We start from the raw sequence: 57542 nt of genomic DNA on the forward strand, positions 1-57542 counted from the left end.
GGCAGCGACGCGGTCAACCAGCGCCTGTCCGAGCAGCGTGCCGCCTCGGTGGCCGCGTACCTGACCGCGCAGGGCGTGCAGCGCGAACGCATCGAGACGCTGGGCGCGGGCAAGAAGTACCCGATCGCCGACAACAGCACCGAAGCCGGTCGCGCGCAGAACCGCCGGGTCGAGATCCGCGTGGTGCCGCTGCGCTCCTGAGCGAGTCTGCCCACATCGGAAATGCGAACGGGCCGCTGATGCGGCCCGTTTCGTGTTGTGCGCCAGTTGCGCGCCGGCGTATCCCGAGGTCGTCACGAACTTGCCGCGCAAAGGGCCGCGGCCAGCTGCCGCGGTCGCTGCGCGCCCGCCTGCTCAGACCAGCGCTTCTTCCTCCTGCTCCGGCGCCGGTTCCGCCTCCGCCTCCTCCAGCAGCGGCAGTTCGGCCAACTGCGGCAACGCCACGGTCTGGGTGTTCATCGCCACGCCGCTGCACAGGGTGAACTCGGCGCCGCTGTCGGCGTGTTGCGCGGCCAGCTTGACCGGGCACTGTGCCAGCATGTAGTTGACGTCGAAGTTGAGCTTGTCGACCAGGAAATCGACGAAGGCGCGGACCTTCGGCGACAGCATGCGCCCGCCCGGGAACACCGCGTTGAAATCCAGGTCCGGACCGACCCAGCCGCCGAGCACGCGGCGTGCCTTGCCGGCCTCGATCAGCGGCTTGATCGTCGCATCGCTGGCCAGCACCAGGCCTTCGCCGCACACCAGCCCGCCGATCAGCGCGGCCGAGTCGTTGGCGACCAGGATCGGCTGGATCGCGAAGTCGCCGCTCTGCTTGCCGTTGCGCAGCGGCCAGCTGAGCCGGTTGTTGCCGTTGCGGCCATTGCTCAGCGCCAGCGTGCGGTGGTGTTGCAGGTCGTCCGGATGCAGCGGCTCGCCGTGGCGCTCGATGTAGTTGGGGCTGGCGAATACCTGGGTGCGGAAGGTGGCCAGCTTGCGCGCGACCATGGTCGAATCCAGCAGCGCGCCCATGTGCAGGGCCACGTCCACGCCCTCGGCGATCGGATCGACCTTGTCGCTGGTCATGACCATTTCCAGGCGCACTTCCGGATGCTGCTTGTGGAATTCGCCCAGGATCGGCGCCACCCAGGAAATGCCGGCGGAGTAGGGCACGCTGAAACGCAGCCAGCCGCGCGGGCCGGCCTGCAGCTGCCCGACCGCGCTCTCGGCTTCCTCCAGTTCGCGGGCGATGCGCTGGCAATGCTCGTGATAGACCGCGCCGGCTTCGGTCAGGCCGAGGCGGCGCGTGGTCCGGTGCAGCAGGCGCGCGCCCAGGCGCGCCTCCAGATCCTGCACCTTTCTGCTGACGGTGGTCTTGGGCAGGCCGAGCGCGTTGGCCGCGGCGATGAAGCTGCCTTGTTCGACCACCTTGACGAAGATCAGGGTGTCGTTCAGATCGTGGGTCATGGCGGGTTCCTGAGGGGTGAGAGCGATTGGACCGGTGACGGGACGATTATTCCCCTTAATTCGGACTAATCAAGTGCGGCTTTGACGCCTAATTTGTACGCATTCGCCGCTACCCAGGCCATTTGCTCATGCTGTTGCGCACTCTGTTCCAGTTTCTCGTCGGCGTCCGTCGCCCGAATCGGCTCGATGGTACGCCCATCGACGCGCTGGAAACCGGTTACCTCAAGGCATTTCGTGAATTTACCCCGCCGCCGCGCAGCCAGGCCGGCAGTTCGATGCAGCTCGGCCAGCGCGGCAACGGCCGACTCGGCCGGATCGCGATTGTCCCGTTTGCGGGAGTAAAAGTCCCGTGAGCGGGACGCTGGACCCGGAAGTGCTGGTGCTCGGCGGCACCGGCAACATCGGACTGGGCGTGGTCCGCGCCTTGCTCGAAGCCGGCAGTCCGGTCGTGGCCGTGGCGCGCGACCGCGGCCGGCTGCGCGCCTTGCGCGACCGCTACAGCGACGAACCGGCATTGGACGTGCTGCAGGGCTCGGCCGCCAACGACGCCACCGCCGCTGCCCTGGCGGCGGCGGTGGCGCAGCGGCCGCGGCCGCTGGCCGGGGTGGTCGCCAGCCTGGGCAGCCCGCTGCGCTGCGGGCGCCTGCTGGACCAGCCGGTGACCGCGCTGCGCCGGCGCATGGAAGCGGACCTGCTGCCGCATCTGGCCGCGGCCCGGCACCTGCTGCCGCTGCTGGCGCAGGCCGAGCGCGGCGGCCGCTACATCCTGCTCGGCAGCCCGTGCGCGTTGCGCGCCTGGGCCGGGCATGGCGAGAGCTCGGTGGCCGCGGCCTCGATCCGCATGCTCGCCCAGGTCCTGCACGAAGAAGCCAAGCCGCTGGGCGTGCGCGTGCAACTGCTGTCGCTGACCCATCCGGTCTGCAGCAGCGAAGCCGGCGCCGACGCCTGCCCGGAATGGTTCACCACGCTCAGCGTCGGCCGTGCCGCGGTGGCGCTGCTGGCCGACGCCGGCGTGCCGGGCCAAGCCATCGTCGACATCGACAAACACCACTACGCGCATCCACGCACCTCGTTGATGACCGCACCGCATTTTTCTCCTTCCACTCACGAGGTTTCTCCATGAACCCGATTCCGATGTCATTCCATTCCCCGTCGCGCGCCTTGCGCCCGCTGGCGATCGCGCTGCTGGCCGCGGCCCTGGCCGCTTGCGGCGGCAAGGCCGAGCAGCAGGGCGCGCCGCCGCCGCCGGCGGTCGGCGTGGCGCCTGCGCTACAGAAGGAAATCAGCCAGTGGGACGAGTTCAGCGGCCGCGTCGAGGCGATCGAACACGTCGACCTGCGCCCGCGCGTGTCCGGCTACATCGACAAGGTCAACTACGTCGAAGGGCAGGAGGTGAAGAAGGGCGATGTGCTGTTCACCATCGACGCGCGCAGCTACCGCGCCGAACTGGCGCGCGCCAACGCCGAACTGGCGCGGGCGCGGACCCAGTCCAAGCTCAGCGGCAGCGAGGCGGCACGCGCCAAGAAACTGTCCGACCAGCAGGCGATCTCCACCGAGACCTGGGAGCAACGCCACGCCGCCGCCGACCAGGCCGAGGCCGACGTGCTCGCCGCGCAGGCCGCGGTGGACACCGCGCGCCTGAATCTGGAGTGGACCCAGGTCCGCGCGCCGATCGACGGCCACGCCGGCCGCGCCCTGGTCACCGCCGGCAATCTGGTCAGCGCCGGCGACAGCGCCAGCGTGCTGACCACGCTGGTGTCGCTGGACAAGGTGCATGTGTACTTCGATGCCGACGAAGGCACCTTCCTGCGCTATGCGCAGATGGCGCGCAAGGGCGAGCGGCCCAGCGAACGCGACGGGCAGTTGCCGGTGCAGGTCGGCCTGGTCGGCGAGGACGGGTTCCCGCACGCCGGCAAGGTCGATTTCCTGGATAACCAGATCACCAGCAGCACCGGCACCATCCGCGTGCGCGCCGTGCTCGACAACGCCGATCGCAGCTTCACCCCGGGCCTGTTCGCCCGCGTGCGCCTGCTCGGCAGCGGCCGCTTCAACGCGCTGCTGATCGACGACCGATCGGTGCTGACCGACCAGGACCGCAAGTACGTCTACGTCGTCGACAAGGACGGCAAGGCGCAGCGTCGCGACGTGCAGCTGGGACGCAGCGCCGAAGGCCTGCGCATCGTGCTCGGCGGGCTCAACGCCGGCGACCGGGTCATCGTCGACGGGGTGCAGAAAGTGTTCATGCCGGGCATGCCGGTGCAGGCCAAGCCCGTGGCCCTGGCTACGACTTCGCCGGCCGCCGCACGCAAGGCCGTCGCCCTCGACTGAGTCGCCTCCGACTGACGCCGGAGGCGCGCACAGCGTCGTAGACCGGCCGCGCTGGCGGCCGGTGTTTGCAGGTCGGGCCACCGTCGTGGCCCGGCGTCGCCGCCGCTTTGCCCGCATTCCTGTTCGGCCATCCGTTTCACCTTAGTTTCCAGGACCACCACCCATGGACTTTTCTAGATTCTTCATCGACCGGCCGATCTTCGCGGCCGTGCTGTCGATCGTCATCTTCGCCGCGGGATTGATCGCGATCCCGATGCTGCCCATCGGCGAATACCCCGAAGTGGTACCGCCGTCGGTGATCGTGCGCACGGTGTATCCGGGCGCCAACCCCAAGGTCATCGCCGAGACCGTCGCCACGCCATTGGAAGAGGCGATCAATGGCGTGGAAGGCATGATGTACATCAAGTCGGTGGCCGGCTCCGACGGCGTGCTGCAGATGACCATCACCTTCCGCCCGGGCACCGACGCCGACGACGCTGCGGTCAAGGTGCAGAACCGCGTCTCGCAGGCGCAGGCGCGCCTGCCCGAGGACGTGCGCCGGCAGGGCGTGACCACGCAGAAGAAATCGCCGACCTTCTTGATGGTCGTGCATGTGACTTCGCCCAAGGGCAAGTACGACACGCTGTATCTGCGCAACTACGCGCGCCTGCACGTCAAGGACGCGCTGGCACGGATCCAGGGCGTGGGCGATGCGCAGGTGTTCGGCGGCGGCGACTACGCGATGCGCGCCTGGCTGGATCCGGAACGCATCGCCGCGCGCGGACTCACCGCCGGCGACGTGGTCGCCGCCATGCGCGAACAGAACGTGCAGGTCTCGGCCGGCCAGCTCGGCGCCGAGCCGATGCCCGACAGCAAGTTCCTGACCCTGATCAACGCGCAGGGCCGCCTGCGCAGCGAGAAGGAGTTCGGCGACATCGTGCTCAAGGTCGGCGCCGACGGCGAAACCGTGCGCCTGGGTGACGTCGCGCGCCTGGAACTGGGAGCCGGCGACTACACGCTGCGCTCGCAGCTGGACGGCAAGAACGCGGTCGGCATCGGCATTTTCCAGGCGCCGGGCGCCAATGCGCTGGAGATCCGCGATCAGGTGATCGCGACGATGGACGAACTGACCAAGCAGTTCCCGGACGACGTGAAGTACGAGGCGGTGTACGACACCACGATCTTCGTGCGCGACTCGATCACCGCGGTGGTGCACACCTTGCTGGAAGCGGTGCTGCTGGTGGTGCTGGTGGTGATCCTGTTCCTGCAGACCTGGCGCGCCTCGATCATTCCGTTGATCGCGGTCCCGGTGTCGGTGGTGGGTACCTTCGCCGCGCTGTACGTGCTGGGCTTCTCGATCAACACGCTGACCCTGTTCGGGTTGGTGCTGGCGATCGGCATCGTCGTCGACGATGCGATCGTGGTGGTGGAGAACGTGGAGCGCAACATCGAGGAGGGATTGACCCCGCTGGCCGCGGCGCACCAGGCGATGCGCGAGGTGTCCGGCCCGATCGTGGCGATCGCGCTGGTGCTGTGCGCGGTGTTCGTGCCGATGGCGTTCCTGTCCGGCGTGACCGGCCAGTTCTACAAGCAGTTCGCGGTGACCATCGCCATCTCCACGGTGATTTCGGCGATCAACTCGCTGACCCTGTCGCCGGCGCTGGCCGCGCTGCTGCTGCGCTCCCACGACGCGCCCAAGGACGCGGTGTCGCGGCTGATGGACCGCCTGTTCGGCGGCTGGCTGTTCCGTCCGTTCAATCGCTTCTTCAACCGCAGCTCCGAACGCTACCAGGGCAGCGTGTCGCGGATCCTCGGCAGGCGCGGCGTGGTGTTCGTGGTCTATCTCGGCCTGCTGGTGGTCACCGGCGTGATGTTCAAGGCGGTGCCGGCTGGTTTCATCCCGACCCAGGACAAGATGTACCTGATCTCCGGCGTGAAGCTGCCCGAGGGCGCCTCGCTGGAACGCACCGACGCGTTGCTGCGCAAGGTCACCAACATCGCCATGCAGACCGACGGCGTCGAGCATGCGATCTCGTTCCCCGGTTTGAACGCGCTGCAGTTCACCAACACGCCCAATACCGGCGTGGTGTTCCTGACCCTGAAGCCGTTCGCCAAGCGCCACCGCAGCGCGCTGGAGATCAACGCCGAAATCAACCAGCGCATCTCGCAGCTGGGCGAAGGCATGGCGTTCGCGTTCATGCCGCCGCCGATCCTCGGCCTGGGCAACGGCAACGGCTACCAGCTCTTCGTCGAGGACCGCGCCAACCTGGGCTACGGCGCGCTGCAGAACGCGGTCAACGCGATGCAGGGCGCGGTGGCGCAGACCCCGGGCATGAGCTATCCGATCGGCACCTACCAGGCCAACGTGCCGCAGCTGGATGCCGAAGTCGACCGGGTCAAGGCCAAGGCGCAGGGCGTGGCCCTGACCGATCTGTTCGATACGCTGCAGACCTACCTGGGCTCGACCTACGTCAACGACTTCAACCAGTTCGGCCGCACCTGGCAGGTGATCGCCCAGGCCGACGCGCCGTTCCGCGAGAGCGTGGAGGACATCGCGCGGCTGCGCACCCGCAACGCCGCCGGCGAAATGGTGCCGATCGGCTCGATGGTGACGGTCAAGCAGACCTTCGGTCCGGATCCGGTGTTGCGCTACAACGGCTATCCGGCGGCCGACCTGGCCGGCGAGGCGGATGCGCGCGTGATGTCCTCGGCCGAAGCGATGGCCAAGCTCACCCAGATCGCTAAGCAGGTGCTGCCCAACGGCATGGAGATCGAATGGACCGACCTGAGCTACCAGCAGGCGAGCCAGGGCAAGGCGGCGATGGTGGTGTTCCCGCTGGCGGTGATGCTGGCGTTCCTGGTGCTCGCCGCGCTGTACGAAAGCTGGACGCTGCCGCTGGCGGTGATCCTGATCGTGCCGATGACGCTGCTGTCGGCGCTGTTCGGGGTGTGGCTGACCGGCGGCGACAACAACGTGTTCGTGCAGGTCGGCCTGGTGGTGCTGATGGGCCTGGCGTGCAAGAACGCGATCCTGATCGTCGAGTTCGCCCGCGAGCTGGAACTGCAGGGCAAGGGCATCGTGGAATCGGCGCTGCAGGCCTGCCGCCTGCGCCTGCGCCCGATCGTGATGACCTCGATCGCGTTCATCGCCGGCACCGTGCCGCTGGTGTTCTCGCACGGCGCCGGCGCGGAAGTGCGCTCGGCCACTGGCATCACGGTGTTCGCCGGCATGCTCGGCGTGACCCTGTTCGGCCTGTTCCTGACCCCGGTGTTCTATGTCGCCCTGCGCAAGCTGTCCGGGCGTCCCCTGGTGTCGCATGCGCCGGCACACGCCGATGCGCCGACCCACGCTTGATCCTTTCGTTCCCCCTTTTCAGGAAATCCGCATGAACACGACCCACAAGATCGCCCTCGTCACCGGCGCCACCCGCGGCATCGGCCTGCATACCGTGCGCCAGCTGGCCGAGGCCGGCGTGCACACGCTGCTGGCCGGCCGCGACTCCACCCGCGCCACGGCTGCCGCGCTGGAACTGCAGGGCGAAGGTTTGCCGGTGGAAGCGCTGACCCTGGACGTCACCGATGCCGCCAGCATCGCCGCCGCGGTGGCGGCGGTGCAGGCGCGCCACGGCCGACTCGACATCCTGGTCAACAATGCCGGCATCATGATCGACGACATGAAACTCGCGGTCTCGCAGCAGAGCCAGGACACCTGGCGCAAGACCTTCGACACCAACGTGTTCGGCCTGATTGCGGTCACCCAGGCGTTCCTGCCGCTGCTGCGCGCCGCGCCGGCCGCGCGCATCGTCAACGTGTCCAGCCTGCTCGGCTCGCTCGCCCTGCACAGCCAGCCCGGCTCGCCGATCTACGACTTCAAGATACCGGCCTACAACGTGTCCAAGAGCGCGGTGAACGCGTGGACCGTGCAGTTGGCCTACGAACTGCGCGACACCCCGATCAAGGTCAACACCATCCACCCCGGCTACGTGAAGACCGACATGAATTCCGGCGAAGGCGAACTGGAAGTGGCCGACGGCGCGCGCAGCAGCGTGATGATGGCGCTGCTCGACGCCGATGGCCCAACCGGTAGCTACACCCATGTGGGACAGGTGCTGCCATGGTGATCCGTCCCGCGATCGGCGCGCTGGCGTTGGCGCTGCTCAGCGCCTGCGCCAGCGTCGGCCCCAATTACCACGCGCCGGAACAGGCGCCGGTGACGCTGCAGGGTGCGGCGGCACCGGTGTTCGCGACCACCTCGCCGGTGGCGTCGTGGTGGGCGCAGTTCGACGACCCAGTGCTGGAACAGCTGGTGCACCAGAGCCTGGCCGCCAACCTCGACCTGCGCATCGCCCTGGCGCGGGTGCACGAGGCGCGCGCGGTCTTCGCCGAACGGCGCCTGGACCAGGCGCCGCACGTCACCGCCAACGGCGACTACAGCCGCGGCAAGGCGCCCGATGCGGACGCCGGCGGCGCGCGGGTGCTGACCGAGAGCTACAGCCTGGGCTTCGATGCCGGCTGGGAACTCGATCTGTTCGGACGCCAGCGCCGCGCCAGCGAGGCGGCGCGCGCCGACCTGGAAGCCGAGCAGGCCGGCATGGCCGATGCGCAGGTCACCGTGGCCGCTGAAGTGGCGCGAAACTACTTCGAGTTGCGCGGCGCGCAGAAGCGCATCGCGGTGGCGCGCACCACGCTGGACAACCTGCGCGATACCCAGCGCCTGACCGAGACCCGCTGGCAGCTGGGCGCCGGCAGCGAACTGGACGTGCAGAGCAGCCGCGCGCGGCTCAAGGCGATCGAGGCCGACATCCCGTTGCTGGAAGTCAGCGAAGCGCAGGCCCGGCATCGGCTGGCGGTGCTGCTGGGCCGCCCGCCCGGCGCGCTGGACGAGCTGCTGGCGCCGCGCGCGACGCCGGCCTACGCCCGCGCGCTGCCGCTGGGCGATACCACCCAGTTGCTGCGCCGGCGACCGGACGTGCGCATCGCCGAGCGCCGGCTGGCGTCGGCGACGGCGCGGGTCGGCGTGGCCACTGCCGACCTGTTCCCGCGGATCAGCCTCAGCGGCTTCGTCGGCTTCCTGTCCGGCGATGCCGGCTCGCTGCTGCAGGGCAGCAGCAAGGCCTGGTCGCTGACCCCGTCGATCAGCTGGGCAGCGTTCGACTTCGGTACCGTGCGTGCGCGGTTGCGCGCCAGCGAAGCGCAGGCCGACGGTGCTGCCGCCGACTACGAGAAGGCGGTGCTCGGCGCGCTGGAGGACACCGAGAACGCGTTGACCTCCTACGCCAAACAGCAGGCGCGGCTGGCGATCGTCGCCGAGCAGGCGCAAGCGGCCGGCCGTGCCGAAGCGCTGGCGCAATTGCGTTACCGCGAAGGGTCGGAAGATTTCCTGACCCTGCTCGATACGCAGCGCACCAAGCTGTCCGCCGACGATGCCCTGGCCGATGCCGAGGCGTCGGTTAACGTCGGCGTGGTGCGGGTGTACAAGGCGCTCGGCGGATGGGGCCAGGATGCGGTGCTGCCGCCAGAGGTGGCGCTGGCAACGCCGCCGCCGGCGCCGGTCGCGCACTGACGGCGCGGGCGTCTGCTCCCGGTTGGTCACAGGCCGCGGGATCGATCCGCGCGAAGCCGCTGCAGTCGCGATGGGCCGCAGCAACAACGCCCATCGCGACCGACGGCTTGCGCCAGGCGAGGGCGCTGCGGCTGGAATGCCGCGGCGCCTGCGCGGCAGCGCAGAGCGAGAACGCGCATGGCGGTGGCATCGGCATCCGGCTCGATGCCGATCCTGTTGCCGCCACCCGGGCAGCGCGACCGATCACTCCTGGGTCAGGTCCTCGGCGATCATGTAGGTGTCGCGGCCGCCGTTCTTGGCCTGGTACAGCGCCGCGTCCGCGCGCGAGAACCAATCCTGCCAGTGTTGCTCGCCGCACAGCATGGCCGCGCCGAGGGAGACGCTGATGCGGCCGCCGGGGCCGCGCAAGGCCTCGCGCGTGACCTGGTGCAGGCGCTTGGCGAAGGCGGCCAGCTCGCTGCGCGACTGCAGTCGCGTCACCACCACGAATTCCTCGCCGCCGAAGCGGAACACCTCGTCCGGCGCGCGCACCTGGAAGCGCAGCAGTGCTGCCAATTCGGCCAGCGTACGATCGCCGGCGGCGTGCCCGTAGAGGTCGTTGACCTCTTTGAAGTGATCGATGTCGATCACGATCAGCCCATGCCGGCGCGTCTTGCGGCGCGTATCGGCCACGCGCTGCGACAGGCTGCGTTCCAGCATGCGCCGGTTCGGCAGCCCGGTCAGCGCGTCGTGCGACGCCAGTTGTTCCAACTGCACGCGGTCGCCCTCCAGCCGCAGCGACAGCACATAGCCCAGGCCGGTGATCAGCAGCGACACGGCGATCAGCGAGAACGTGTGCTCGGCGCCGAGCAGGGTGCCCGGGGTGACCAGCATGATCACGATCAAGGTGGCGTTGCAGGCCAGCCCGACGCCGCGCGCGACCACGAAGAAGTTGCTCATCATCACCAGGTACAGCCACGGCACCGCGGCCTGCTGCAGGGCATGGCTGGCCAATGCGCTGCCCAGCAACCAGCTCAGGGTCAGCAGCGGGTCCATGCGGCCGTCGCCGCGGCGCAAGGCCAGCGAGGTCGCCAGCGCCGCCAGGCCGGCCAGCGTGGCGCCGGCGGCGGCGCTCCAGGCATGGCCCTGGAGCCACTGATAGGCCCCGAACAGCAACAGCACCGCGGCCGTGGTCGGCCCGAGGATCCTGATGATGCCGAGCCGGAAGTGCCGGCGCATCGAGGCGCTCACGGCCTTGCGGCGCTCTGCATGGCGCGCGCTATCGGCCTGGCGACGACAGGCTGGAGAAAGGCGAGAAAGGCGTACATGCGGGCATCGCGCTGCGTTAGGGTCGCAGTGGAGAAGCAAATTGTGTGCCGTCCGCCGCATCGGCCGCGTGAGTGCGGCAGCGCGGGCCGATCGCCGGGCAGCTGGCCTTGCCCTCGGGCGGTGCCGCGTGCCGATCCGCCATGCTCCTTAATTGGCAAAAGGCGTGAGCCGGCGCAGGGTGGGCGTTGCCCTTGGGCTTCACTCCCGCTGAGGCACGGGTACCGCAGCCGCTGCGGGAACGGTGCCGGCGACGCGGGCCATTTGCAGCCTGGCCGCCTGGCTCTGGTCGGCCGCCAGCCGCTGGCAGTCGTGGTGGAACGTGGCCTGCGGCAGGCGTTCGGCCAGGAAATCGACGAAGCTACGGATCGCCGGCAGCAGGCCGCGGCGGCTCGGGTAGACGAAATGCAGCAGGCCCTGGGCGGTGCTGTAGTCCGGCAACACCCATTCCAGCATGCCGTTGTCGAGCAGCGGGGCGCAGTATTGCTCGGGTAGCAGCGCCACTCCGCAGTGTTGCACGGCGGCGGCGATCAGCACCGAGAAATCCCCGCTGACCAGCCGTGGCACGACCTCGATCGCGGTCTTGTTGCCGTCGCCGTCGAGCAGTTCCCACAGCTGCGCGCCCTCGTGCTCGAATATCGACAACGCCGGCAACTGGGCCAGCTCCTGCAGGGTCTGCGGACGGCCATGCGTGTCCAGGAACGCGCGGCTGGCCACCAGCATGCTGCGCGCATGGCCGATGCTGCGCACCACCAGGGTGGCATCGGTATCGAGTTTGTCGCGCACGCGGATCGCCACGTCGTAGCCTTCGCCGATCACGTCCACGCGGCGGTTGGTCGCGGTGAGCCGCACCTGCACCTTGGGGTGTTCGAGCAGGAACGCCGGCAGGATCGGGCCCAGCACGTTCTGCGCCAGCGACACCGGGCAGCTGACCCGCACCACGCCGCGCGGCTCGGTGCGCAGTTCGTCGACCGCCTCCTGCGCGGCGCGCGCTTCTTCCAGCACCGCGCGGCAGTGCTGGTAGAAGCGCGTGCCGACCTCGGTGACCACGAAACGCCGTGTGGTCCGCTGCAGCAGGCGCACGCCGAGGCGCTCCTCGAGTTGGGCGATGCGCTTGCTCAGCCGCGACTTGGGCAGGCCCAGCGCGCGCCCGGCGGCGGAAAATCCGCCGTGTTCGACCACCGAGGCGAAGAAATACAGATCGTTGAGGTCGTGCAGGACGCCGTCCATCGTCGGGCTCATCGTTTCTTGTTGCGAACGATCAGTGTACTTTAGACGGGCTAATCGTTGGATTGTTTCGCGCGTATCGTCTTTGCCATGCCGCTACGCGGTCAACGCAAAGGAACCTCCATGAAACTCCTGCACATCGACAGCAGCGCGCTTGGCGCGCATTCCGTCTCGCGCGGCCTGACCGCGGCCATCGTTGCCGAGTTCGTCGCCGCGCATCCGGGGGTGGACGTCGCCTACCGCGACGTGCATGCCGCGCCGCTGAGCCACTGGGCGCCGCCGGCCGGCGATGCCGAGCCGGCGGCCATCGAAAACAGCCAGGTACTGGAAGAGTTCCTGGCCGCCGACGTCGTCGTGATCGGCGCGCCGATGTACAACTTCGGCATCGCCAGCTCGCTGAAGGCCTGGATCGACCGCCTCGCCGTGGCCGGCAAGACCTTCCGCTACGGTGCAGCCGGTCCGGAAGGCCTGGCAGGCGGCAAGCGCGTGATCGTCGCGTCTTCGCGCGGTGGCATCTACAGCCCGGGCAGCCCGGCGGCGGCAAACGATTTCCAGGAAACCTACCTGCGTGCCGCGTTCGGCTTCTTCGGCATCACCGACATCCAGTTCGTCCGCGCCGAAGGCGTGGCGATGAGCGACGATCACCGCACCCAGGCGATCGGCGGCGCGATCGCCGGCATTGGCGGCTTGTTGCGCGAAGCGGCGTGATCTGCCGCGTCGCGCGTTGCCGGAAAGTCTTCCGGTAGAGCGGGGCGTCGGTGATCCTGAAGCGGCCGGGCGCGTTTGCGCCCGGCCGCTTTCGCATGCGCGCCAGGGGCGGCAGTGAGCGCCTCGCACAGGACATCGCCAAGCGCATGCACGGCCGCGATGGCGATGCTGCTGCGTAGTCCATGCCGAAGAGAGCTGGATATGCGCATCCAGCCGATGGCGCCCATGCCACCGCGTGCGGCCGTTTCCAGCGCCGGGATACGGCTCTGTGACGCTTTACTGGGCTTCGTCGTCGATCAGGCGTATGCCTTGCGGGCTGAGCGCGATGTCGCCGTCTTCGCCTTGCGCGGCGTAGTTTTCGCGCACGGCCCAATTCGCCTCTTCTTCGGTGACGGGCTTCGTGGCATGAATGTCTTGCAGAATGCGCAGTTGTTCGTTGGTCAGTTGCATGGCGAACCAGAGTCGGCAATCGATGCCGTCACCGTACAGACCGCGCGTGATGGGTATGTCGCCGGCACTGGCCTGGGCAGGCTGCGTTTCTTAGAGCGGTGCAGCGACGCGCGCCGCGAATTGTGGGATACGCAACGCAAGGCTGGACATCGTTCCTTGCATGTCGTCGTTCCGACACGCGGCGAGGACATCTTCCTAACAGTGCCTGCCGCATCCTTCCCTCACCAGCTGTGCGGCCGTAGGTAAAATCTCAGGGCTGCTTCAAGGGTGCAGGCATCCGCGGCTGGACCATCTTCTTTCGACGTGTTGCAGATGCATCCATCGCGATGCAGCCTCGCAACCTTCAGCTGCGCCGTGCGCTACCGGCGCTCCTCATAAACGACTGGTAACACCTCGATCCGTTCACTTGCAGCGTCGAATCGGTGTGCTGGGCGATGGTGTTCGCTGCGAATGCTGCCGTCGCGATTGCTCCGCGGTAGACCGCGCTGATTCCGGCAACGCCCACAGGCGCATCGCGCATGCCGGCCAAGGCACGTCTTGTCGATGGCGGGTACAAACAAAAAGGGCCGGATTGCCCTGGAATCCAGGAAAATCCGACCCTTGTCGTACGTCCGCGAATTGCTGCGAACGTTCAGATGGTGGAGGTGGGCGGAATCGAACCGCCGTCCGAAGGCACTCCATCCCCGGCACTACATGCTTAGCTCATCGTTAGATCTCATCCCGGAACAGCACGATGTGCGAAGCGCATCCCGGGACCAGCCTGCTTTATTTAGCCAATGGTTGACAGGCAGCCACCACCGGCGATTCCGTGATAATGACCCTACGTCGCGAGCACGGACACAAGCGATTTCGGGGCTAGGCCTTAAGCGGCCAGTGCGTAGTTGTCGTCGTTGGCAACTATAAGTTTGCTGCTGGATTTACGAGGAAAGCGGCCCCCTCGGCATGCGCCAAGCGATTTTGCAACCCCCGTCGAAACCAGTGCACCCCCGGGGAAAACGTAAAACGCTGACCGACACAGTGTAGGGATCGGGGAGGGCAGTCACAAGTCTTGCGACAGGGGCGGCTTAAGCTGGCTTCACTCGGCGCGCAGCTGGCGGTAGGCGCCGACGGATCTCCCCCAGGCATGGAGCACCGCGATGGCAACCAGGCAACAGCGTGCGCGCGACGGCGGGCGCGATGGGAAACCAGCGGCCACGGCAGCGGCCGCCGCAGCGAAACCAGCGAAAGCGTCCGCCCAGGCCAGCCGGGCGGCGCCTGCCCGGGATGGCGTTGCGGCGAAGAGGGCCACGCCCAAGAAGGCCGCCGCGCAGCGGGCCGAGGCGAAGAATGCGGAAAAGACGGTCGTGCGGTCGAGCGGGCCGGCGCGGCGTACAGCGGCGAAGACAGTGGCTGGCGACAAAGCCAGGACAGGCGCGCCCAAGGCGGCCAAGTCCAGGGCAGTCAAGCCCAAGACGGCCAAACCCGGGACAATTAAGCCGCAGGCAGCCGCCAAGCGTGCGCCGTCGTCTCATCTCGGCGCAGGTGTCACCACCGCCGCCAGCACTCCGGCGCCGGCGCGCACCACCAGGCCCAAGGCCACCGGCCAAAGCTCGCTGGCACAGGGCCAGGCGCGCACGGTCGTCTACATCCATGGCATCGGCAACAAGCCGCCGGCCGAGGTGCTGCGCTGCCAGTGGGATCGCGCCCTGTTCGGTCGCGAGATGGGCGAGCGCACGCGCATGGCGTACTGGATCAGCCGCGAGCGCTATCCGTCGCCGGAGCCGGGCAGTTGCCAGGACCAGGACCGCGGCCCGGCGTTGAACCAGGCCGAGCAGCGGGTGCTCGGCGCGCTGGGCGTGGTGCCGCAGCTGGCCGATCTGCGCCAACTGGCCGATACGCTGGCCGGCAGCGACGCCGAACGCGCGTGCCTGCGGCAGTTGCTGGACGAGGTGCAGGCCGCCGCACCGGAGGCCGCCGGCCTGCATGCGCAGGGTCCGATCGACGTGCTGAACCGGATGCTGCTCAAGCTGATCTCCGCCGCGCTGCTGCAGGACGTGCACGATTTCTTTTTCGTGCCGGCGCGGCGCGCGCAGATGCGCGAAAGCCTGCTGCAGCGCATGCGTGCCGGTGGCGGTCCGTTCGTGGTGATCGCGCACAGCCAGGGCTCGCTGATCGCCTACGACGTGCTGCGCGAGTTCGAGGCCGAGGACTGCGAGGTGTCGCTGTTGCTGACCCTGGGTTCGCCGCTGGGCCTGCCGGTGGTGCGCAGCATGTTCAAGCAGTGGACCGGCACGCCGAAGTTGCCGTTTCCGGCCTGCGTGAAGCGCTGGGTCAACGTCGCCGAGCGGCGCGATCCGGTAGCGCTGGACGACGATCTGAGCGACGACATCGCCGATGCGCAGGGGCGCTTCCACAACATCGCCGGGTCGCGCATCAACCCGGATTGGCAGCGCAATCCGCATTCCGGCTCGGGCTATCTGTCCATTCCCGAGGTCCGTGCCGAGGTGCGGCGCGCGGTGGGCGTCGGCTTCGACCAGCCGATCGCGCATCCGGTGCTGATCAAGGACCTCTCCGACCAGTTGGAGGCGCACGCGCCGGACTATCGCCACGAGGTGCTGATCGAACTGGACCGGCTGCCGGACGCGCGCGAGCCGGCGCAGTTGAAGCGCGAGCTGGTCGCGGCGCTGCGCGAGCTGACCCAGGCGTCCACCGGGTTGAAGGGCGAGGCGCTGGACGCGGCGATCGAGCTGGAGGACACGCTGCAGCGCTACGTGTCGGCGCGCCTGACCCGCTTCGAGATCGAAAGCCTGCGCGAGCGCTATCGCACGTTGAGCCTGAAACGGCTGTGGCGCGACGCCGGCAAGCGCGCCCTGATCTACCAGTCGCGCAGCACCGTGCAGGCCGACGCGGCGCAGGTGGCGTACCGCGCGCTCGGCAGCGGCATCGGCTGGGCGGTGCTGGACAGCGGCATCGCTGCGGCGCATCCGCATTTCCAGCAGCCCGGTCTGCCGGAAACGGTGCTGGCGCAATGGGACTGCACGCAGCGCGGCCGCGCCCGCGAACTTCGCCGCGACGACGGCACCGGCTTCGCTGCGCTGGACGGCAACGGCCATGGCACCCACGTGGCCGGGATCATCGCCGGGCAGTGCGAGGCGCCGCTGCCTGGGGTGGCGCCGGCCACGCCGCTGCGCTTCGCCGGCATGGCGCCGCAGGCGCGGCTGTACGGGCTGAAGGTGCTGGACGACGACGGCAACGGCCGCGACTCCTGGATCATCAAGGGTGTGCAGCAGGTCGCCGAGATCAACGAGCGCGCCGGCGAGCTGGTCATCCACGGGGTCAACCTGAGCCTGGGCGGCTACTTCGATGCGGAAAGCTATGGCTGCGGCTTCACCCCGCTGTGCAACGAACTGCGCCGGCTATGGCGGCAGGGCGTGGTGGTGGTGATCGCGGCCGGCAACGACGGCCTGGCCTGGCTGATGCAGGACGATGGGCAGGCCTACCCGATGAACCTGGACCTGAGCATCGGCGACCCGGCCAACCTGGAGGAGGCGCTGGCGGTGGGCTCGGTGCACAAGAGCAGCCCGCACAGCTACGGCGTGTCGTACTTTTCCTCGCGCGGCCCGACCGCCGACGGCCGGCACAAGCCGGACCTGGTGGCGCCGGGCGAGAAGATCGTCTCGGCCCATCACCGCTACGATGCCGACGAGCCCGGCACCTGGATGGTGGAGATGAGTGGCACCAGCATGGCCGCCGCGCACGTGTCCGGACTGATCGCCGCGTTCCTGTCGGTGCGCCGTGAATTCATCGGCTTCCCCGATCGGGTCAAGCAACTGCTGCTCGACCAGTGCCTGGACCTGCAGCGCGATCCCTACATGCAGGGCCGTGGGTTGCCGAGCCTGATGCGGATGCTTGGCGGGACGTGATGGAGCAGGGATTGGTGATTAGGGATTGGGGATTCGCAACGGCGGCATCTCGCTTGCCGCTTTTGCCAATCCCCAATCCCGAATCCCGAATCACGCGTTCTTGTTGTGCCGCCGCATGATCCGCTGCTTGTCGCGGGCCCAGTCGCGGTCCTTGGCGGCGTCGCGCTTGTCGTGGTCCTGCTTGCCCTTGGCCAGCGCGATCTCGAGCTTGATCTTGTTCTTGCTCCAGTACATCGCGGTGGGCACCAGGGTGTAGCCGTCGCGCTCGACGCGGCCGATCAGCTTGTCGATCTCGCTCCGGTGCAGCAGCAGCTTGCGGGTGCGGCGGTCGTCAGCCACCACGTGGGTGGAGGCCTGGATCAACGGGGTGAACTGCGCGCCGAACAGGAATAGCTCGCCCTGGCGCACGAACGCGTAGCTCTCGCCGATGTTGGCGCGGCCGGCGCGGATCGACTTGACCTCCCAGCCCTGCAGGGCCAGGCCGGCTTCGTAGCGGTCCTCCAGGTGGTATTCGTGGCGCGCACGCTTGTTCAACGCGATGGTCTTGTTGGCCGTCGCGCCGTTTGCTTTATCCTTGGCGGGTTTCTTGCTCATCTTGCTATTGTCTCCGATTCGGGGCCTCCCGAACGTCTTGGTCCACTTTCCCCGCACCGAATGCCTATCATCCGCCGCAGCGCCCTGGTCGAACACCCCGCAACGCGCATGTTCGACCTGGTCAATGATGTCGCCGCCTATCCGCGCCGCTTCGCCTGGTGCGATGCGGCGCATGTGCTCGAGCATAGCGACCAGTACCTGGTGGCGCGGCTGGACCTGGGCGTGGGCTCGTTCCGCACCTGGTTCACCACCGAAAACCGGCTGCAGCGCCCCGACCGCATCGATATGCTGCTGCGCGACGGCCCGTTCAAGCGCCTGCAGGGGCAGTGGGAGTTCCAGGGCTTCAACGACCACGCCAGCAAGGTCAGCCTGACGCTGGACTTCGAGCCGGCCTCGCGCCTGCTGGGGCCGGCGCTGGCGCTGGGCTTCCAGAGCCTGGCCGACCGCATGGTCAACGACTTCGTGCGCGTGGCCGACCGCGAAGACGCATGAGCGGGCTGCGGGTCGAAGTGGTGCTGGCCTGGCCGGAGCGCTTCGTCGCGCGCACGCTGCAATTGCCCGAAGGGTCCACCGTTGCCGATGCATTGAGCGCAGCGGCCTTGGTCGAGGCGACGCCGGGCATGCCCTGCGCGATTCATGGCAGCGTCGCCGCGCCGACCCAGCTCCTGCACGACGGCGACCGGGTCGAACTGCTCAGGCCATTGCTGGCCGATCCGAAGGACGCCCGGCGGCGGCGCGCGAAACCGCGCTAGCGCCGCCAGGCGCGTTGCCGGCGATGCTTACTCGCTGCGGCGCTGCTTCTTCTTGTCCTTGGCCAGGTTGCGGCCGAACTGGCGCACGCTGTTCTTGGCCAGCTCCGAATCGTTGTCCGGGAAATAGTCGCCTTCCCAGCGGGTCACCGTGTCGTTGTCGAAGTAGACGACGAAATTCTTGATCTCGGTCCGGCCGAGGCGATCGAGGCGCTCGGTCGCGGTGTAGTCCCAGCGTTGGGCATGGAACGGATCCGGGATCGACGGGGTGCCGAGCAGCGCGTTGACCTGCTGCTTGCTTTGGCCGACCTTGAGCTGATCGACGGCCGCCTGCTTGATCAGGTTGCCTTGGTAGATAGGCTGCTTGTAGATGATCCCGCAGCCAGCGGTGGACAGGGCAACAGCGGCGACCAGCAAGAGATTGCGCATCGGGGACAGTACTGAGGGAAATCGGGTCGATGATACACTCCCGATGACCGCCGCGACCCATCCCGAGGCAGCTGGCGCTAAACCAGCTATGAATGGAGACGCCATGGAATCCCACGATCTGCGCAAAGTCGGCCTGAAGGTCACGCATCCCCGGATGCGCATCCTGGAGCTGCTAGAGCAGAAGTCGGCGCGCCACCACATGACGGCGGAAGAGATCTACCGCCAGCTGCTCGATCACGGCGACGAGATCGGCCTGGCCACGGTGTACCGGGTCCTGACCCAGTTCGAGGCGGCCGGGCTGGTACTCAAGCACAATTTCGAAGGTGGCCAGGCGGTGTACGAACTGGACCGCGGCGGCCATCACGACCACATGGTGGACGTGGACACCGGCAACGTCATCGAATTCGAAAGCGCCGAGATCGAGGAACTGCAGCGCAAGATCGCCGCCGATCACGGCTACGAGCTGGAAGAGCATTCGCTGGTGCTGTACGTGCGCAGCAAGCGCCCGGCCGGCAAGAAGGGCTAAGTTCGGGCCCGTTCGGGCGCGGTAGCGTTCGACGCAGGGCCAGCGCCGCAGACCGCGTGGAGAGGAAGGGCCTGAGTGGCTTCGGTTTCCACGGATTGCCGGCTGTCACTGATCTCCCAGCTCCGCTCGTCGCGACTGAAGTCGCTCCCACAGGAGGCTTGCGGCGAGCCGGCTGGGTGCGCTGTGGCAGGGGCTTCAGCCCCGACTGCTTCCGAGGCCGGAACAGCTGGTGGCTCCGTTCGTCGCGGCTGAAGCCGCTCCTACAAGGGCTTGCGGCGAGCCGGCTGGGTGCACTGTGGAGGGCTTCAGTCCTGACTGCTTCCGAGGCCGGAACGGCTGGTGGTTCCGTTCGTCGCGGCTGAAGCCGCTCCTACAAGGGGCTTGCAGCCAGCCGGATGGGTGCACTGTGGGAGGGACTTCAGTCCCGACGCCTTCCGCCCCTGGGGCGTCGGACGGCTCCGCTCGTTGCGGTTGAAACCGCTCCTACAGGGGACTCGCGACGAACTGGCTGGGTGCGCTGTAGGAGGGGCTTCAGCCCCGACCCGACACCATCCGAAGCCTGCAAGTTTCATATCGCCTGACGGCTCGAGTCACAGGGTTCGAGTCGCCTGATGGCTTGATGCGACCCAGCGCCATGCGCGCAGTAGCGCTCCGGTTGTCGAACCGAAGCCCAGGCCCAGCCCGCCAACCCGGCGCAGCCTGGCAGAGCGCCTCAACCAGCGCTCTGCAACAGCCGCTTGGCCGCCGCGCGGGCTTCCTTGCTGACCTCGACCCCGCCCAGCATCCGCGCCAGTTCTTCCTCGCGCTGGCGCGGTGCCAACAGTTCGACCGAGCTCTGGGTCATGCCCTCGACCGGCGCCTTGCTGACCCGGTAATGGGCGTGGCCCTGTGCCGCGACCTGCGGCAGGTGGGTCACGCACAGCACCTGGCGCTGCTCGCCGAGCGCGCGCAGCTTCTTGCCGACGATGTCGGCGACCGCGCCACCGATGCCCGAGTCCACTTCGTCGAACACCATCGTCGGCACCGCGTCCAGGCCCAGCGCGGCGACCTCGATCGCCAACGAGATGCGCGACAGCTCGCCACCGGAAGCGACCTTGCGCAGCGCGCGCGGCGGCTGCCCGGCGTTGGCCGCGACCAGGAACTCGACGCGCTCGGCGCCGGCCGGGTCGGGGCGCTCGGCCTCGTGCGGCTCGAGCTGGATCTCGAAGCGCCCGCCGCCCATGCCCAGTTCGCCGATCAGCGCGGTGGTGTCGCGCGACAGCGCCTGCGCGCCACGCTGGCGGGTGCCGCTGAGCGCGGCGGCGGCGTCGCGCCAGGCCTGGGTGGCGCGGGCGATCTCCGCATCCAGCACGTCCAGCCGTTCGCCGGCGCCGCGCAGGCCCTCGACTTCGGCCAGCAGCGCGTCGCGGTGCTCGCCCAGCGTATCCGGGGTGACCCGATGCTTGCGCGCCAGGTCGTGCAGCCGGCCCAGCTTGCGTTCCATGTCCTCGAACTGCGCCGGATCGGCGTCGAGGTCGTCGCGCACCCGGTCGACCAGCGCCAGCGCCTCTTCGAGCTGGATCGTGGCGCTGTCGATCAGCGCTTCGACCTCGGCCAGGCGCGGCTCGTATTCGCCGACCTTGCCGAGTTCGTGGCGGGTCTGCTGCAGCAGTTCCAGCACCGCCGGCGCCTCGTCGCCGTTGAGCCGCTGCGCGGCGCCTTCGCAGGCGCCGATCAGCGCCGCGGCATGGGCCTGGCGGCGATGGTTGGCGTCCAGCGCGGCGATCGCCGCCGGCGCCAGGTCCTCGCGCTGCAGCTCGGCCAACTGGTGCTCGAGGAAGCCGATGCGGTCGGACACGTCGCCCTGCGACAGCAGCGTCTCGCGCTCGGCCAGCAGCGCCTGCCAGCGCACGGCGGCGGCGCGCACCGCGGCGCGTTCGGCCTCGTTGCGGGCGTAGGCGTCGAGCAGGCCGAGCTGGCTGCCGCGCGACAGCAGCGCCTGGTGTTCGTGCTGGCCGTGGATCTCGACCAGGTGCCCGGCCAGCTCAGCCAACTGCGACAGGGTCACCGGGCGGCCGTTGATCCAGGCGCGCGAGCCGCCGTCGGCGCGGATCACCCGGCGTAGCTGGCATTGTTCGTCGTCGTCGAGTTCGTTTTCGCGCAGCCAGGCGCGCGCCGGAGCGGCCTCGAGCACGGCGAACTCGGCCGACAGCTCGGCGCGGTCGGCGCCGTGGCGGACCACGCCGCTGTCGGCGCGCAGCCCGGACAGGAAGCCGAGCGCGTCCACCATCAGCGACTTGCCGGCGCCGGTTTCGCCGGACACCACGGTCATGCCGGGGCCGAATTCCAGTTCGGTCCCGCGGACGACGGCGAAATCCTTGATCGAGAGATGTCTGAGCATGGGGGTCGGAATCCAGGGGCGCGCAACGCTAGCACGCGGGGGTAGGTGGGCCAATCACTTGCCAAGCCGGCATGCAGCCATTATCTAGTGTCCAGTCTCACGGATTGATTGCATGCGCGCCTCCCCGGTCCACTCCTCGCTCGACCCACGCGCCCGGCAGCTGTTGCGCACGCTGATCTCGCGCTATATCCGCGACGGCGAACCGGTCGGCTCGCAGACCCTGGCCCGCCACGCCGGGCTGGACGTGAGCCCGGCGACGATCCGCAACATCCTCGCCGACCTGGAGGACGCCGGCCTGCTCAGCTCGCCGCACACCTCGGCCGGGCGCATTCCCACCGCCACCGGCTACCGGGTGTTCGTCGACAGCCTGGTGCAGATGCGCCCGCCGGGCGAGAGCGAGGTGGCGCGGCTGCGCGCGGAGATGAGCAACGCCGCCGGCACCCAGGCGCTGCTCGGCAGCGCCTCGGAGCTGCTGTCGGCGATGACCCATTTCGTCGGCGTGGTCAGCGCGCCCAAGCGCGAGCAGTTCGCGTTCCGGCACATCGACTTCGTGCCGCTGGACGCGCGCCGGGTGCTGGCGATCCTGGTGTTCGCCGACAACGAGGTGCAGAACCGGGTCATCGAACCGCGCAAGGCCTACGAGCCGGCCGAGCTGGAACGGGTGGCCAATTACCTGAACGCGTATTTCGCCGGGCGCGCGCTGGCCGACATCCGCGCCAGCCTGGTGCGCGACCTGCGCCACGCCCGCGACGAGATGGAACTGCTGCTGGCGCACAGCGTGGAGCTGGCCGAGCAGGCGCTGGCCCCGGCCGGCGACGACATGGTGCTGGCCGGGCAGACCAAGCTGATGGGGGTGCAGGACCTGTCGGACCTGGAACGGCTGCGCGAACTGTTCGAGATCTTCGCCAGCAAGCGCGAGATCCTGCAGCTGCTGGAGCGCACCATCCGCGCGCCCGGGGTGCGCATCTTCATCGGCGAGGAAACCGGGGTGGTGCCGCTGGAGAGCGTGTCGCTGGTCACCGCGCCATACATGGCCGGCGGCCAGGTGCTGGGCGTGCTTGGGGTGATCGGCCCCAAGCGCATGGACTACGACCGGGTGATCCCGCTGGTGCAGACCGCCGCCGAAGTCCTCGGCGCGGCCCTGGACCCGACCCCGCCGACAGAGCGCTAGCCGGGGAGGGAGGGGCGGGCATGCGGCAGCCGGCGCGTGCCGTGGCGCCGCTCCTACCAATCCCGAATCCCCAATCTCCAATCCCGAAGATGCAACACAGCATCTTGAATCCGCCCCGCACGCCCACATAGGTGGTCCGGTAGGGCGGGTGCATCTCCCGCCAGGGAACCGGAAATGAACCAAGACCACCCCGAATTCGATTCTGAACACCTGTCCGAGGCCCAGCAGCCGGCGACCGATCCGCTGCAGGCGCAGATCGAGACGCTGCGCAGCGAACTGGCGCTGCTCAAGGCCGACGTGCTGCGCGAGCGCGCCGACCTGGAAAACCAGCGCAAGCGCATCGCCCGCGACGTCGAGCAGGCGCGCAAGTTCGCCAACGAGCGCCTGCTCGGCGACCTGCTGCCGGTGTTCGACAGCCTGGACGCCGGCCTGAGCGCCGCCGGCAGCGAACCCAGCCCGCTGCGCGACGGCCTGGAGCTGACCTACAAGCAGCTGCTCAAGGTCGCCGCCGACAACGGCCTGACCCTGCTCGACCCGACCGGGCAGCCGTTCAACCCGGAGCACCACCAGGCGATCAGCCAGGCCGAGGCCGATGGCGTCGCCCCCGGCCACGTGATCCAGGTGTTCCAGAAGGGCTACCTGCTCAACGAGCGCCTGCTGCGGCCGGCGCTGGTGGTGGTCGCCAAGCACGATTGACGCGTGCCGCCGGCGGTCCGCGCCTGAATCCGGCGCGGCCGCGGCAGAACGCTAATTTGCGGTGATGGCTTGAATGACCTGCGGCCATCCCTATATCCGAACCAGACCCCGGCAGCGGCCGGACACCAGAAATTTTCAGGAGTCATCCAATGGGCAAGATCATCGGCATCGACCTGGGCACGACCAACTCGTGCGTGGCGATCATGGACGGCGGCAAAGCCCGCGTCATCGAAAATTCCGAAGGCGACCGCACCACGCCCTCGATCGTCGCCTACACCAAGGACGGCGAAGTGCTGGTGGGCGCCTCGGCCAAGCGCCAGGCGGTCACCAATCCAAAGAACACCTTCTACGCGGTGAAGCGCCTGATCGGCCGCAAGTTCACCGACGCCGAAGTGCAGAAGGACATCGGCCTGGTCCCGTACGGCATCGTCCAGCACGATAACGGCGACGCCTGGGTGGCCACCGCCGACGGCCGCAAGCTAGCCTCGCAGGAAATCTCCGCGCAGGTGCTGGAGAAGATGAAGAAGACCGCCGAGGCGTTCCTGGGCGAGACTGTCACCGAGGCGGTCATCACCGTGCCGGCGTACTTCAACGACAGCCAGCGCCAGGCGACCAAGGACGCCGGCCGCATCGCCGGCCTTGACGTCAAGCGCATCATCAACGAGCCGACTGCCGCGGCGCTGGCCTACGGCCTGGACAAGGGCCAGGGCGGCGACCGCAAGATCGCGGTGTACGACCTGGGCGGCGGCACCTTCGACGTGTCAATCATCGAGATCGCCAACGTCGACGGCGAGAAGCAGTTCGAAGTGCTGGCCACCAACGGCGACACCTTCCTGGGCGGCGAAGACTTCGACAAGCGCGTCATCGACTACCTGGTCGAGGAATTCAACAAGGATCAGGGCATCGACCTGCGCAAGGATCCGCTGGCGCTGCAGCGCCTGAAGGATGCGGCCGAGCGCGCCAAGATCGAGCTGTCGACCTCGCAGCAGACCGAAGTCAACCTGCCGTACGTCACCGCCGACGCGTCGGGCCCGAAGCACCTCAACATCAAGCTGACCCGGGCCAAGCTCGAGGCGCTGGTCGAGGACCTGGTCAAGCGCACCATCGAGCCGTGCCGCACCGCGCTCAACGACGCCGGCCTGCGCGCCAGCGATGTGACCGAGGTGATCCTGGTCGGCGGCCAGACCCGCATGCCGAAGGTGCAGCAGGCGGTGTCCGAGTTCTTCGGCAAGGAGCCGCGCAAGGACGTCAACCCCGACGAGGCCGTGGCGCTGGGCGCGGCGATCCAGGGCGGCGTGTTGGCCGGCGACGTCAAGGACGTGCTGCTGCTCGACGTGACCCCGCTGAGCCTGGGCATCGAGACCCTGGGCGGCGTGTTCACCAAGATCATCGAGAAGAACACCACGATCCCGACCAAGGCCTCGCAGACCTTCTCCACCGCCGAGGACAACCAGTCCGCGGTCACCGTGCACGTGCTGCAGGGCGAGCGCGAGCAGGCCCGCTACAACAAGTCGCTGGCCAAGTTCGACCTGTCCGGGATCGAGCCGGCGCCGCGCGGCCTGCCGCAGGTGGAGGTGTCCTTCGACATCGACGCCAACGGCATCCTGCACGTGTCGGCCAAGGACAAGAAGACCAACAAGGAACAGAAGGTCGAGATCAAGGCCGGCTCCGGCCTGTCGGACGACGAGATCCAGCGGATGGTCGCCGACGCGGAAGCCAACCGCGAGGAAGACAAGAAGTTCCATGAGCTGGTGCAGGCGCGCAACCAGGCCGACGGCCTGATCCACGCCACCCGCAGCGCGATCACCGAGCACGGCAGCAAGGTCGGTGGCGACGTGATCGGCAAGGTCGAGTCGGCCCTGGCCGACCTGGAAACGGCGATGAAGGGCGACGACAAGGGCCAGATCGAGGCCAAGACCAAGGCGCTGGAAGAGGCGGGGCAGTCGCTGTACGCGGCCGCCGCCGCTGGCGAACAGCAGCCGGGCGCGGCTCCGGGCGGTGCGCAGGCCGCCGGCGACGACGTGGTCGACGCCGAGTTCACTGAAGTCAAGGATGACAAGAAGTAAGCCGGGATTCGGGATTCGGGAGTAGGGATTCGAAAGGCCTTCGCCTGTCGGCTTCCTGTTCCCGATACCCTGTCCGTAGCGCTCGCAAAAGCGGACGAGTTAGCGCTCTCCGCTTTTGCTTTACACGAATCCCGAATTTCGAATCCCCAATCTCCGCCCTATGAGCAAACGCGACTACTACGAAGTGCTGGGCGTGGCCCGTACCGCCAACGACGACGAGCTGAAGAAGGCCTATCGCCGTTGCGCGATGAAGCACCACCCTGACCGCAACCCGGGCGACCAAGCCGCCGAAGCCGCGTTCAAGGAATGCAAGGAAGCCTACGAAGTCCTGTCCGACGGCAACAAGCGGCGCATGTACGACGCGCACGGCCATGCCGCATTCGAGCACGGCATGGGTGGGATGGGCGGCGGTGGCGGTCCCGGCGGCCCGGACATGGGCGACATCTTCGGCGACATCTTCGGCAACATCTTCGGTGGTGCCGGCGGCGGTGGCGGCCGTGCGGCGCGGCGCGGCGCCGATATCGGCTACGTGCTGGAACTGGATCTGGAAGAGGCGGTGGCCGGGATCGAGCGCCGCATCGAGATTCCGACCCTGGGCGAATGCGAACACTGCCATGGCAGCGGTTCGGAAGACGGCAAGGTCGAGACCTGTACGACCTGCCAGGGGCGCGGTCAGGTGCGGATCCAGCGCGGCATCTTCGCGATGCAGCAGAGCTGCCCGCATTGCGCCGGGCGCGGCCAGATCGTGCAGAATCCGTGCGGCACCTGCCACGGCGCCGGGCGCGTCGAGGAAACCAAGGTGCTGTCGGTGAAGATCCCGCCGGGCGTGGACAACGGCGACCGCATCCGCCTGTCCGGCGAAGGCGAGGCCGGTCCGGCCGGCACGCCGCCTGGCGATCTGTATGTGGAAGTGCGGGTGCGCGAGCACGCGATCTTCCAGCGCGACGGCGACGACCTGCACTGCGAAGTGCCGATCCGCATTTCCCAGGCCGCGCTCGGCGACACCGTGCGCGTGGCCACGCTGGGCGGCGAGGCGGAGATCCGCATTCCGGCCGAGACCCAGACCGGCAAGCTGTTCCGCTTGCGCGGCAAGGGCGTGCGTTCGGTGCGCAGCCGCAGCGAAGGCGACCTGTACTGCCGCGTGGTGGTGGAAACCCCGGTCAATCTGACCGCCGACCAGCGCAAGCTGCTGGAGCAGTTCGAATCCACTTTCACCGGCGAGGACGCGCGCAAGCACTCGCCGAAGTCGGCGACCTTCATCGACGGGGTGAAGGGGTTCTGGGACCGGATGACGTCGTAGAGCCGGGATTGGGGATTGGGGATTCGCAACGGCGGGTCCAGAGCGGCGGTCGAGATTGTGTGGACCGATGGAAGAGGCATGTGCAGGGCGAGAGCCCGGTACGTGCCTTTTCGGTTTTCGGGATTGCGATCGATTGCCTGCGAATCGAATGCCGGTTGCGGGAGGGGACGCCGCGGTGTTGCTGTTACGAATCTTCAATCCCGCATCCCCAATCTCAGCCCTTGAACTACGGCGTGAGCGCACCCGCCGGGGGTGAGGGGTTATGGGGACCGGGTGACCTTTTTATCCTTTCAGCATGGCAGCGCCGGTGCACTGCCGGCGCGGCCGCGCTTGCGCGCATCGCTAGCGTGCGCCCTTTGCGCCGCGTCACCGTCCGTGGCGCGGTCCGGCATGCGAACATGCCGCTACGCCGATCGCGGCGCATCTCGCTTGCAGAGCCCGCCATGCAGATCGGCCGTTCCGTTGTTGCCCGCCTTGCCGCGCTGCTGCTGTGCGCTTGCTTTGCCGCACCCGCGTTCGCCAGTTCCGATGCCGGTTGCGACTCCAGCCTGCTGCTGGATTTCGGCGACTACAGCGGATGCCAGAACACCGTCGCGCTGGCGCCGGGCAGCGACACCCGGGTCAATCTGCTGCTGTTGATGCGCCATGGCGGAGCGCCGGCGGTGGCGCCTGCCAGCCCGCTCGAACCGGCGTTCACCTGGGAGGCGGCGGTCCAGGCGCTGCAAGCGCCGGCGGCCGATCAGGCCGCTGCCGTGGAGGGTGCGCTCGATGGCGAGGCGAACCGCTGCAACAGCAATGCGCGCGGCGTCAGCGCGTTCAACGACGCGCTGAACGCGAACGCGCGCGTGCCGGCGGCGGAAAAAGCGCACTTGGCCCAGGCGCGGCCGGCGCAGTGTCCGGACCAGCAAATCGCTGCGCCGGACGGCGTGTCGTCGGCCGCAGGCAGGGAATTCGCGCAGTACCTGCAGGCCGCCAGCGCGTTCTACGCCGGCACCTTCGACGCGTCGGCGCATGGCTTCGACGCGCTGGCCAAGGCGGCCGACCCCTGGGTCAGGGAGACGGCGCGCTACATGTCGGGGCGGGTGGCGCTCAATGCGGCGCAGGTCGATGGCTTCGACGAATACGGCGTGCAGCGCGAGCCGATGCAGTTCGACAAGGCCGCGCTGGCGCGCGCCGAGCAGGCGTTCGCGCAGTACTTGCACGACTATCCGCAGGGGCGCTATGCGGCTTCGGCGCGTGGATTGATGCGGCGGCTGTACTGGCTCGGCGGCGACACCGGGAAACTGGCAGCCGAATACGAGCGGCTGCTGCGACTGCCTGCCGCGCAGCGCGGCCTGTCCGACCCGGAGCTGGCCCAGGAAATCGACAACAAGCTGCTGGGTAGCGTCGATCCTGCGACGCTGACCACGCCGCTGCTGCTGGCGGTGGCCGATCTCAAGGCGATGCGCGCGGGCGATGGCAGCAATGGTCAGGGACTGTCGCTGGACGCGCTGCAGGCGCAGCGGCCGCACTTCGCCGACGAACCGGAGCTGTTCGCGCTGTTGCTGTCCAGCTACCAGTATTACGTGGCCGGGTCGCCGACGCAGGCGCTGCGCCTGCTGGAGACGGGCCAGGGCGGAAGCAGGCGCGGCAGCGTGGCCTTCGCCACGGCCATGCTCAAGGGCTTGGCGCTGGAGGACAGCGGTGCGCCGGAGTTGGCGGCCTACTGGCGGCGCCTGCTCGGCAGCGCCGAGCCTGGGGTGCAGCAACCGCTGGTGCAGCTGGCGCTGGCGCGGCGCCTGGAGCGCGACCGTGCGCTCGACCAGGTGTTCGCCGCGGATTCTCCGATCGTCAACCAGTCCATCCGCGACCAGCTGCTGATCTATGCCGCCGGTGCCGATCTGCTGCGCCGCCACGCGCTGGCGCCGAGCGTGCCGGCGCACGAACGCGAACTGGCCGGCTTCGTGCTGCTGTACAAGGAACTTTCGCGTGGCCAGTCCAAGGCGTTCCTGCAGGATCGCGTGCTGCTCGCCGACGTGCCGCTCGACAGCAGCGAGCCCCGGCGCGGGCCTTACTGGTTGCCGCAGTCGTCGCCACCGCTGGCGGTGTTCTCCGGCACATTCGAGCAGGGCGAGGATGCATGCCCGGCGATCGAGGCGGTCGCCAAGACCCTGGCCGCTGCCCCCGCCGACGCCCATGCGCAGTTGTGCGTGGCCGAGTTGGTCCGGGTCATGAACTGGGATGACTTGCCGATCAACTGGCCACCGCCGGCCGCCGAGCTTGGCGGAGCGCCTTCGCAATTTCCCGGCGCTGCGTATTTCCGTTTGCCGGTCTACCAACGCGTCATCGATGCTGCGAACGTGCCTGCCAACGACAGGGCCTATGCGCTGTACCGCGCCATCCAGTGCTATGCGCCCAGCGGAAACAACGATTGCGGCGGCAAGGACGTGCCGGTGGCCGAGCGCAAGCGTTGGTTCCAGCGCCTGAAACGGGAATTCCCGTCCTCGACCTGGGCGCAGGACCTGAAGTACTACTGGTGAGCGGCGCCATGCGCGTGCGCTGCGCCGTGCTGTTGGCGCTGTGCCTGACGATGGGCGCGGCCAACGCCGCGCCGGTGGAGGCGCGCCGCTACGATGCGTTCTGGTTGTGGGCCGGGGTGCGGCCGCAACCGGTGCTGGCCAACGCGCGCCGCGTGTACCTGCTGCAGGCCGAGGTGCCGCTGGACGCCGACGCGCCGGCAAGATTGGTCGCGCAACGCGCCGCGTTGCCGCAACTGCGCCACTGCCAGGTATGGATGGTGTTGCGGGTGGAGCGCATCGACTGGACGCCGGCATTGTTCGACGCGGTGCTGCTGCAGTTGCAGCGTTGGCGCGCGGCCGGCAACGACGTGGCCGGCCTGCAGATCGATTTCGACGCCGGGACCCGCCACCTCGAGCAGTACGTGGCGTTCCTGCGCACCTTGCGCGGGCGCTTGCCGGCCGACTACCAGCTCGGCATCACCGGCCTGCTGGACTGGAGCGTCAACGGCCGCGCCGAGACGTTGGCCGGATTGCGCGGCGTGGTCGACGAGGTGGTGCTGCAGATCTACCAGGGACGCGCGGTGATTCCCGACTATCCCATCTATGTCGCCAGGCTGGACAGGTTGCAGGTGCCGTTCCGCATCGGCCTGCTGCAGGGCGGCGACTGGCAGCCGCCGCGGGGCCTGCAGGACAATCCGTGGTTCCGCGGCTACGTGGTGTTCCTGCGCAACCCGTGAGCGGGGCGTACTCCGCCATCGATTGCCGCGGCCTAGAATGTGCTGATGAACGCATCCACTGCCAGCCATCTCCTCCACGGCCGCCGCCAGCGTCCGGACGGGCCTTCGCCGATCGACGTGATCTCGGTGCAGTCGCAACTGGTCTACGGCCATGCCGGCAACAGCGCGGCGGCGGTGCCGCTGCGCGCGCTGGGCCTGCGCGTGGCGGAAATTCCGACCACCTTGCTGAGCAATGCGCCGTTCTACGACACCTTGCGCGGCAAGGTGCTGCCGTCGGACTGGTTCGCCGACCTGCTGCTCGGCGCCAGCGAGCGCGGCCTGCCGCAGCGTGCGCGGATGCTGGTGTCCGGCTATTTCGGCAGCGTCGGCAACGGCACTGCGTTCGCCGACTGGCTCGACTCCACGCTGCCGCAGTGCCCGTCGCTGCGCTATTGCCTGGATCCGGTGATCGGCGATACGCATACCGGGCCCTATGTCGAGCCGGGCCTGGAGACGGTGTTCGCCGAACGGCTGTTGCCGCATGCCTGGCTGGTCACCCCGAACGCGTTCGAACTCGGCCGCCTGACCGGCTTGCCGGCGCTGGCCCAAGACGATGCCATCGCTGCGTCGCGCGTGCTGCTGGCGCGCGGGCCGCAGTGGGTGTTGGCGCACAGCGTCAGCGGCGATGCAGGTCAGCTGGTGACCCTGGCGGTGAGCCGCGAGGCGGTCTACCGCTGGTGCTCGCCGCTGTTGCCGGTGGACGTGGCCGGCACCGGCGACGTGCTGATGGCGCTGCTGGTCGCGTTCCTGTTGCGCGGCGACGCGTTCGAGCTGGCGATCGGCCGTGCCATCGCCGGCGTGCATGCGGCGCTGGAAGCGACCTTGGCCAGCGGCTACGAGGAACTGGACGTGCTCGCCGCCGCGCCGGCGGCGCTGGCCACGCCGCTGCGCTTCGCCGTCGAGCGCCTGGCGTGAGCCTGCGCCCGGTCGTCGGCATCGTCGGCAGCGCCGGCGCCTATGGCCGCTGGCTGAGCCGATTCTTCCGCGAGCGCATGCAACTGGAGGTGGTCGGCCACGATCCGGCCGATCCGCAGTCGCTGGATCCCGATGCCTTGCTGCAGCGCGCGCAGGTGCTGATCTTCTCCGCGCCGATCCGGCACACGCCGGCGCTGATCGGCGACTATGTGCGCCGCGCCGCCGGGCGCGAACGCGATCAGCTATGGCTGGACGTGACCTCGGTCAAGCGCGAACCGGTGGCGGCGATGCTGGCCTCGCAGGCGGAGGTGGCCGGTCTGCATCCGATGACCGCGCCGCCGAAGTCGCCCACGCTCAAAGGCCGCGTGCTGGTGGTGTGCGAAGCGCGGTTGTCGCGCTGGAGCGCGTGGCTGCAGCAGCTGTGCACGGCGCTGGAAGCCGAATGCGTGCGCAGCACGCCCGATCACCACGACCGGGTGATGGCACTGGTGCAGGCGATGGTGCACGCCAGCCATCTGGCGCAGGCCGGCGTGTTGCGTGAGCACGCGCCGACGCTGGGATCGCTGGAGGCGCTGATGCCGTACCGTTCGGCCTCGTTCGAACTGGATACCGCGATCATCGCGCGCATCCTGGCGTTGAATCCGGCGATCTACGAAGACATCCAGTTCGGCAACCCGCATGTCGGCGGCGTGCTCGACGGCTTGATCGCGCAACTGTCGCGGCTGCGCGACCAGGTCGGTCGCGGTGACGATGCGGCGCGCGCGCAGTTCCGCGCCGATTTCCTCGACGCCAATCGCCAGGCGCTGGGCGAGGCGGCGATCGCGCACGGCAACTACAGTTACGAGCGCGTCGGTTATCTGCTCGCGGACCTGACCGAGCAGCTCACGCTCAGCGTCTATCTGCCCGAGGACCGTGCCGGCTCGCTGCGGACCTTGTTGTACGTGTTCGAGCGCCACGGCGTCAGCCTGGCCTCGATCCATTCCTCGCGCACGCCGGCCGGCGAACTGCATTTCCGCATCGGCTTCGATCCGGCCACCGTGGCGACGGCATTGGACGCCGCGGCAGCGGAGATCGACGCCAGCGGCATCGGCCGGGTGTTGCCGCGCTAGCCCGACGCAGACCGCCAACCTGTAGGAGCGGCTTCAGCCGCGACAGGCATTACCGATCAAGCGATTGGTTGTGGTCGGCGGCTAGCGCGTTGCGCATGCATGTCCGTGTCCAGGTAGTTCCGGTCGCGGCTGAAGCCGCTCCTACAAGAGGCAGGGAACATCTGGCTGTCGCAATCCATCGGCTTGGATCCGGCTATCGTGGCGACGGCATTGGACGCCGCGGCAGCGGAGATCGACGCCAGCGGCATCGGCCGGGTATTGCCGCGCTAGCCCGACGCAGACGGCCAACCTGTAGGAGCGGCTTCAGCCGCGACAGGCATTGCCGATCAAGCGATTGCTTGTGGTCGGCGGCTAGCGCGTTGCGCATGCATGTCCGCGTCCAGGTAGTTCCGGTCGCGGCTGAAGCCGCTCCTACAAGAGGGCAGGGAACACCCGGTTGCCGCAGCTGCGCTTCATCCACAGGAAGTGTGGATGGAATGCGCGCAAACATGTGGATAAGTGTCTGCGCGCCTTGCTGGGCGGGCGTGTCAAGAGGCTTGGTCAATAATTGACCACTGGCCGTCGCGCGCACCGCACATGGGGCGGACAGATCGCACTGCCGCTCGTCGTCGCTGCGCGGCAGCGCGCGCGTCACACCGCGGTGAGGGTCAGTTCGCCTCCGGTGGTGGTGAACTGCTGGCCACGGCGGATCAGTTTGCGCCCGTCGGCCAGTTCGTAGCGCAGCGCCGGCGTGGATGGCGCGTCGTGCTGAGCCTGCTGCTGATGCTGGGCTTCGTCCTGGAACTCGGTGATTAGATAGGCCTCGCCATCGGGGCCGAGGGCGGGCAGTTGGCGAAAGGACATGGCATGTCTCCTGTCGAAGGCGATTCATCGAACTGGATTGCGCCGGAAACGCTGCCGGCGCCTTGCGCCGCCGCCGTTGCGTGGGGCGCAGCGGGACCGTAGTCCCGCCGGTGTTAGCGCGGCGTGCTCAGTCGATGAATTGCAGGCGTGCCAGTTCCGCGTACAGGCCGCCTTGCGCCAACAGCTCGGCATGGGTGCCCTGGGCGACGATGCGGCCGTGGTCCATCACCACGATGCGGTCGGCCTTGAGCACTGTCGCCAGCCGGTGCGCGATCACCAGCGTGGTACGCCCGGCCATCAGCCTCTCCAATGCCTGCTGCACGGCGTATTCGCTCTGCGCATCCAGCGCGCTGGTGGCTTCGTCCAGCAGCAGGATCGGCGCGTCCTTGAGCAGGGCGCGGGCGATGGCGATGCGCTGCTGCTGGCCGCCGGACAGGCGCGCGCCGCGCTCGCCCAGTTCGCTGGCGTAGCCGTCGGGCAACTGGCCGATGAAGGTGTCGGCTTCGGCGGCGCGCGCCGCGGCCTCGACCTCGGCATCGCTGGCCTCGAGCCGGCCGTAGCGGATGTTGTCGGCGGCGCTGGCCGCGAACAGGGTCGGATGCTGCGGCACCAGGCCGATGCCTGCGCGCAGCTGCGCCGGGTCCAGCTCGCGCAGGTCGGCGCCGTCCACTCGCACGACGCCCGATTGCGGATCGTGGAAGCGCAGCAGCAGCGACAGCACGGTGCTCTTGCCGGCGCCGGAGGGGCCGACCAGGGCCACGCTCTCGCCGGGCCGCACGTGCAGGTCGAAGCCGTCCAGCGCGGGGTGGTCGGGACGCTGCGGATAGCGGAACACCACGTTCTCGAAGCGTACCTCGCCGCGCAGCGGCTGCGGCAGCGCGCGCGGCTGCGCCGGCGCCAGCACCTCGGGGCGTTCGGCGAACAGTTCGGCGATGCGGCCCATGCCGCCGGCCGCGCGTTGCAGGTCGTTCCAGACTTCGGCCAGCGAGGCCACCGAGCCGCCGCCGAACATCGCGTACAGCACGAACTGGCCGAGCGCGCCTGCGCTCAGCTCGCCTGCCGCCACTTCGTGCGCGCCGGACCACAGCACCAGCACGATCGCGCCGAACACCAGCACGATCGCCACTGCGGTGATCAGCGCCTGCGCGCGCACCCGGCGCCGCGCCACGTCCACCGACAGCGCAAGCGCCTGGCCGAAGCGGCCGCGCTCGTAGGGCTCGCGCGCATGCGCCTGCACCGTGCGCACCGCACCCAGGGTTTCGGCGGCCAGCGTGTTGGCGTCGGCGACGCGGTCCTGGCTGGCGCGCGAGATCTTCTGCAGGCGGCGCGCGCCGAGCACGATCGGCAACACCGCCAGCGGGATGCCGAGCAGCGCGTAGGCGGCCAGGTGCGGGCTGGTCACGAACAGCATCACGATGCTGCCGATCGCCGTCACCGTGCTGCGCAGCGCCACCGACATGGTGCTGCCGATCACCCCGCGCAGCAGTTCGCTGTCGGCCGACAGCCGCGACACCAGTTCGCCGCTGCGGTTGCGGTCGTGGAAGCCGGCGTGCAGGCCGATCAGGTGCGCATACAGCCGCCCGCGCAGGTCGGCGACGACCTTCTCGCCCAGCAGCGACACGAAGTAGAAGCGCAGCGCGGTGGCGATGGCCAGCACCACCGCCACCGCGAACAGCAGCGCGAAGGACTGGTTGATCCTGCTGCTGTCGCTGAAGCCGTGGTCGATCATCTGCCGGACCGCCACCGGCAGGCTCAGCGTCGCGCTGGAGGACACCGCCAGCGCCAGCAGCCAGGCGCCGAACAGGCCGCGCTGGCGCTGCACGAACGGCCACAGGGTACGCAGGCTGCCGAGTTTGCGCAGCGACTTGGCCTGGTCGGCCGACGGATCGTTCATGCGGGGGAGGTTTCCGAACAGCGGACCCTGTTCCGAGTGGCGTCGCGCAGCCGCGTTTTCAAGGCGTCGACGCGATCGCTGGGCAGGCGCAGGCGCAGTTCGGCGCCTTCGGCGTCGAAGCGTTCATCGAGTTTTTCGGCGGCACAGGCGCTCAGCGCCGCATGGACGGTGCCCAGATCGTCGAAACCGCAGTGCAGGGTGATCAGGCTCAAGGCCAGCAGCGGCTGCCGCGGCGCCAGCCGCAGGCACTCGGCGGCGGTGCCGCCGTAGGCGCGGACCAGGCCGCCGGCACCGAGCTTGATGCCGCCGTACCAACGCGTGACCACCACCGCGACGCGGTCGAAGCCCTGGCCGTCGATCGCCGCCAGGATCGGACGGCCGGCGGTGCCGGCTGGTTCGCCGTCGTCGCTGGAACGGTAGTCGTCGCCGTGGCGGTAGGCCCAGCAGTTGTGGGTGGCGTCGGCTACCGCGACCCGCTGCACGAACGCCAGCGCCGCGCCGGCGTCGGCGATCGGCGCCGCCTGCGCCACAAAGCGACTGTGCTTGATGTCCACGCTGTGGCTGACGGGGTGGGGAAGCGTATCGGGCATCGGCGCCATTCTAGTCGAGGCGCTGCGGCGAGCTGCGGTTGACTGTGGTTCGGCGGCGCGCCGCGCAGCCGGTTGCCCGCGATGCGCACGACCGCGGCGTCGCGCGCACTGGCGGCGGTGCGCATCGCCTCCGATGGCGGAAGGCGGGTCAGTCGCCGAGCAGCTCGCGCAGGTCGTCGGGGATGCGCGCGTGCGGATGCTCGCGTTGGAAGCGCTGCAGGCTGGCGCGCGCGGCGGCCTGCTCGCCGGCGTCGCGGCGCTCGCGGATGCGTGCCAGCCAGCGTCGCGGCGACAGGCGCGCATCGTTCTGCGCCGCTGCCGCAAGCGCCGGATCGGTGCCGGAGGCGCGCGCGGATGCCGCCAACGGTGCGGTGTCCGCTGCGATCGGCGCAGCCGGCATTGCGGCTGGTGCCGGTGCCGGCGTTGCGCTGAGGTTGCCTTCGACGCGCGCGGCGTATCCCTCCGCTTGCTGTGCCTGTGCGCTTGCCGCATCGCTGCCGTCGCGCTCGGCGAGGTCTTCGCTGCGTTGTTGCAGCATGCGCCGGTCTTCGCGCTGCATGGCGTTCGCCTCTCTCGCGCGCGCTGCCGGCTTCGCCAACGCCTGCGGTGCCGGCGCGGGAGGCGTCAGCGCTTTTGCCGGGGCCGGCGGCGCAGGCGGTGCAGGGGGCGAGACCATGGCCGGCGCGGGAGGCGGCGGCGCCACCATCGGTGCCGGCTCGGCCGCAGCGGGGGCGTCAGCGGATGCTGCCGATGGCGCGGGCGCGGCACGCATCGAGTCGAGGTCGTTCGCTGCCGGCGCCAGCTTCTGCACGGATGCTGGCGAAGGCGGAGGTGGCGGCATGTCGGTGGGCGTGGGTGCCGTGTCGGACGCGGCCGCCGCGTCTTCGGCATCGGCCGGCTGGGCGGCAGCGGCCTGGTCGGCCGCCGCTTCGGAAGCGGCTGGTGCAGGAGCGGCCGCTTCGGGAGCGACCGGCGCGGCCACCGGCGGTGTCGGCGTGCGCAGCTGCCAGGCGATGCCGACGGCCAGCGTCAACGATGCCGCCAGTCCGGTCCAGGCTTGCCAGCGCGCGCGGCGCTGGGGGGCTATGCCGGGACGGGCATGGTCCGCTGGTGCTGGTGCTGGTGCTGGTGCTGGTGCGGTTGCGCTCGCAACGGGTGCCGCTGCCGCCGCCGGCTCGGCATCGGCGCTGTGCGACGGCGAGGCCGCGACCGGCGCAGGCGCCACCGCGGCGCGCGCCGCAGCCAGGATCGCGGCGTCAAGCGCCGCCGACGGCGCCGCCTGCCGGCCTAGCCGCAGGCGTTCGGCGAGGGCGCGTTCTTCCGGCGTCAGCGGTTCGTCGGCACTCATCCGCCCAGCCTCGCGCGCAATTTGTCCATCGCATAGCGCAGCCGCGACTTGACCGTCTCGCGGCCGACGCCGGTGATCTGTGCGATTTCCTCCAGGCTCAGTTCCTGTTCCAGGCGCAGCAGCAGCACTTCGCGTTGATCCTCCGGCAAGTCGTCGAGCGCCAGTTGCAGCTGGCGCCGCTGTTCGAACGCGGACAGCTGCCGCTCCGGGGTATCCGGATCCGGCACGCTGGCGGTGCGCAGTTCGGCATCGGCCGGCGCGGCCGGGCGGTGCTTGGCCGCGCGCCAGTGGTCGCCGAGCCGATTGTGGGCGATGCGCAGCAGCCAGGTACTGAACGCGGCCTGCGGTTGCCAGCCCTGGCGTGCGGCGATGACCCGCTGCCACACGTCCTGGAACATTTCCTCGGCCAGCGCCACGTCGCGCAGCTGGCGCAGCAGGTAGTGGTAGAGGCGGCCGCGGTGGCGCGCGTACAGGGTTTCGAACGCGCCGGCGTCGCCGGCCGCATAGGCCAGCATCAGGGCTTCGTCGCTCGTTTCGACCAGGGCATCCACGGCGGCAAGCCTAAGCGTTCGCCGGCCCGGCGCATAGCGTGGCGTGAGGGCTGTGGCGGCGGGCGGGGGCGGCATGGCAGCAGGCATCGTAGACAGTGAACGCGCCAGCGGCGCGCATGGGGTCATCGCGCGTGCGCCTGTTCACGTAAAAGGTATGCTGGCGTCTAAGGGGGAGGCGTGGGGCAGGTCCCGCGTCATGCAGGAGTTGTTGTCGATGTTGTTTGAGCCGTCCGCGATCGACCGCCAGGATCACCCCGACGGCCCCGCTTCCATGCAGACCGCGGTCGCCTTATGCGGCTTGCTGCCGCCCGGTAGCGATGTGGCCATCGCGTGCGGCGACGGCACCGTCGGCGGGCGCCTGTTCGGCGCCACGCCGGATGCGCCGGCATGGCTGTCGACGCTGGTCCGGCGCTGTCTCGCCGAGACCGTGCCGGCGCCTACGGACGCCTTGCTGCATGTGCTGAAGACGCCCGACGGCGCCTGCGTGGCCGTGGCCGCCCGGCTGCAGCAGCCGCTGTCCGAGCCGCAGCGCGCCGCCTGGTGCGAGATGGCGGCCGCGTTCGGCCTGGCGCTGCTGGAAGCCGAGCGGATGCGTGCGCGCATCGAGGGCCTGGAGAAGTCCAAGCAGTTGCAGCAGGCGTTGTACGAGATCGCCGACCTGGCCGGTGCGGATCTGGAAATGTGGCAGATGCTGCAGCACGTGCATTCGGTGCTGGACTCGCTGATGTATGCGGAGAACTGCTACATCGTCGAGTACGACGAAGAACAGCAGAGCATGCGTTTCCTGTATTTCTCCGATCGGCACGACGATTTCGTCGCCGATCCGGAACGGCTGTACTACCAACGCGACATGCCCAACAGCCTGACCTTCGCGCTGCTGCGCCACGGCCAGGCAGTGCGCGGGCCATCGCCGCAGGTGCGCGACCGCCTGCGGGTGGGCTACGACGCCCTGCATGGCCCGGACAGCAAGGACTGGCTGGGCGTGCCGATGCTGCGCGAGGGCCGTGTCTGCGGCGCGATCGTGGTGCAGAACTACGACCGTGCGCTGCACTACACCGATGCCGACCGCGCGCTGCTGGCGTACGTCGCCCAGCACGTGCTGACCGCGATGGACCGGCGTCATGCGCAGGTGCAGCTGGAGCGGCGCGTGCAGTTGCGCACCCAGGAACTGCAGCGCGCCAACCACGACCTGCAGGACGAGATCCAGGAGCGCAAGCGCGCCGAGACCCTGCAATTGGCCCTGTTCCGCATCGCCGAGCTGGCGATCCGCTCGGAGAGCCTGCAGCAGTTCTACGCCGAGGTGCATGCCATCGTCGGCGGGCTGATCGATGCGCGCAATCTGTACATCGCGCTGCTGTCCGACGACGCCAAGATGCTGGAGTTCGTCTACTCGGTGGACGAGCACAGCCCGCGGCGTCCGCTGCGGCGGCGCGGCAGGGGCCTGACCGAGTACGTGATGCGCAAGCGCCGGCCGATGCTGCTGGAACTGGCGGAAATCGAAGCGCTGGTCGCGCAGGGCGAGGTGCAGGAATACGGCACGCGCTCGCACAGCTGGCTGGGCGTGCCGCTGTTCGACGAGGGCGAGGTGGTCGGCGCGATCGTGGTGCAGAGCTACACCACGCAGGTGCGTTTCACCGAATACGACCAGCGCCTGCTGACCTTCGTCGCGCACAACGTCGGCGGCGGCCTGGCGCGGCAGCGCGCGCAGGAACGGCTGCGGCTGGCGCATGCCGAACTGGAGCAGCGGGTGGCCGAGCGCACCCGCGAACTGGCCGAGGTCAACCAGCAGTTGCTGGCGCAGATCGCCGAGCGCTGGCGTGCCGAGCAGCGGCTGACCCATCAGGCGCTGCACGATGCGCTGACCGGCCTGCCCAACCGCTCGCATCTGCTGGACCGGCTCGGCGAAGCGATCAACCGCGCGCGCAACGGCGACGGCATGGCGTTCGCGGTGCTGTTCCTGGACCTGGACCGGTTCAAGCTGGTCAACGACAGCATCGGCCACGCCGCCGGCGACGACATGCTGGTGGAGGTGGCCAAGCGCATCGTCTCCACGCTGCGCAGCGACGATGTGGTCGCGCGCCTGGGCGGCGACGAGTTCGCGATCCTGGTCAGCTGCGAAGAGGGGCTGGAAGGCGTGCGCGAGTTGGCGCAGCGCCTGCTCGGGGTGCTCGGCCAGCCGATGTGGGTGGCCGGCCGCGAGCTGTTTCCGTCCGGCAGCCTGGGCATCGCCGCCTGGCACCCGCGCTATCGCAGCGGCGAGGAGCTGTTGCGCGACGCGGACGCGGCGATGTACCGGGCCAAGGCGCAGACCCAGGATCGCTGCGCGGTGTTCGACGAGGAGATGCGCGAGGCGGCGCTGCGCAGCCTGGACCTGGAGGCGGACCTGCGGCGTGCGATCAAAAGCGGCGACTTCGAGCCGTTCTACCAGCCGATCGTGCGCTTGATCGACGGCGAGGTGGTGGGCCACGAGGCGTTGCTGCGCTGGCGCCACGAGAGCCGCGGACTGCTGGTGCCCAGCCAGTTCATCGATCTGGGCGAGGACAGCGGGCTGATCGAGCAGGTGGACTGGCTGCTGTACGCGCAGGTGATCCAGCGTCTGGCCCGAAGCGGCACCGGCTACGTGTCGGTCAACGTCTCGCCGCGGCATTTCCGTTCGCCGGATTTCACCGATCGGCTGTTCGGTTTGATCGATACCGCTGGCGCGGATCCGCGGCGGCTGCGGGTGGAGATCACGGAGGTGGCGCTGCTCGACGATGCGCCGCGCACGTTGACGATCCTGCAGGCGCTGCGCGATCGCGGGGTCTTGGCGCAGTTGGACGATTTCGGCACGGGGTTTTCGGCGTTGTCGTATCTGCACCGGTTTCCGATTTCGGCGCTGAAGATCGATCAGAGTTTCGTTGCCGGGTTGCATGGGGAAAGCGGTGCGGGGAGCTATGCGCTGGTGCGCAGCATTCTGGCGTTGGCCAGTACGCTTGGCATCGAGACCATTGGCGAAGGCATCGAGACCGAGCAGCAGTTGGATACGTTGCGTGAGCTGGGTTGCGACTACGGGCAGGGGTATCTGTTGGGGCGGCCTGCGCAGCATGATTGATTGCGAGCTTGTGAGCTAGCGTGCGTGTAGTTGGTTTGGCTTGGGTTGCTTCGGCATGCGTGTTGAAGCTAATGCGCTGCGGACAGTGCCGCTGTCTATCCGTTACGGATGCTTTGTTTCTGCTGCTGTTTAAGGTCTTTAGAGCCGAAGCAAAAGCTTTCGCGCTTTGGCGCGAGTCACTTTTCTTTGCTCGCGCAAAGAAAAGTAACCAAAAGAAAGCGCGCCCTGCCTCGCGCCCTCCGCGCTGCGCCCTCCGCGCTGCGCGCTCCGGGTCCGCGTCCATGACGGGGATTCGCGGAAGGGGCATCCTGCCCCTGCTGCGAACGGCGCACATCCTTGTGCGCCGCCCTTCGGGTTTTTCCCCGCCATGGCCGCCGCTGCGGAAGGGAACCCGGTAAATCAAAAGCAACAGCAAGAGCAGCAGCGCAGCAACAGCAACAGCAACGACAGCTGTAGCAACTGGCCCGGCAGAAGCCCCTTGTGGGAGCGACTTCAGTCGCGACGAACGTAGTGGGGAATCTGCAGGCTTCGATTCGGTCGGGTTGGGGTTGAGGCCCGTCCACAGCGCACCGACCGGTGCTCCGAAGTCCCTGTAGGAGCGGCTTCAGCCGCGACAGACGTCGTCCGCATACGGCGGAATGTGCGGCTTCTCGGGACTGAAACTTCTACCGCGGATGCTGGGCTCGTTGCCGCGCGTCCTGGGGTGCAGCTGTTTAAGAGTCGTGGGTTTCAGCGCAGCGCGTTGCGGCGTTTTTCGTCGATCCACTTCGACGCCTGCGCCGGGGTGTAATCGTGCATCCAGGTCAGCATGGTGTCGATGTCGTTGCCGTACCACAGGTCGGCGCGCTGGTCCGGGTGCAGGAAGCGTTCGGCGACCATGCGGTCGATCATGCCGATCAGCGGGGCGTAGAACTCTTCCACGTCCAGGAACGCGCAGGGCTTGTTGCCGATCCCGAGCTGGCGCCAGGTCAGCATCTCGAAGATCTCTTCCATTGTGCCGAAGCCGCCGGGCAGGGCGATGAAGCCGTCGGACAGGTCGAACATGCGCGACTTGCGCTCGTGCATCGAGCCGACGATTTCCAGTTCGGTCAGACCGCGGTGCGCCACTTCCCAGTCGGCCAACTGCTTGGGGATCACCCCGGTGACCTGGCCGCCGGCGGCGAGCACCGCGTTGGCCACGGTGCCCATCAAGCCGACGTTACCGCCGCCGTAGACCAGGCGCAGGCCCTGCTCGGCGATGCGCGTGCCCAGCGCGGTGGCGCGCTCGGCGTAGGCGGGTTTGTTGCCGGCGTTGGAACCGCAATAAACGCAGATCGATTTCATTGAGCTTTTTCCGTCGATGCGACCGAGAGGTCGGTCATTCAGTCGGTGTCCGTTCTTGTTTTTTGGTCTTGGCGCGCAGCAGCCACGACGCGCCGATCGCGACGAACATCGCGCCGCATCCGGCAAAGGCCAGTTGCCTGCCGAACGCGGCGGCGACGAAGAACATCAGGCCGGCGGCGACGAACAGAATGCCGCTGAGGGAGGTGTGGGTTGGAACTGCCATGGCGGGGTTCCTTTACTGGGAAACGAAAGAAGGCTTCGTCGCGAAACGAAGCCTTCTGCAACGACGAGCCACCTAGGTGGCTCAATTGGCCTTGTGGATGGCTCGCTTGCTCACCGCCATCGCGGCGTCGTGGATCGCCTCGGACAGGGTCGGGTGGGCGTGGCAGATGCGCGCCAGGTCGTCGGCCGAGCCGTTGAACTCCATCGCCAGCACGCCTTCGTGGACCAGCTCGGAGACGCCGACGCCGACCAGGTGCAAGCCGAGCACGCGGTCGGTCTCGGCATGCGCGATGACCTTGACGAAGCCGGCCGGCTCGCCCATCGCCACCGCGCGGCCGATCGCCGCGAACGGGAAGCTGCCGGTCTTGTACGGCACGTCCTCGGCCTTGAGCTGCTGCTCGGTCTTGCCGACCCAGGCGATTTCCGGCTCGGTGTAGATGACCCACGGAATGGTGTCGAAGTTGACGTGGCCGGGCAGGCCGGCGATCAGTTCGGCGACCGCGATGCCTTCCTCGAAGCCCTTGTGCGCCAGCATCGGCCCGCGCACGCAGTCGCCGATCGCCCACACGCCGTCGACGCCGGTGTGGCAATGCGCATCGACCTCGATCTGGCCGCGCTCGTTGACCTTGACCCCGGTGCCTTCGGCCAGCAGGCCCTTGGTCGCGGCACGGCGGCCCACGGCCACCAGCAGCTTGTCCACGGTCAGGCTCTTCTCGCCTTCGCCATCGGTATAGGTGACGACGACTTCCTGCTTCTTGCCCTTGCCGGTGACCTCGGTCTTGGAGACCTTGGCACCCAGCTTGATGTCCAGGCCCTGCTTCTTGAATTCCTTCAGCGCGGTCTTGGCCACTTCGGCATCGGCCAGGGCCAGGAAGTCCGGCAGCGCCTCGAGGATGGTGACCTCGGCGCCCAGGCGCTTCCACACGCTGCCCAGCTCCAGGCCGATCACGCCGGCGCCGATCACCGCCAGGCGCTTGGGCACTTCGGCGAAGTCGAGCGCGCCGACGTTGTCGACGATGGTGGCGCCGTCGAACTTGGCGAACGGCAGTTCGATCGAATCCGAACCGGCGGCGATGATCACGTTGGTGCCCTTGAGCTCCACCTCGCTGCCGTCGTGTTGCTTGACCTTGACCACATTGCCCGCCTGCAGCTCGCCGAAGCCGTAGTACGGGGTGATCTTGTTCGCCTTGAACAGCATCGCGATGCCGCCGGTGAACTGTTTGACGATCTTGTCCTTGCGCCCGACCATCGCCTCGACGTCGATCTTGGCGTCCTTGAAGCTGATGCCGTGCTCGCCGAACAGGTGGCCCATGTTCCAGAACTGGCGCGAGGAATCCAGCAGCGCCTTGGACGGGATACAGCCCACGCGCAGGCAGGTGCCGCCCAGCGCCGGCTTGCCGTCCTTGCCCAGGGCCGCGTCGATGCAGGCGACCTTCATGCCCAGCTGTGCGGCGCGGATTGCAGCGTGATAACCGGCCGGACCGGCACCGATGACGACGACGTCGAAGTTTTCAGCCATTTCAGATTCCTTTGCCTTTCCCTTCTCCCGCCGGGAGAAGGTGGCGCGTAGCGCCGGATGAGGGTGCGGCGGAGCGGAGCGAGCTGCGGGGGTGCTTTGAAGGGTGGGCGCTGGGCGATGTCCAGTGCGGTCGTACCCTCACCCCAACCCCTCTCCCGGTGGGAGAGGGGCTTCAGGCGCTTACAGACCGAACAGCATCCGGCCCGGGTTTTCCAGCTGGTTCTTGATGTCGACCAGGAACTGCACCGAGTCCTTGCCGTCGATGATGCGGTGGTCGTAGGACAGCGCCAGGAACATCATCGGCGCGATCACGACCTGGCCGTTCTCGGCGATCGGACGCTCCTTGATCGCGTGCATGCCCAGAATCGCGCTCTGCGGCGGGTTGATGATCGGGGTCGACAGCAGCGAGCCGAAGGTGCCGCCGTTGGTCACGGTGAAGGTGCCGCCCTGCAGTTCTTCCAGGCTCAACTTGCCGCCGCGCGCCTTCTTGGCGTAGTCGGCGATGCCCTTCTCGATCTCGGCGAACGACTGCCGCTCGACGTTGCGCAGCACCGGCGTGACCAGGCCCTTCTCGGTCGAGACCGCGATCGAGATGTCGCTGTAGCCGTGATAGATGATGTCTTCGCCGTCGATCGAGGCGTTAACCAGCGGGAAGCGCTGCAGCGCGTTGGCGGCGGCCTTGACGAAGAAGCTCATGAAGCCGAGCTTGATGCCGTGGGCCTTCTGGAACTCGTCCTGCAGCTCCTTGCGCGCGGCCGAGACCTTGGCCAGGTTGACCTCGTTGAAGGTGGTCAGCATCGCGGTCGAGTTCTTCGACTGCATCAGGCGCTCGGCGATGCGCTTGCGCACGCGGGTCATCGCCACGCGCTCTTCCGGACGCGCGCCGGCGGCCTTGCCGGCACCGCCGTTCTTGGCGTAGTTGAGGATGTCTTCCTTGGTCACCGCGCCGCGGCGGCCGGTGCCGTCGACCTGGGCCGGATCCACGCCTTCGGTGATCGCCGAGAAGCGCGCGCCCGGGGGCAGGCTGGAGACGTCGCCTGCGGCCTTGGCCGACTCGACCTTGGCCGCCTTCGGCGCTTCGGCAGCGGCGGCCTTCGGCGCTTCCGCCTTCGGTGCGTCGGCGACCTTGGCCTCGGCCGGAGCCGCAGCGGCGGTCGCGCCTTCCTCGATGATCGCCAGGATCTGCGAGCTGGTCACGGTGGCGCCGGCCTCGAACTTGATCTCCTTCAGCACGCCGTCGACCGGGGAGGGCACTTCCAATACGACCTTGTCGGTCTCCAGGTCCACCAGGTTCTCGTCGCGCTTGACCGCGTCGCCGGCTTTCTTGTGCCAGCTGGCGATGGTGGCATCGGATACGGATTCGGGCAGTACCGGAACTTTGACTTCGGTGGCCATTGCAGAGGGCGTCCTAGTGGGTCTTTTGGAAGGGGAAGGAGGTTTATTCAGCGACTTGGTCGTTGAACGGATTCAATAGCGCGTCGGCGACCAGCTTCAGCTGCTCTTCCAGGTGCTCGGCGAAATGGCCGGCAGCGGGAGACGGCGAGCGCGGGCGGCCGGCGTAATGCAGGCTCTGCCCGTCGGCCAGGCAGGCCTGCAGGTGGTGCTTGATCTGGTACCAGGCGCCCTGGTTCTGCGGTTCTTCCTGGCACCAGACCAGGTCGGTGGCGTTGCTGTAGCGCTTCAGCTCCGCGGCCAGCAGCTCGCGCGGGAACGGGTACAGCTGCTCCACGCGCAGGATGGCGACGTCGTCCTGGCCGCGCTTGGTCTGGTCCTCGAGCAGGTCGTAGTAGACCTTGCCCGAGCAGGCCACGACGCGCTTGACCTGCTTCGGATCGGCCTTCGCATCCGGAATCAGGTGCTGGAACTCGCCGTCGGCCAGTTCTTCCAGGCTCGACACCGCCAGCTTGTGGCGCAGCAGCGACTTGGGCGTCATCACCACCAGCGGCTTGCGCGTGGTCATGCGCATCTGCCGGCGGATCATGTGGAAGCACTGCGCCGGCGTGGTTGGCACGCAGACCAGCATGTTCTCCAGCGCGCACAGCTGCAGGAAGCGCTCCAGGCGCGCGGAGCTGTGCTCCGGGCCTTGCCCTTCGTAGCCGTGAGGAAGGAACAGCGACAGCCCGCTGATGCGGCCCCACTTGGCTTCGCCGGCGGCGATGAACTGGTCGATCACCACCTGCGCGCCGTTGGCGAAATCGCCGAACTGCGCTTCCCAGATGCACAGCGCATTGGGATCGGTGGTCGAGTAGCCGTACTCGAAGCCCATCACCGCTTCCTCGCTGAGCAGCGAGTCGATCACGGTGGCGTCTTCCGGGTTCTCGACCAGCTGGCGCAGCGGCAGGTAATAGCTGTCGGTCTTCTGGTCGTGCAGGATCGCGTGACGGTGGAAGAACGTGCCGCGGCCGGCGTCCTGGCCGACCAGGCGCAGCTTGTGGCCTTCGCCGAGCAGGGTGGCGTAGGCCAGGTTCTCGGCGAAGCCCCAGTCGCCCGGCAGGTCGCCGGCGGCCATCTTCACGCGGTCGTCGTAGATCTTGGCCACGCGCGGATGCAGTTCCACGCCGGCCGGGATCGTGGTGATGATCTTGGCGAGCTGGTCCAGGGTCTTGCGCTTGACCGTGGTGTCGACCTTGTCGGCGAGCTTGCCGGACAGGTAGTTGCTCCAGTCGATGGCGAACTCGTCCGGCTTGCGGGTCGCCAGCTCGGTGGTGTACTCGCCCGAATCGAGCTTGTTGCGGTAGCTGTCGACCAGCGCCTGCGCCTGACCGGCCTGGATCACGCCTTCGCTTTCCAGCTGCGCGGCGTACAGCTCGCGGGTGGTCTTGTGCTTGCGGATGGTCTGGTACATCACCGGCTGCGTCGCCGCCGGCTCGTCGGCCTCGTTGTGGCCCCAGCGGCGGTAGCAGACCAGGTCGATGACCACGTCCTTCTTGAACTGTTGGCGGAAGTCGTAGGCCAGGTTGGCCACGAACGCCACCGCGTCCGGATCGTCGCCGTTCACATGGAACACCGGCGCGCCGATCATCTTCGCCACGTCGGTGCAGTACAGCGTGGAGCGGGCGTCGTCGCGGGCGCTGGTGGTGAAGCCGATCTGGTTGTTGATGACGATGTGCACGGTGCCGCCGACCGCGAAGCCGCGCGCCTGCGACATCTGGAACAGCTCCATCACCACGCCCTGGCCAGCGAACGCGGCGTCGCCGTGGATCACCACCGGCAGCACCGTCTTGCGCGCGGCGTCGCCGTAGCGCTCCTGGCGCGAACGCACGCTGCCGACCACGACCGGGTCGACGATTTCCAGGTGCGAGGGGTTGAACGCCAGCGCCAGGTGCACCGAATTGCCGTCGGCCACCGCCACGTCGGCGGAGAAGCCCATGTGGTACTTGACGTCGCCGGTGTGGGCGCGATCGTCGTGGGCGTGCTCGAACTTGCCTTCGAACTCGTCGAACAGCTTGCGCGGGTTCTTGCCCAGGGTGTTGACCAGCACGTTGAGGCGGCCGCGGTGGGCCATGCCGACCACGATGTCCTTGACCGCATCGGCGCCGGCGCGGCGCACCACCACGTCCATCATCGGGATCAGCGCATCGCCGCCTTCCAGCGAGAAGCGCTTCTGGCCGACGTACTTGGTGTGCAGGTAGCGCTCCAGGCCTTCGGCGGCGGTGATCCGCTCCAGCGTGCGGCGGCGGCTGTCGGCGTCGCCGGCGATGTTGCCGCCGGCGTTCTCCAGCCGCTGGTAGATCCACTGGCGCTGCTCGAATTCGGGGATGTGCATGAATTCGCTGCCGATCGACCCGGTGTAGGTCGCCTTCAGCCGCGCCAGCAGGTCGCGCAGCTTCATCCGCGGCTGGCCGCCGAGGCCGCCGGTGCTGAACTCGCTGCCCAGGTCGCTTTCCGACAGGCTGTGGAACGGCAGGCCCAGGTCCGGCGGATTGATCGGCGGGGTCAGCCCCAGCGGATCGAGCCGGGCGCCGAGGTGGCCGCGCGAGCGGTAGGCGGTGATCAGTCGGCCGACATGGCGCTCGCGCTCGTCGCCGCCTGGGCTGGTGCCGCTGTTGGCGGCCTGGCGCGCTGCGCTGGCGATGTGCGCGATGACCGCGGAGTGGGGAACGTCACCGGCGTCGCGGCCCTGGAAGCCGTCGAAGTAGGTCTTCCACTTGGGGTCGATGCTGTCGGGAGAGACCAGGTACTGCTCGTACAGGTCTTCGATATAGGCGGCATTGCCGCCGGCGAGTTGCGATGACTGCGCAAACTGCTTTAGGAGATTGTCCACGATGGTGGGGTCGGGTCGCTTTGTGGGTTGGCTTGCGGTTGGAACCGGCGGACGCGTGGCCTGCGCGGGCGTAATCAAGCGAAAAAATTATACCCCCATGCGCAAGCCGGGGTGTGCATTTCGGATACACAGGGGCTACGCGGGGTTCATTCGTCGCGCCATCGGCAGCGGCCGCGCGGCGCTACCAGCCCAGCGCGCGCAGCTCGCTGCAGTCGCGCGAGCGCTCCCAGACCCGCGCGAACGCCTCGCGCAGCTGGCGCGCACGGCCGCCGCCGAGCAGGTCGGTCTCGCCGTCGTAACGGTGACCCAGCGCACGGAAGTAGTAGCCGCCGCCGTCGTTGACCAGGTACGCCGCGGCGTAGCCCTGGTCCACCGGATCGACCACTTCGCGGAAGCGGAACACGCTGGGCAGGCGTTGCGCCAGGGCCAGCAGCGGCGCGGCGGCGCGTTGCGGGGCGGCCGCGTCGTGCAGCAGTACGCGCACCTGCTTGTCGTGCGCGGCCACCGCGAAGCGGCGCAGTTGATCGAGCAGCGGCGCGCTGTCCAGCAGGCCCGGATCCAGTGCGCGGCTGTAGATCAGCAACTGGCGCCGCGCCTGCGCGACCACCGCGGCGCTGGCCGCGATCGCCGTGGTCGCATCCTCCACCGCAGCGGCGGCGCCGAGGACGCGCCGCATCGGTTGCCGTTCGCCGCCGCCATGGGCGTCGGCGCTGCGCGCGCCGAGCGGCAGGAAGCCGTGCCGCGCGTAGAAATCGAGCGTGGCCGGCGGCGCCTGCAGGTCCAGGCGCCGCCAGCGCCGGCGCTGCGCCTCCTCGATCAGCGCGGCCAGCAGCGCGCTGCCGACGCCGCGGCCGCGCCAGGCCGGCAGCACCGCCATGCCGTCGATGCGCTGCTCGGGGCTCAGCCGCACGCTGCCGAGCGGCTGGCCGTCGTCGGCGCGCGCCAGCACGTGGTGGCTCAGCGCATCCAGGGCCTGGCCGGCCGCATCCGCAGGCGCCGGCACGCCGGCCTGCTCGCGCAGCGCGCGCAGTTCGCCGGCCTGGCGGGCCGGGTCGAGCGTTTCGATGCGGAAGCCTGGGGCGGCGGGCATGGCGGGCGGCTCAGTGCTGCGCGTCGGCATCCTCGTCGCCGTGCTCGGCCTCGTCCAGCGGCTGGTAGAAGCCGGCCTCGACCAACTGCAGCAGGGTGTCGCGGCCAGCCGCGGACAGCGCCGCGTAGTCGCTGCCGTCGAGGTGCTCGGCCGCGGCCAGGCGCCGCGCGTCCTTGATCGGCAGGGCGAATTCCAGGCCGCTGCAGAACAGGGTGGCGCCGCGCGTGGCCCGGCGCCAGGCCGGCCGCGCCCACGGGTGGCGCTGCAGGATCAGGCCCTGCTCGAGCGCCGCGGCCACTTCCTGCGGCGCCGGCGGGTTGGCCGGCGGCAGGATCTCGCCGGCGGCGCGGTAGGTGGTGATAAAGCGGCCGAACCAGGCGCCGAGGCGGTCGGGATCGTTCATGCGCAGCGCGTTCAGCGCCTCGACCACGCGGCCCATCGCCGCCGCATCGATCTCGTACGGATCGGCCGGCACCTGCAGGTCCTCGTCGTGGTAGCGCAGCGCCTCGTCGGCGCCGTCGATCAGGGTGTCCAGGTAGTCGCCGATCAGTTCGGCCGAGGACGGCGCGCGCGTGCCCACCGAGAAGGTCAGGCAGGCGTCTTCGGCGACGCCGTGGTGCGGCACCAGCGGCGGCAGGTACAGCATGTCGCCGGGGCCGAGCACCCAGTCGTGGGTAGGGCTGAAGCTGCGCAGCAGCTTCAGCTCGACGTCCTCGCGGAAGTCGGTCGGCGGCGCCGTGCGGCCCATCGAGGCGCTGGCGTCGATCTGCCAGCGGCGGTGGCCCTGCGCCTGCAGCAGGAACACGTCGTAATGGTCCACGTGCGCGCCGACCGAGCCGCCGGGCGCGGCGAAGCTGACCATCACGTCGTCCACGCGCCAGCGCGGCAGGAAGCGGAACTGCTCGAGCAGGGCGCGAATGTCCGGGTCCCATTTGTCGACGTCCTGCACCAGCAGGGTCCAGTCGTGGTCGGGCATGCCGGGGAATTCGCTTTCCTGGAACGGCCCGCTGCGCACGCTCCAGCGGTCGCTTGCCCGGTCGTGCACGATCAGCCGCGACAGCGCGGCCTCTTCGCAGGCCAGGCCGGCCAAGTCGCCCGGCTCGATCGGCGAGACGAAGCCGGGGAAGGCATTGCGGATCAGCAGCGGGCGTTTGTGCCAGTAGTCGCGCAGGAAGCGCGCGGCGGGCATGCCCAGCGGCTGTTGCCGGATGGCGTCGATTTCGATCGGGAACGGGGCGGTTTTCTTCATGGGCAGGCAGTCCGGCAGGGGCGAGGCCGACGTGAAGGCCGGCGATGGCCGCCATTGTCGCCCAGCCCGCCGCCTGCTGCGTTGTCCGTGCATGGCGGCGGGTCCGGCGGCGTGCTTGCGGAAGCGCGGCTGGCGCCGTGCCCGTGCCGTTGCAGTTCGCCCGCCGCTGCGGCGCCGGTTTGACAAGCGGCCTGCGCGCAAGCTGAAGTGCGCGCCTCAGGACCAGGAGGGAAGGGAATGCGTTCACTGCCGATCTTGCTGTCGTCGTTGTTGTTGGCCGGGTGTGGGGCCGCGGACAAGCCTGGTACGCCGTCCGCGCCGTCCGCGCCCGCAGCTGCTGCGGCCAAGGCCTCTGCCACGCCCGACACCGCGCCCGCCGCTGCGGCGGACGTGCCGGAGTTCCCGGCCATTCCGCTGATCGTGGTCCCGGAAATCCTCGGGGTGACGCCTGCGCAGCGTGCGCTGGAAGCTTCGATGAAGGGCGCGCTGGATCCGATCCAGGGCGTCAGCATCGCGCCGGCGCGCTGCGCTGGCGACGGCGTGCTGGTCAACGATGCCGGCATCACCGGCGTCGATGCGCAGGGCAATCTGCTGCGCAACGGCGAGGACGGCCTGTTCAAGATCAACGCCGACGGCAGCGGCACGGCCAATTTCGAGGGCGGCCTGGTGCAGGTCAACGCCGACGGCAGCGGCACCATCAACGGCACCGTCGGCGACGGCGAGGACGCGATCGTGCGGGTGCAGGCGGATGGGTCTGGTAGTTACAACGGCCCGGCCGGCCTGATCACGCTGGATGGCAGGGGCGCAGGCACCTGGAACGGCGGCAGCGGCCTGATCCAGAACAATGGCGACGGCAGTGGCACCTGGAACGGACCCGAAGGCCTGGTGACCATCAATGCCGACGGTTCCGGCACCTGGAACGGTGAGCACGAAATGATCCGCAACAACGGCGACGGCACCGGCATGATCGGCACGCCCGGGCGCAAGATGGCGATGGCGCCGCTGCCCAAGGTGCCACCGGCCGGGCGCTTCCCGCCGCTGCGCAAGTTCGCACCGCCCGGCGCGCCATGCGGCTATCTGATCACCTTGAACGATCGGGTCCTGTTCGACTTCGACAAGTCGCAGATCCGCGCCGATGCCGCAAAGGTGCTCGACACGCTGGCGACCGCGCTCGGTACCGTGCAGGCGCGCGATCTGGAAGTGGGCGGGCATACCGACAGCAAAGGCGGCGACGACTACAACCAGGCCTTGTCCGAACGCCGTGCCGCGGCGGTGCTCGAGGCGCTACGGGCGCGCGGACTGGCGCTGAAGGCGTCCGCCAAGGGCTACGGCGAGTCGCGCCCGGTGGCGCCGAACCAGTTGCAAGGTCAGGACAATCCCGCCGGACGGCAGTTGAACCGGCGCGTGGAGATTTTCGTCAGGACCTGAGCGCGCTGCGCGGTCCGGCCGCGGGCGGCCGGCCGCGTGGCGTCGGCACGCTCAGTTGCCGGCGATCTGATTGTCGCGGCCGTAGTCCTGGACCTGTGCCGTGCCGGTTTGCTGGGTGAGCTGGTTCTTGCTGCCGTGCAGGGTCGCCGAGCCGATGGCGACCGCGCGCAACTGGTTTTCGTCGCCCGGCACCGCCAGTGTCTCGATGCGGCCCATCTGCAGGTTGCCGTGGCGGCCGAACAGCTCGACATTCTTGGTGTCGCTGCGCATGACCACCTGCGCGTTGTCGCCGACCACGCGCACGCCTTCGGCATGCTCGATCTGCAAGGTGCCGTTCGCGCCCAGCAACGCGATCATGCCGCACTGTCCGCGCAGCACGAGCCTGGCATCGCGGCCGGTGATGTCCACGTTGTGGCCGTCGCAGTCAATCGTGCCGCTGGTCGAGGTCACCAGCAGCGTCGGGCGTTCGCCGTTCGGCTGGCCGCTGGCCTGCGCGTCGCTCGTCGCTTGTGCCGACATGCTGGGGACTGCAGGCACCGGCGCGATCGATGCCGCGGCCGTCGTGGCGGCGGCAGGCGCGGCCGCTGCAGGTGTGGTTGCAACGGCGGCATCGGTGCCGGAGGGCGAGGGCTGCTGTGTGCAGGCTGCCAACGCCAGTAGCGGCAGGCAGAGAAACAGATTCCGTGTCATCGCATATCTCCTTGTCGGGGTTCGAAGGCGGTGTTGCCGCGCCGGCGAGGGGGTGGCCGGCGCGTCTGGCTCAGATCGCGCGCGCCAGGCGCTCGGCCAGGCCGATGTAGCCGCCCGGGGTCAGCACCCGCAGGCGTTGCTTGGCGTCCTCCGGCAGTTCCAGGGTTTCGACGAAGGCCTGCATCGAGGCGGCGGTGATGCCCTGGCCGCGGGTCAGCGCCTTGAGCTGCTCGTACGGATTGGGCAGGCCGTGGCGGCGCATCACCGTCTGCACGGCTTCGGCCAGCACTTCCCAGGCGGCGTCGAGGTCGCCATCCAGGCGCTCGGGATTGACGGTCAGCTTGCCCAGGCCCTTGGCCAGCGAATCCAGCGCCACCTGGGTGTGGCCGAACGCGGTACCGAGCGCGCGCAGCACGGTGGAGTCCGTGAGGTCGCGCTGCCAGCGGCTGATCGGCAACTTGGCGCTGAAGTGCTCGAACAGCGCATTGGCGATGCCGAAGTTGCCTTCGGCGTTCTCGAAGTCGATCGGGTTGACCTTGTGCGGCATGGTCGAGGAGCCGACTTCGCCTTCCTTGAGCTTCTGCTTGAAGTAGCCGAGCGAGATGTAGCCCCAGATGTCGCGGGCCAGGTCGATCAAGATGGTGTTGGCGCGGCGGGTGGCATCGCCGAGTTCGGCGACGTTGTCGTGCGGCTCGATCTGGGTGGTGTAGGGGTTGAACACCAGGCCCAGGCCTTCCACGAAGCGCTGCGCGAACGCCTGCCAGTCCACGTCCGGATAGCTGGCCACGTGCGCGTTGTAGTTGCCGACCGCGCCGTTGATCTTGCCGGTCAGCTCGACCGCGGCGATCTGCCGGCGCTGGCGTTCCAGGCGCGCGACCACGTTGGCGATCTCCTTGCCCAGCGTGGTCGGCGAGGCGGTCTGGCCGTGGGTGCGCGACAGCATCGGCTGCGCGGCCTGGGCATGGGCGAGCGCGCGCAGGGTGGCGGCGACGCCGTCCAGCGTCGGCAGCAGCACCTCGCGCCGCGCCTGCTCCAGCATCAGCCCGTAGCTGAGGTTGTTGATGTCCTCGCTGGTGCAGGCGAAATGCACGAATTCCAGCGCCGGGCCGAGTTCGGCGTCGTCCTTGAGCTGCTCCTTGATGAAGTACTCCACCGCCTTCACGTCGTGGTTGGTGGTGCGCTCGATCTGCTTGACCCGCGCCGCGTGCTCGACGCCGAAGCCGTCTGCCAGCGCGCGCAGCCGCTGCGTGGCGGCCGCCGAGAACGCGGGCAGCTCGGCGATGCCCGGCTCGGCGCCCAGCGCCAGCAGCCATTCGATTTCCACCTTCACCCGGGCCTTGATCAGGCCGTATTCGGAGAAGATCGGCCGCAGGGCATCGACCTTGCCGGCGTAGCGGCCATCGAGCGGGGACAGGGCGAGCAGGGCGGAATCCGACATGGGCAGGGGCAGGGCGGCAGCGGTGGGGCGGATATTCTACGCCGGCCGCGCACCGGCCATGCCGTGCCGACGGCCGCAGCACATCGGCGAGCAGGCGGGCGCTCGCGGGGCACGACCGCCGCGGCGGACCGACGTCCTGTTCCGCGACGTGTGTGCGCTGGCGCATGACAAATGCGTGTTGCTAAAATGCGCGGCTGTAACCGTTTTCAACAAGGACGTGCTCCTATGACTTCCCGCTTCCGCCTGGCTGCGCTGGCCGCTGCCGTCTCCGTTTTCCTGGTCGCCTGCGGCGGCAAACCGTCGGCCACGCCAGCCGCCGCGGCCGACGGCAAGGCGCCTGCCGATCACACCGCGAGCGATCCGCACGAGGCGCTGACCATCAAGCTCAACGCGTACATCGAGTGCTTCAACAAGGTGGATGCGGACATCCACCGCGGTGCCCAGTCCTATGTCGGCTGGATGAAGGATCCCGCCGCCGGCCCCACCGGCAAGGAGACGAGCGTCTACGGGCCGGCCAAGATCGACGAGTACGACATGAAGGTCTGCGATGCGCCGATGCAGCAGGCGGTCGCCGCCAAACCGCTGCTGCCGGCCCTGGATGCCGCCGCGAAGCGTTACGCGACGGCGCTGAAGACGCTGCAGCCGCTCGGCAACCAGGTGCGCGATTACTACGAGCGCGAGGACTATCAGGACGACGGATTCGCCAAGGGCAAGCAACTGCATGCGCCGCTGATGGCGGCCCTGTCCGAGTTTTCCGAGGCGAGCCATGCGTTCAGCGCCGAACTGGATGCGCAGAACGACGCCGCGCAGCGCGAGCAGCTGAAGGCCATGGAAAAGGCCGAAGGCCGCACCCGCGACTTCTACCGGATGTCGATGATGCTCGAGGCCAAGGACATCGTCGCCCTGTTGCAGGAGGATGCGTTCGATACGGCCAAGGCTACGGCCTTGCTCGACGGCTTCAACACGCTGTCCGACGAAGCGCACGCCAAGGTCGCCGACCAGGAACCGGGCAAGCTGGACTGGAACAGTTTCGAAACCGCCGCGGAGAACTTCCGCAAGGAAGGCAAGGCGCGGATCAAGCGGGTCGTCGACAAGACCCCGTACAGCCGCATGGAACAGGGCTGGCTGGACAACCCGACGCTGGCGCCGGAAGGCTCGCCGGGACGGCTGCTGAAGACCTACAACAACCTGGTTTTCCAGAGCAACCGCCAGTAACCGCAGCTCGCGGCGGCCGGCTGCAAGGCGGCCGCCGCTGCGCCTGGATCGGGAACCCGGCCGCGCGGCGATGTCGCGCCGGCCGCTGCCGAAGTGCCCGGGCCTTCGCCACCGCCGGCCGATTCCCGCGTTCGATCCGATCGCATTCGTGCCAGAAGCTCTTGGCTCGCTCGGCCAATGCCTGGCCGCTGCTTCACTTCCTGCGCGGTACTGGCCAAGACTCCGACATCCGCGAGGCATGCATCGGCAGCGGCATGGCTGGATGATGCATTCCATCCACATCGCCGTGCGGCCGCTGCGCCGTGCCTCCAGGCCTTGCTAACAACCCTTGGCGCACACTGCTGACGCCGGGCGCTGTGCCGCGGATAATGCCTGCGCCAGCCGCAGCTCCGCCAGCCTGCCTTCCCGGACGTCCCTCGCGACAGCGCCGGGTGGAATTCCTCTTATGCAGATGTGGAGATTGCGCAATGAGCGACAAATTCAGGGTCGAGCACGACAGCATGGGCGAGTTGCAGGTGCCGGCCGAGGCGCTGTGGGGTGCCCAGACCCAGCGTGCGGTGCAGAATTTCCCGGTGTCCGGGCAGCCGATGCCGCGCGGCTTCATCCGCGCGTTGGGCCTGATCAAGGCCGCCGCGGCCGGGGTCAACGCCGACCTGGAGCTGCTGCCCAAGGCCGTGGCCAAGACGGTGCAGGCGGCCGCGCTGGAGGTGGCCGACGGCAGGCACGATGCGCACTTCCCGATCGACATCTACCAGACCGGCTCGGGTACCTCGTCCAACATGAACGCCAACGAGGTCATCGCCACGCTGGCTTCGCGCGCGGCCAAGCCGGGCGCGCCGGCGGTGCATCCGAACGACCACGTCAACCTCGGCCAGAGTTCCAACGACGTGGTGCCGACCGCGATCCGCGTCTCCGCCCAACTCGCCACGCAGGAACAGCTGCTGCCGGCGTTGAAGCACCTGCGCAAGGTCATCGACAAGCGCGCCAAGCAACTGGATAAAGTGGTCAAGACCGGGCGCACGCACCTGATGGATGCGATGCCGCTGACCTTCGGCCAGGAGTTCGGCGCGTGGTCGGCGCAGCTGGCCTCGGCGCAGGAGCGACTGCAGGACAGCCTCAAGCGGCTGCGCCGGCTGCCGCTGGGCGGCACCGCGATCGGCACCGGGATCAATGCCGATCCGCGCTTCGGCGGCAAGGTGGCCAAGGCCTTGTCCGCGCTGACCGGCTGCAAGTTCGACAGCGCCGACAACAAGTTCGAAGGCCTGGCGGCGCAGGACGATGCGGTGGAACTGTCCGGCCAGCTCAATGCGCTGGCAGTGGCGCTGATCAAGATCGCCAACGACCTGCGCTGGATGAACGCCGGACCGCTGGCCGGCCTCGGCGAGATCGAATTGCCGGCGCTGCAGCCGGGCAGCTCGATCATGCCGGGCAAGGTCAATCCGGTGATTCCGGAGGCCACGGTGATGGTCTGCGCGCAGGTCATCGGCCACCACACCGCGATCACCGTGGCCGGGCAGACCGGCAACTTCCAGTTGAACGTGGCGCTGCCGCTGATCGCGGCCAACCTGCTGGATTCGATCAACCTGCTGGCCAACGTGTCGCGGCTGCTGGCCGATTCGGCGATCGCCGGGCTGAAGGTGCGCGAGGATCGGGTCCGCGAGACCCTGGACCGCAATCCGATCCTGGTCACCGCGCTGAATCCGATCATCGGCTACGAAAAAGCGGCGGCGATCGCCAAGCGCGCCTACAAGGAGAACCGCCCGGTGTTGGAGATCGCGCTGGAGGACAGCGGCCTGGGCGAAGCCGAATTGCGCAAGCTGCTCGACCCGGCGGCGCTGACCAAGGGCGGCATCCACGCCGGCGCGGGCGGCGGCGGCTGAGGCGTGCCCGCATGGTGCGGCGGGTGCTGTGCCATGCGGGGATGGTGTATCGCGGTTTGAGAGCGATTCTAGGGGGCCTGGAGGCCGCCGCTAGAGGCGTAACCGGAGCCGCTAGATGAGCTTCCGGCATATCCGCCAATCAGCCACAACAGAGTTCCGAAACCTGCACCTTCATGGCTTCGCGCGTCGCGACTGAAGTCGCTCCCACAACTGGGTTATGGGATCGCCAGGTAGATGCACTGTAGGAGGGGGCTTCAGCCCCGACGGTATCGAAGCCGGAACCTTTGCCACCGTGCTTGTCGCGGCTGAAGCCGCTCCTACAGGGGAGGCTGCGCTGGAATGTCCGGGTGCACTGTAGGAGCGGCTTCAGCCGCAACAAGATCCGGCGTTGCACGTCCATCGTCACCGCCGCGGTCGCGACCGATGGCGTGTGTGCGGCAGGCGCCAGCTACTTCAGCGCCGCTCCGCCTGCAGGTTGCCGAAGCTTTCCTGGTACGGCTGCAGCGACGGGATGTCGTGCAGCAACGCGCTCTGCAGCGCGCTGATCTCCGGCGTGGTGGCGAAGCCGACCGAGCGCATGTTCGGGTCCGGCGGCGCGGTTTCCAGGGTGCGCTGGCGCTGCATCTGCAAGTGCATGAACAGCTGTTGCAGCTGGGTGCGTTGCGCCTGCGGCAGCGGCAGTTCGATGTCGTCGATGCGCAGGCTGCCGTCGGGGCCGATCGAGGCGTTGGCGGCCGGCGCGCGGCGCAGCATTACGGTCATGCTGTCCACCGACACGCGCGGCTTGCCG

Annotated in this window: 46 protein-coding genes and 1 other RNA gene (2 of these 47 cut by a window edge); 24 read left to right on the forward strand and 23 right to left on the reverse strand. The window is 68.7% G+C overall.

From position 1 onward, the window contains the following. Positions 1–201: the end of a YiaD family glycine zipper/OmpA-like lipoprotein gene (locus HEP74_RS09130; RefSeq protein ID WP_185816158.1), read on the forward strand. It extends 498 nt beyond the left edge of the window; 201 of the gene's 699 nt are visible here — the last part of the coding sequence; its start codon lies off the left edge, out of view; its stop codon occupies positions 199–201. Between the two features lie 153 nt (positions 202–354). Here HEP74_RS09130 and HEP74_RS09135 read toward each other — a convergent pair whose 3' ends face one another. Then, positions 355–1446, reverse strand: a complete 1092-nt coding sequence (locus HEP74_RS09135; RefSeq protein WP_185816159.1) for a LysR family transcriptional regulator — start codon at positions 1444–1446, stop codon at positions 355–357. 128 nt (positions 1447–1574) lie between these two features. Here HEP74_RS09135 and HEP74_RS09140 point away from each other — a divergent pair, with 128 nt between their 5' ends. The 6 genes from HEP74_RS09140 to HEP74_RS09165 all read left to right on the forward strand — a co-directional run bounded on the left by HEP74_RS09140 (position 1575) and on the right by HEP74_RS09165 (position 9316). Continuing rightward, positions 1575–1799 carry a hypothetical protein gene (locus HEP74_RS09140; RefSeq protein WP_185816160.1) on the forward strand — a complete coding sequence of 75 codons (225 nt, stop codon included), beginning with the start codon at positions 1575–1577 and terminating at the stop codon, positions 1797–1799. Next, positions 1796–2569, forward strand: a complete 774-nt coding sequence (locus HEP74_RS09145; RefSeq protein WP_185816161.1) for an SDR family NAD(P)-dependent oxidoreductase — start codon at positions 1796–1798, stop codon at positions 2567–2569. Before HEP74_RS09140 ends, HEP74_RS09145 begins: the two co-directional genes overlap by 4 nt. Positions 2570–2580: 11 nt before the next feature. Further along, positions 2581–3774, forward strand: a complete 1194-nt coding sequence (locus tag HEP74_RS09150; RefSeq protein ID WP_185816162.1) for an efflux RND transporter periplasmic adaptor subunit — start codon at positions 2581–2583, stop codon at positions 3772–3774. Between the two features lie 163 nt (positions 3775–3937). Continuing rightward, positions 3938–7108 carry an efflux RND transporter permease subunit gene (locus tag HEP74_RS09155; protein WP_185816163.1) on the forward strand — a complete coding sequence of 1057 codons (3171 nt, stop codon included), beginning with the start codon at positions 3938–3940 and terminating at the stop codon, positions 7106–7108. Between the two features lie 31 nt (positions 7109–7139). After that, positions 7140–7874, forward strand: a complete 735-nt coding sequence (locus tag HEP74_RS09160; RefSeq protein WP_185816164.1) for an SDR family oxidoreductase — start codon at positions 7140–7142, stop codon at positions 7872–7874. Then, positions 7868–9316, forward strand: a complete 1449-nt coding sequence (locus HEP74_RS09165) for an efflux transporter outer membrane subunit (RefSeq protein ID WP_185816165.1) — start codon at positions 7868–7870, stop codon at positions 9314–9316. Before HEP74_RS09160 ends, HEP74_RS09165 begins: the two co-directional genes overlap by 7 nt. 243 nt (positions 9317–9559) lie before the next feature. Here the strand turns inward: HEP74_RS09165 and HEP74_RS09170 are convergent, their stop codons facing one another. Together HEP74_RS09170 and HEP74_RS09175 are read right to left on the reverse strand one after the other, a co-directional pair. Continuing rightward, entirely contained in the window at positions 9560–10546 is a 987-nt protein-coding gene (locus HEP74_RS09170) for a GGDEF domain-containing protein (RefSeq protein WP_255427919.1), read from the reverse strand. A gap of 276 nt (positions 10547–10822) precedes the next feature. Then, on the reverse strand, positions 10823–11851 hold the full coding sequence (locus HEP74_RS09175) for a LysR substrate-binding domain-containing protein (protein ID WP_185816562.1): 1029 nt from the start codon (positions 11849–11851) through the stop codon (positions 10823–10825). A 120-nt stretch (positions 11852–11971) separates the two neighbouring features. Here HEP74_RS09175 and HEP74_RS09180 point away from each other — a divergent pair, with 120 nt between their 5' ends. After that, positions 11972–12556 (forward strand): FMN-dependent NADH-azoreductase, encoded by a 585-nt coding sequence (locus HEP74_RS09180; protein ID WP_185816166.1) that lies wholly within the window; start codon positions 11972–11974, stop codon positions 12554–12556. 276 nt (positions 12557–12832) lie between these two features. Here the strand turns inward: HEP74_RS09180 and HEP74_RS09185 are convergent, their stop codons facing one another. Both HEP74_RS09185 and ssrA read right to left on the reverse strand, forming a co-directional pair. Beyond that, complete coding sequence (locus tag HEP74_RS09185; RefSeq protein WP_185816167.1) at positions 12833–13006, reverse strand: hypothetical protein; 174 nt, start codon at positions 13004–13006, stop codon at positions 12833–12835. Positions 13007–13642: 636 nt separating this feature from the next. Next, positions 13643–13994, reverse strand: a transfer-messenger RNA (tmRNA) gene (gene ssrA / locus HEP74_RS09190). A gap of 673 nt (positions 13995–14667) precedes the next feature. Here ssrA and HEP74_RS09195 point away from each other — a divergent pair. Continuing rightward, positions 14668–16908: a S8 family peptidase gene (locus tag HEP74_RS09195; protein WP_185816563.1), complete on the forward strand. Its 2241-nt coding sequence runs from the start codon at positions 14668–14670 to the stop codon at positions 16906–16908. A 90-nt stretch (positions 16909–16998) separates the two neighbouring features. On the opposite strand, the gene smpB is transcribed toward HEP74_RS09195, so the two are convergent. Next, positions 16999–17502, reverse strand: a complete 504-nt coding sequence (smpB, locus tag HEP74_RS09200; RefSeq protein WP_003467984.1) for an SsrA-binding protein SmpB — start codon at positions 17500–17502, stop codon at positions 16999–17001. Positions 17503–17562: 60 nt separating this feature from the next. Here smpB and HEP74_RS09205 point away from each other — a divergent pair, with 60 nt between their 5' ends. Then, positions 17563–17994 carry a type II toxin-antitoxin system RatA family toxin gene (locus HEP74_RS09205; protein WP_179565174.1) on the forward strand — a complete coding sequence of 144 codons (432 nt, stop codon included), beginning with the start codon at positions 17563–17565 and terminating at the stop codon, positions 17992–17994. Beyond that, on the forward strand, positions 17991–18254 hold the full coding sequence (locus tag HEP74_RS09210) for an RnfH family protein (protein ID WP_185816168.1): 264 nt from the start codon (positions 17991–17993) through the stop codon (positions 18252–18254). Before HEP74_RS09205 ends, HEP74_RS09210 begins: the two co-directional genes overlap by 4 nt. A 27-nt stretch (positions 18255–18281) precedes the next feature. On the opposite strand, the gene HEP74_RS09215 is transcribed toward HEP74_RS09210, so the two are convergent. After that, a complete protein-coding gene (locus HEP74_RS09215) occupies positions 18282–18680 on the reverse strand; it encodes an outer membrane protein assembly factor BamE (protein ID WP_185816169.1) in 399 nt (132 codons plus the stop codon). Between the two features lie 103 nt (positions 18681–18783). On the opposite strand from HEP74_RS09215, the gene fur reads away from it, so the two are divergent. Next, on the forward strand, positions 18784–19206 hold the full coding sequence (gene fur / locus HEP74_RS09220) for a ferric iron uptake transcriptional regulator (protein WP_179565169.1): 423 nt from the start codon (positions 18784–18786) through the stop codon (positions 19204–19206). A 712-nt stretch (positions 19207–19918) separates the two neighbouring features. Here the strand turns inward: fur and recN are convergent. Next, complete coding sequence (gene recN, locus HEP74_RS09225; RefSeq protein WP_185816170.1) at positions 19919–21586, reverse strand: DNA repair protein RecN; 1668 nt, start codon at positions 21584–21586, stop codon at positions 19919–19921. A 112-nt stretch (positions 21587–21698) separates the two neighbouring features. On the opposite strand from recN, the gene hrcA reads away from it, so the two are divergent. The 8 genes from hrcA (at position 21699) to HEP74_RS09265 (ending at position 32117) form a co-directional block, all read left to right on the forward strand. Further along, on the forward strand, positions 21699–22757 hold the full coding sequence (gene hrcA, locus HEP74_RS09230) for a heat-inducible transcriptional repressor HrcA (protein ID WP_185816171.1): 1059 nt from the start codon (positions 21699–21701) through the stop codon (positions 22755–22757). Positions 22758–22931: 174 nt separating this feature from the next. Further along, on the forward strand, positions 22932–23453 hold the full coding sequence (gene grpE, locus HEP74_RS09235; protein WP_185816172.1) for a nucleotide exchange factor GrpE: 522 nt from the start codon (positions 22932–22934) through the stop codon (positions 23451–23453). Between the two features lie 149 nt (positions 23454–23602). Next, complete coding sequence (gene dnaK / locus HEP74_RS09240) at positions 23603–25519, forward strand: molecular chaperone DnaK (RefSeq protein ID WP_185816173.1); 1917 nt, start codon at positions 23603–23605, stop codon at positions 25517–25519. A gap of 160 nt (positions 25520–25679) precedes the next feature. Next, positions 25680–26819, forward strand: coding sequence for a molecular chaperone DnaJ (gene dnaJ, locus HEP74_RS09245; protein WP_185816174.1), 1140 nt, complete (start codon positions 25680–25682; stop codon positions 26817–26819). Between the two features lie 443 nt (positions 26820–27262). Then, a complete protein-coding gene (locus HEP74_RS09250) occupies positions 27263–29338 on the forward strand; it encodes a PA5441 family protein (protein WP_185816175.1) in 2076 nt (691 codons plus the stop codon). Beyond that, positions 29335–30054 (forward strand): DUF3142 domain-containing protein, encoded by a 720-nt coding sequence (locus HEP74_RS09255; protein ID WP_221893176.1) that lies wholly within the window; start codon positions 29335–29337, stop codon positions 30052–30054. The genes HEP74_RS09250 and HEP74_RS09255 overlap by 4 nt, the downstream gene beginning before the upstream one ends. Positions 30055–30099: 45 nt before the next feature. Next, positions 30100–31008: a pyridoxal kinase gene (gene pdxY, locus HEP74_RS09260; RefSeq protein ID WP_185816176.1), complete on the forward strand. Its 909-nt coding sequence runs from the start codon at positions 30100–30102 to the stop codon at positions 31006–31008. Then, positions 31005–32117: a prephenate dehydrogenase gene (locus tag HEP74_RS09265; protein ID WP_185816177.1), complete on the forward strand. Its 1113-nt coding sequence runs from the start codon at positions 31005–31007 to the stop codon at positions 32115–32117. The genes pdxY and HEP74_RS09265 overlap by 4 nt, the downstream gene beginning before the upstream one ends. Before the next feature lie 630 nt (positions 32118–32747). On the opposite strand, the gene HEP74_RS09270 is transcribed toward HEP74_RS09265, so the two are convergent. From HEP74_RS09270 to HEP74_RS09290, 5 genes are all read right to left on the reverse strand, one after another. Beyond that, positions 32748–32960: a hypothetical protein gene (locus HEP74_RS09270; protein ID WP_185816178.1), complete on the reverse strand. Its 213-nt coding sequence runs from the start codon at positions 32958–32960 to the stop codon at positions 32748–32750. 127 nt (positions 32961–33087) lie between these two features. Beyond that, positions 33088–34854, reverse strand: coding sequence for an ABC transporter transmembrane domain-containing protein (locus HEP74_RS09275; RefSeq protein WP_185816179.1), 1767 nt, complete (start codon positions 34852–34854; stop codon positions 33088–33090). Continuing rightward, positions 34851–35444 (reverse strand): IMPACT family protein, encoded by a 594-nt coding sequence (locus HEP74_RS09280; RefSeq protein ID WP_185816180.1) that lies wholly within the window; start codon positions 35442–35444, stop codon positions 34851–34853. Before HEP74_RS09280 ends, HEP74_RS09275 begins: the two co-directional genes overlap by 4 nt. 148 nt (positions 35445–35592) lie before the next feature. Further along, a complete protein-coding gene (locus tag HEP74_RS09285; RefSeq protein WP_185816181.1) occupies positions 35593–36792 on the reverse strand; it encodes a hypothetical protein in 1200 nt (399 codons plus the stop codon). Beyond that, entirely contained in the window at positions 36789–37343 is a 555-nt protein-coding gene (locus tag HEP74_RS09290; protein WP_053841824.1) for an RNA polymerase sigma factor, read from the reverse strand. Before HEP74_RS09290 ends, HEP74_RS09285 begins: the two co-directional genes overlap by 4 nt. A gap of 214 nt (positions 37344–37557) precedes the next feature. Here HEP74_RS09290 and HEP74_RS09295 point away from each other — a divergent pair, with 214 nt between their 5' ends. Then, positions 37558–40434: a bifunctional diguanylate cyclase/phosphodiesterase gene (locus HEP74_RS09295; protein WP_185816182.1), complete on the forward strand. Its 2877-nt coding sequence runs from the start codon at positions 37558–37560 to the stop codon at positions 40432–40434. A gap of 729 nt (positions 40435–41163) precedes the next feature. Here HEP74_RS09295 and HEP74_RS09300 read toward each other — a convergent pair. From HEP74_RS09300 to HEP74_RS09330, 7 genes are all read right to left on the reverse strand, one after another. After that, the gene (locus HEP74_RS09300) at positions 41164–41757 is read right to left on the reverse strand and encodes an LOG family protein (RefSeq protein ID WP_185816183.1); all 594 of its coding nucleotides are present in this window, start codon (positions 41755–41757) and stop codon (positions 41164–41166) included. Positions 41758–41791: 34 nt separating this feature from the next. Then, a complete protein-coding gene (locus HEP74_RS09305) occupies positions 41792–41980 on the reverse strand; it encodes a hypothetical protein (RefSeq protein WP_185816184.1) in 189 nt (62 codons plus the stop codon). An 81-nt stretch (positions 41981–42061) separates the two neighbouring features. Next, positions 42062–43498 carry a dihydrolipoyl dehydrogenase gene (gene lpdA, locus HEP74_RS09310; RefSeq protein WP_185816185.1) on the reverse strand — a complete coding sequence of 479 codons (1437 nt, stop codon included), beginning with the start codon at positions 43496–43498 and terminating at the stop codon, positions 42062–42064. 180 nt (positions 43499–43678) lie between these two features. Continuing rightward, entirely contained in the window at positions 43679–44893 is a 1215-nt protein-coding gene (sucB, locus tag HEP74_RS09315) for a dihydrolipoyllysine-residue succinyltransferase (RefSeq protein ID WP_185816186.1), read from the reverse strand. Between the two features lie 43 nt (positions 44894–44936). Then, a complete protein-coding gene (locus HEP74_RS09320) occupies positions 44937–47762 on the reverse strand; it encodes a 2-oxoglutarate dehydrogenase E1 component (protein ID WP_185816187.1) in 2826 nt (941 codons plus the stop codon). Positions 47763–47943: 181 nt separating this feature from the next. Then, a complete protein-coding gene (locus HEP74_RS09325; RefSeq protein ID WP_185816188.1) occupies positions 47944–48852 on the reverse strand; it encodes a GNAT family N-acetyltransferase in 909 nt (302 codons plus the stop codon). A gap of 10 nt (positions 48853–48862) precedes the next feature. Continuing rightward, the gene (locus tag HEP74_RS09330) at positions 48863–50101 is read right to left on the reverse strand and encodes a ribosomal protein uL16 3-hydroxylase (RefSeq protein ID WP_185816189.1); all 1239 of its coding nucleotides are present in this window, start codon (positions 50099–50101) and stop codon (positions 48863–48865) included. A 237-nt stretch (positions 50102–50338) separates the two neighbouring features. Between HEP74_RS09330 and HEP74_RS09335 the strand changes: the two genes are divergently transcribed. Beyond that, a complete protein-coding gene (locus HEP74_RS09335) occupies positions 50339–51529 on the forward strand; it encodes an OmpA family protein (protein ID WP_185816190.1) in 1191 nt (396 codons plus the stop codon). A gap of 51 nt (positions 51530–51580) precedes the next feature. Here the strand turns inward: HEP74_RS09335 and HEP74_RS09340 are convergent, their stop codons facing one another. Together HEP74_RS09340 and purB are read right to left on the reverse strand one after the other, a co-directional pair. Then, entirely contained in the window at positions 51581–52048 is a 468-nt protein-coding gene (locus tag HEP74_RS09340) for a DUF3060 domain-containing protein (protein WP_255427921.1), read from the reverse strand. A gap of 241 nt (positions 52049–52289) precedes the next feature. Then, the gene (purB, locus tag HEP74_RS09345; protein WP_185816192.1) at positions 52290–53657 is read right to left on the reverse strand and encodes an adenylosuccinate lyase; all 1368 of its coding nucleotides are present in this window, start codon (positions 53655–53657) and stop codon (positions 52290–52292) included. A 225-nt stretch (positions 53658–53882) separates the two neighbouring features. On the opposite strand from purB, the gene HEP74_RS09350 reads away from it, so the two are divergent. Together HEP74_RS09350 and HEP74_RS09355 are read left to right on the forward strand one after the other, a co-directional pair. Further along, on the forward strand, positions 53883–54872 hold the full coding sequence (locus HEP74_RS09350) for a YiiG family protein (protein ID WP_185816193.1): 990 nt from the start codon (positions 53883–53885) through the stop codon (positions 54870–54872). A gap of 467 nt (positions 54873–55339) precedes the next feature. After that, positions 55340–56752, forward strand: coding sequence for a class II fumarate hydratase (locus tag HEP74_RS09355; RefSeq protein ID WP_185816194.1), 1413 nt, complete (start codon positions 55340–55342; stop codon positions 56750–56752). A 453-nt stretch (positions 56753–57205) separates the two neighbouring features. Here HEP74_RS09355 and HEP74_RS09360 read toward each other — a convergent pair whose 3' ends face one another. Then, on the reverse strand, positions 57206–57542 hold the 3' portion of the coding sequence (locus HEP74_RS09360) for a hypothetical protein (protein WP_185816195.1). 104 nt of this gene lie beyond the right edge of the window; 337 of the gene's 441 nt are visible here — the last part of the coding sequence; its start codon lies off the right edge, out of view — the gene reads right to left on this strand; it ends in the stop codon at positions 57206–57208.

It is taken from the genome of Xanthomonas sp. SS, assembly GCF_014236835.1.
Taxonomy (GTDB): domain Bacteria; phylum Pseudomonadota; class Gammaproteobacteria; order Xanthomonadales; family Xanthomonadaceae; genus Xanthomonas_A.

Excerpts from the sequence above, each read along its gene's own strand:
- HEP74_RS09330 (WP_185816189.1), bottom strand. The coding sequence starts at position 50,101 with ATGAAGAAAACCGCCCCGTTCCCGATCGAAATCGACGCCATCCGGCAA.
- pdxY (WP_185816176.1), top strand. The coding sequence starts at position 30,100 with ATGAACGCATCCACTGCCAGCCATCTCCTCCACGGCCGCCGCCAGCGT.
- dnaK (WP_185816173.1), top strand. The coding sequence starts at position 23,603 with ATGGGCAAGATCATCGGCATCGACCTGGGCACGACCAACTCGTGCGTG.
- sucB (WP_185816186.1), bottom strand. The coding sequence starts at position 44,893 with ATGGCCACCGAAGTCAAAGTTCCGGTACTGCCCGAATCCGTATCCGAT.
- HEP74_RS09135 (WP_185816159.1), bottom strand. The coding sequence starts at position 1,446 with ATGACCCACGATCTGAACGACACCCTGATCTTCGTCAAGGTGGTCGAA.
- HEP74_RS09275 (WP_185816179.1), bottom strand. The coding sequence starts at position 34,854 with ATGAACGATCCGTCGGCCGACCAGGCCAAGTCGCTGCGCAAACTCGGC.
- HEP74_RS09180 (WP_185816166.1), top strand. The coding sequence starts at position 11,972 with ATGAAACTCCTGCACATCGACAGCAGCGCGCTTGGCGCGCATTCCGTC.
- dnaJ (WP_185816174.1), top strand. The coding sequence starts at position 25,680 with ATGAGCAAACGCGACTACTACGAAGTGCTGGGCGTGGCCCGTACCGCC.
- HEP74_RS09160 (WP_185816164.1), top strand. The coding sequence starts at position 7,140 with ATGAACACGACCCACAAGATCGCCCTCGTCACCGGCGCCACCCGCGGC.
- HEP74_RS09165 (WP_185816165.1), top strand. The coding sequence starts at position 7,868 with ATGGTGATCCGTCCCGCGATCGGCGCGCTGGCGTTGGCGCTGCTCAGC.
- HEP74_RS09280 (WP_185816180.1), bottom strand. The coding sequence starts at position 35,444 with ATGCCCGATACGCTTCCCCACCCCGTCAGCCACAGCGTGGACATCAAG.
- HEP74_RS09325 (WP_185816188.1), bottom strand. The coding sequence starts at position 48,852 with ATGCCCGCCGCCCCAGGCTTCCGCATCGAAACGCTCGACCCGGCCCGC.
- HEP74_RS09300 (WP_185816183.1), bottom strand. The coding sequence starts at position 41,757 with ATGAAATCGATCTGCGTTTATTGCGGTTCCAACGCCGGCAACAAACCC.
- HEP74_RS09350 (WP_185816193.1), top strand. The coding sequence starts at position 53,883 with ATGACTTCCCGCTTCCGCCTGGCTGCGCTGGCCGCTGCCGTCTCCGTT.
- recN (WP_185816170.1), bottom strand. The coding sequence starts at position 21,586 with ATGCTCAGACATCTCTCGATCAAGGATTTCGCCGTCGTCCGCGGGACC.
- HEP74_RS09250 (WP_185816175.1), top strand. The coding sequence starts at position 27,263 with ATGCAGATCGGCCGTTCCGTTGTTGCCCGCCTTGCCGCGCTGCTGCTG.
- HEP74_RS09155 (WP_185816163.1), top strand. The coding sequence starts at position 3,938 with ATGGACTTTTCTAGATTCTTCATCGACCGGCCGATCTTCGCGGCCGTG.
- smpB (WP_003467984.1), bottom strand. The coding sequence starts at position 17,502 with ATGAGCAAGAAACCCGCCAAGGATAAAGCAAACGGCGCGACGGCCAAC.
- HEP74_RS09335 (WP_185816190.1), top strand. The coding sequence starts at position 50,339 with ATGCGTTCACTGCCGATCTTGCTGTCGTCGTTGTTGTTGGCCGGGTGT.
- HEP74_RS09185 (WP_185816167.1), bottom strand. The coding sequence starts at position 13,006 with ATGCAACTGACCAACGAACAACTGCGCATTCTGCAAGACATTCATGCC.
- HEP74_RS09150 (WP_185816162.1), top strand. The coding sequence starts at position 2,581 with ATGTCATTCCATTCCCCGTCGCGCGCCTTGCGCCCGCTGGCGATCGCG.
- HEP74_RS09140 (WP_185816160.1), top strand. The coding sequence starts at position 1,575 with ATGCTGTTGCGCACTCTGTTCCAGTTTCTCGTCGGCGTCCGTCGCCCG.
- HEP74_RS09340 (WP_255427921.1), bottom strand. The coding sequence starts at position 52,048 with ATGTCGGCACAAGCGACGAGCGACGCGCAGGCCAGCGGCCAGCCGAAC.
- HEP74_RS09175 (WP_185816562.1), bottom strand. The coding sequence starts at position 11,851 with ATGGACGGCGTCCTGCACGACCTCAACGATCTGTATTTCTTCGCCTCG.
- HEP74_RS09355 (WP_185816194.1), top strand. The coding sequence starts at position 55,340 with ATGAGCGACAAATTCAGGGTCGAGCACGACAGCATGGGCGAGTTGCAG.
- hrcA (WP_185816171.1), top strand. The coding sequence starts at position 21,699 with ATGCGCGCCTCCCCGGTCCACTCCTCGCTCGACCCACGCGCCCGGCAG.
- HEP74_RS09305 (WP_185816184.1), bottom strand. The coding sequence starts at position 41,980 with ATGGCAGTTCCAACCCACACCTCCCTCAGCGGCATTCTGTTCGTCGCC.
- HEP74_RS09210 (WP_185816168.1), top strand. The coding sequence starts at position 17,991 with ATGAGCGGGCTGCGGGTCGAAGTGGTGCTGGCCTGGCCGGAGCGCTTC.
- fur (WP_179565169.1), top strand. The coding sequence starts at position 18,784 with ATGGAATCCCACGATCTGCGCAAAGTCGGCCTGAAGGTCACGCATCCC.
- grpE (WP_185816172.1), top strand. The coding sequence starts at position 22,932 with ATGAACCAAGACCACCCCGAATTCGATTCTGAACACCTGTCCGAGGCC.
- HEP74_RS09285 (WP_185816181.1), bottom strand. The coding sequence starts at position 36,792 with ATGAGTGCCGACGAACCGCTGACGCCGGAAGAACGCGCCCTCGCCGAA.
- HEP74_RS09295 (WP_185816182.1), top strand. The coding sequence starts at position 37,558 with ATGTTGTTTGAGCCGTCCGCGATCGACCGCCAGGATCACCCCGACGGC.
- lpdA (WP_185816185.1), bottom strand. The coding sequence starts at position 43,498 with ATGGCTGAAAACTTCGACGTCGTCGTCATCGGTGCCGGTCCGGCCGGT.
- purB (WP_185816192.1), bottom strand. The coding sequence starts at position 53,657 with ATGTCGGATTCCGCCCTGCTCGCCCTGTCCCCGCTCGATGGCCGCTAC.
- HEP74_RS09215 (WP_185816169.1), bottom strand. The coding sequence starts at position 18,680 with ATGCGCAATCTCTTGCTGGTCGCCGCTGTTGCCCTGTCCACCGCTGGC.
- HEP74_RS09205 (WP_179565174.1), top strand. The coding sequence starts at position 17,563 with ATGCCTATCATCCGCCGCAGCGCCCTGGTCGAACACCCCGCAACGCGC.
- HEP74_RS09270 (WP_185816178.1), bottom strand. The coding sequence starts at position 32,960 with ATGTCCTTTCGCCAACTGCCCGCCCTCGGCCCCGATGGCGAGGCCTAT.